General features: G+C 72.2%; 53 protein-coding genes and 1 tRNA gene (2 of these 54 cut by a window edge). 21 read left to right on the top strand and 33 right to left on the bottom strand.

The features are described 5' to 3' along the window. On the top strand, positions 1-382 hold the 3' end of the coding sequence (locus J7E22_RS01345; protein ID WP_214978125.1) for a phosphodiesterase. The gene continues 578 nt to the left of window position 1, outside the view; the window shows 382 of its 960 coding nt (coding positions 579-960); its start codon lies beyond the left edge, outside the window; the stop codon is at positions 380-382. Between the two features lie 266 nt (positions 383-648). On the opposite strand, the gene J7E22_RS01340 is transcribed toward J7E22_RS01345, so the two are convergent. The 4 genes from J7E22_RS01340 to J7E22_RS01325 form a co-directional block, all read right to left on the bottom strand. Beyond that, positions 649-2,202 (bottom strand): stealth conserved region 3 domain-containing protein, encoded by a 1,554-nt coding sequence (locus J7E22_RS01340; protein WP_214978124.1) that lies wholly within the window; start codon positions 2,200-2,202, stop codon positions 649-651. A 187-nt stretch (positions 2,203-2,389) separates the two neighbouring features. Then, positions 2,390-2,923 (bottom strand): DUF6804 family protein, encoded by a 534-nt coding sequence (locus J7E22_RS17370; RefSeq protein WP_251008540.1) that lies wholly within the window; start codon positions 2,921-2,923, stop codon positions 2,390-2,392. 27 nt (positions 2,924-2,950) lie between these two features. Beyond that, entirely contained in the window at positions 2,951-3,535 is a 585-nt protein-coding gene (locus J7E22_RS01330) for a GDSL-type esterase/lipase family protein (protein ID WP_214978123.1), read from the bottom strand. Further along, positions 3,532-5,064, bottom strand: coding sequence for an SDR family oxidoreductase (locus tag J7E22_RS01325; RefSeq protein ID WP_214978122.1), 1,533 nt, complete (start codon positions 5,062-5,064; stop codon positions 3,532-3,534). The genes J7E22_RS01330 and J7E22_RS01325 overlap by 4 nt, the downstream gene beginning before the upstream one ends. 42 nt (positions 5,065-5,106) lie before the next feature. Between J7E22_RS01325 and deoC the strand changes: the two genes are divergently transcribed. From deoC to J7E22_RS01310, 3 genes are all read left to right on the top strand, one after another. After that, complete coding sequence (gene deoC / locus J7E22_RS01320; protein ID WP_214978121.1) at positions 5,107-5,838, top strand: deoxyribose-phosphate aldolase; 732 nt, start codon at positions 5,107-5,109, stop codon at positions 5,836-5,838. 157 nt (positions 5,839-5,995) lie between these two features. Further along, positions 5,996-6,949 (top strand): ROK family protein, encoded by a 954-nt coding sequence (locus J7E22_RS01315; protein ID WP_214978120.1) that lies wholly within the window; start codon positions 5,996-5,998, stop codon positions 6,947-6,949. 322 nt (positions 6,950-7,271) lie between these two features. Further along, the gene (locus J7E22_RS01310) at positions 7,272-7,865 is read left to right on the top strand and encodes a type IV toxin-antitoxin system AbiEi family antitoxin (RefSeq protein WP_214978119.1); all 594 of its coding nucleotides are present in this window, start codon (positions 7,272-7,274) and stop codon (positions 7,863-7,865) included. Between the two features lie 125 nt (positions 7,866-7,990). Here the strand turns inward: J7E22_RS01310 and J7E22_RS01305 are convergent, their stop codons facing one another. The 18 genes from J7E22_RS01305 to J7E22_RS01220 all read right to left on the bottom strand — a co-directional run bounded on the left by J7E22_RS01305 (position 7,991) and on the right by J7E22_RS01220 (position 26,883). Further along, the gene (locus J7E22_RS01305; RefSeq protein WP_251008539.1) at positions 7,991-10,321 is read right to left on the bottom strand and encodes a bifunctional (p)ppGpp synthetase/guanosine-3',5'-bis(diphosphate) 3'-pyrophosphohydrolase; all 2,331 of its coding nucleotides are present in this window, start codon (positions 10,319-10,321) and stop codon (positions 7,991-7,993) included. A 57-nt stretch (positions 10,322-10,378) separates the two neighbouring features. Continuing rightward, a complete protein-coding gene (locus J7E22_RS01300; protein ID WP_214978118.1) occupies positions 10,379-10,753 on the bottom strand; it encodes a rhodanese-like domain-containing protein in 375 nt (124 codons plus the stop codon). After that, positions 10,753-11,754 (bottom strand): protein translocase subunit SecF, encoded by a 1,002-nt coding sequence (gene secF / locus J7E22_RS01295; protein ID WP_214978116.1) that lies wholly within the window; start codon positions 11,752-11,754, stop codon positions 10,753-10,755. The genes J7E22_RS01300 and secF overlap by 1 nt, the downstream gene beginning before the upstream one ends. After that, complete coding sequence (secD, locus tag J7E22_RS01290) at positions 11,754-13,502, bottom strand: protein translocase subunit SecD (protein ID WP_214978114.1); 1,749 nt, start codon at positions 13,500-13,502, stop codon at positions 11,754-11,756. The genes secF and secD overlap by 1 nt, the downstream gene beginning before the upstream one ends. A gap of 93 nt (positions 13,503-13,595) precedes the next feature. Beyond that, entirely contained in the window at positions 13,596-13,997 is a 402-nt protein-coding gene (gene yajC, locus J7E22_RS01285; RefSeq protein WP_214978113.1) for a preprotein translocase subunit YajC, read from the bottom strand. Positions 13,998-14,089: 92 nt separating this feature from the next. Further along, positions 14,090-15,133 (bottom strand): Holliday junction branch migration DNA helicase RuvB, encoded by a 1,044-nt coding sequence (gene ruvB, locus J7E22_RS01280; protein WP_214978111.1) that lies wholly within the window; start codon positions 15,131-15,133, stop codon positions 14,090-14,092. Beyond that, positions 15,130-15,750 carry a Holliday junction branch migration protein RuvA gene (gene ruvA, locus J7E22_RS01275; RefSeq protein WP_214978109.1) on the bottom strand — a complete coding sequence of 207 codons (621 nt, stop codon included), beginning with the start codon at positions 15,748-15,750 and terminating at the stop codon, positions 15,130-15,132. The genes ruvB and ruvA overlap by 4 nt, the downstream gene beginning before the upstream one ends. After that, positions 15,747-16,409, bottom strand: coding sequence for a crossover junction endodeoxyribonuclease RuvC (gene ruvC / locus J7E22_RS01270; RefSeq protein ID WP_214978198.1), 663 nt, complete (start codon positions 16,407-16,409; stop codon positions 15,747-15,749). The genes ruvA and ruvC overlap by 4 nt, the downstream gene beginning before the upstream one ends. 5 nt (positions 16,410-16,414) lie before the next feature. Beyond that, positions 16,415-17,182 (bottom strand): YebC/PmpR family DNA-binding transcriptional regulator, encoded by a 768-nt coding sequence (locus J7E22_RS01265; protein ID WP_214978108.1) that lies wholly within the window; start codon positions 17,180-17,182, stop codon positions 16,415-16,417. Between the two features lie 244 nt (positions 17,183-17,426). Then, positions 17,427-18,038: a pyridoxal 5'-phosphate synthase glutaminase subunit PdxT gene (pdxT, locus tag J7E22_RS01260; protein WP_214978107.1), complete on the bottom strand. Its 612-nt coding sequence runs from the start codon at positions 18,036-18,038 to the stop codon at positions 17,427-17,429. Next, positions 18,028-18,942 (bottom strand): pyridoxal 5'-phosphate synthase lyase subunit PdxS, encoded by a 915-nt coding sequence (pdxS, locus tag J7E22_RS01255; RefSeq protein ID WP_214978106.1) that lies wholly within the window; start codon positions 18,940-18,942, stop codon positions 18,028-18,030. Before pdxS ends, pdxT begins: the two co-directional genes overlap by 11 nt. Positions 18,943-18,955: 13 nt before the next feature. Further along, positions 18,956-19,501 carry an HIT domain-containing protein gene (locus J7E22_RS01250; RefSeq protein WP_308159095.1) on the bottom strand — a complete coding sequence of 182 codons (546 nt, stop codon included), beginning with the start codon at positions 19,499-19,501 and terminating at the stop codon, positions 18,956-18,958. Positions 19,502-19,669: 168 nt separating this feature from the next. Then, entirely contained in the window at positions 19,670-21,703 is a 2,034-nt protein-coding gene (thrS, locus tag J7E22_RS01245; protein WP_374193244.1) for a threonine--tRNA ligase, read from the bottom strand. Between the two features lie 94 nt (positions 21,704-21,797). Then, positions 21,798-22,340, bottom strand: a complete 543-nt coding sequence (locus J7E22_RS01240) for an adenine phosphoribosyltransferase (RefSeq protein WP_214978103.1) — start codon at positions 22,338-22,340, stop codon at positions 21,798-21,800. 163 nt (positions 22,341-22,503) lie between these two features. Continuing rightward, on the bottom strand, positions 22,504-22,737 hold the full coding sequence (locus J7E22_RS01235; protein WP_214978101.1) for a hypothetical protein: 234 nt from the start codon (positions 22,735-22,737) through the stop codon (positions 22,504-22,506). A gap of 659 nt (positions 22,738-23,396) precedes the next feature. Next, positions 23,397-25,997: an ATP-dependent Clp protease ATP-binding subunit gene (locus J7E22_RS01230; RefSeq protein ID WP_214978099.1), complete on the bottom strand. Its 2,601-nt coding sequence runs from the start codon at positions 25,995-25,997 to the stop codon at positions 23,397-23,399. Between the two features lie 94 nt (positions 25,998-26,091). Beyond that, positions 26,092-26,577, bottom strand: coding sequence for a Cys-tRNA(Pro) deacylase (gene ybaK, locus J7E22_RS01225; RefSeq protein WP_214978097.1), 486 nt, complete (start codon positions 26,575-26,577; stop codon positions 26,092-26,094). A 102-nt stretch (positions 26,578-26,679) separates the two neighbouring features. Next, complete coding sequence (locus tag J7E22_RS01220) at positions 26,680-26,883, bottom strand: hypothetical protein (protein ID WP_214978095.1); 204 nt, start codon at positions 26,881-26,883, stop codon at positions 26,680-26,682. Between the two features lie 154 nt (positions 26,884-27,037). On the opposite strand from J7E22_RS01220, the gene J7E22_RS01215 reads away from it, so the two are divergent. Both J7E22_RS01215 and J7E22_RS01210 read left to right on the top strand, forming a co-directional pair. Next, a complete protein-coding gene (locus tag J7E22_RS01215) occupies positions 27,038-27,943 on the top strand; it encodes a hypothetical protein (RefSeq protein WP_214978093.1) in 906 nt (301 codons plus the stop codon). A gap of 254 nt (positions 27,944-28,197) precedes the next feature. After that, a complete protein-coding gene (locus tag J7E22_RS01210) occupies positions 28,198-29,565 on the top strand; it encodes an MFS transporter (protein WP_214978091.1) in 1,368 nt (455 codons plus the stop codon). A gap of 268 nt (positions 29,566-29,833) precedes the next feature. Here J7E22_RS01210 and J7E22_RS01205 read toward each other — a convergent pair whose 3' ends face one another. Further along, positions 29,834-30,313: an NUDIX domain-containing protein gene (locus tag J7E22_RS01205; RefSeq protein ID WP_214978089.1), complete on the bottom strand. Its 480-nt coding sequence runs from the start codon at positions 30,311-30,313 to the stop codon at positions 29,834-29,836. Between the two features lie 298 nt (positions 30,314-30,611). On the opposite strand from J7E22_RS01205, the gene J7E22_RS01200 reads away from it, so the two are divergent. Continuing rightward, positions 30,612-31,493, top strand: coding sequence for a universal stress protein (locus J7E22_RS01200; protein ID WP_214978087.1), 882 nt, complete (start codon positions 30,612-30,614; stop codon positions 31,491-31,493). A gap of 3 nt (positions 31,494-31,496) precedes the next feature. Here J7E22_RS01200 and J7E22_RS01195 read toward each other — a convergent pair whose 3' ends face one another. The 3 genes from J7E22_RS01195 to J7E22_RS01185 all read right to left on the bottom strand — a co-directional run bounded on the left by J7E22_RS01195 (position 31,497) and on the right by J7E22_RS01185 (position 34,273). Beyond that, on the bottom strand, positions 31,497-32,552 hold the full coding sequence (locus J7E22_RS01195) for an SGNH/GDSL hydrolase family protein (RefSeq protein WP_214978085.1): 1,056 nt from the start codon (positions 32,550-32,552) through the stop codon (positions 31,497-31,499). Positions 32,553-32,777: 225 nt separating this feature from the next. Next, positions 32,778-33,134 (bottom strand): PRC-barrel domain-containing protein, encoded by a 357-nt coding sequence (locus J7E22_RS01190; RefSeq protein ID WP_214978083.1) that lies wholly within the window; start codon positions 33,132-33,134, stop codon positions 32,778-32,780. A gap of 47 nt (positions 33,135-33,181) precedes the next feature. Then, positions 33,182-34,273 carry a glycosyltransferase family 9 protein gene (locus tag J7E22_RS01185; protein WP_308159094.1) on the bottom strand — a complete coding sequence of 364 codons (1,092 nt, stop codon included), beginning with the start codon at positions 34,271-34,273 and terminating at the stop codon, positions 33,182-33,184. Positions 34,274-34,385: 112 nt separating this feature from the next. On the opposite strand from J7E22_RS01185, the gene J7E22_RS01180 reads away from it, so the two are divergent. From J7E22_RS01180 to J7E22_RS01150, 7 genes are all read left to right on the top strand, one after another. Beyond that, positions 34,386-34,952: an HAD-IIIA family hydrolase gene (locus J7E22_RS01180; protein ID WP_214978081.1), complete on the top strand. Its 567-nt coding sequence runs from the start codon at positions 34,386-34,388 to the stop codon at positions 34,950-34,952. Then, positions 34,949-36,031, top strand: coding sequence for a glycosyltransferase family 9 protein (locus J7E22_RS01175; protein ID WP_214978078.1), 1,083 nt, complete (start codon positions 34,949-34,951; stop codon positions 36,029-36,031). The genes J7E22_RS01180 and J7E22_RS01175 overlap by 4 nt, the downstream gene beginning before the upstream one ends. A 124-nt stretch (positions 36,032-36,155) precedes the next feature. Beyond that, positions 36,156-37,157 carry a glycosyltransferase gene (locus tag J7E22_RS01170; RefSeq protein ID WP_214978076.1) on the top strand — a complete coding sequence of 334 codons (1,002 nt, stop codon included), beginning with the start codon at positions 36,156-36,158 and terminating at the stop codon, positions 37,155-37,157. Next, positions 37,154-38,491: a glycosyltransferase gene (locus J7E22_RS01165; RefSeq protein ID WP_214978074.1), complete on the top strand. Its 1,338-nt coding sequence runs from the start codon at positions 37,154-37,156 to the stop codon at positions 38,489-38,491. The genes J7E22_RS01170 and J7E22_RS01165 overlap by 4 nt, the downstream gene beginning before the upstream one ends. Beyond that, positions 38,488-39,114, top strand: coding sequence for an SIS domain-containing protein (locus J7E22_RS01160; RefSeq protein WP_214978072.1), 627 nt, complete (start codon positions 38,488-38,490; stop codon positions 39,112-39,114). The genes J7E22_RS01165 and J7E22_RS01160 overlap by 4 nt, the downstream gene beginning before the upstream one ends. Before the next feature lie 59 nt (positions 39,115-39,173). Continuing rightward, a complete protein-coding gene (locus J7E22_RS01155; RefSeq protein WP_214978194.1) occupies positions 39,174-40,550 on the top strand; it encodes a PfkB family carbohydrate kinase in 1,377 nt (458 codons plus the stop codon). Between the two features lie 123 nt (positions 40,551-40,673). After that, a complete protein-coding gene (locus J7E22_RS01150) occupies positions 40,674-41,378 on the top strand; it encodes an SDR family oxidoreductase (RefSeq protein WP_214978070.1) in 705 nt (234 codons plus the stop codon). Between the two features lie 118 nt (positions 41,379-41,496). On the opposite strand, the gene J7E22_RS01145 is transcribed toward J7E22_RS01150, so the two are convergent. After that, a complete protein-coding gene (locus J7E22_RS01145) occupies positions 41,497-42,597 on the bottom strand; it encodes a glycosyltransferase family 9 protein (RefSeq protein WP_308159093.1) in 1,101 nt (366 codons plus the stop codon). 118 nt (positions 42,598-42,715) lie between these two features. On the opposite strand from J7E22_RS01145, the gene J7E22_RS01140 reads away from it, so the two are divergent. From J7E22_RS01140 to J7E22_RS01130, 3 genes are read left to right on the top strand one after another with little or no spacing between them, the layout of a single operon-like run. Beyond that, positions 42,716-44,143, top strand: coding sequence for an aldehyde dehydrogenase (locus J7E22_RS01140; RefSeq protein WP_214978068.1), 1,428 nt, complete (start codon positions 42,716-42,718; stop codon positions 44,141-44,143). Continuing rightward, complete coding sequence (rfaE2, locus tag J7E22_RS01135; RefSeq protein WP_214978066.1) at positions 44,140-45,606, top strand: D-glycero-beta-D-manno-heptose 1-phosphate adenylyltransferase; 1,467 nt, start codon at positions 44,140-44,142, stop codon at positions 45,604-45,606. Before J7E22_RS01140 ends, rfaE2 begins: the two co-directional genes overlap by 4 nt. A 35-nt stretch (positions 45,607-45,641) precedes the next feature. Beyond that, complete coding sequence (locus J7E22_RS01130) at positions 45,642-46,496, top strand: glycosyltransferase (RefSeq protein ID WP_308159092.1); 855 nt, start codon at positions 45,642-45,644, stop codon at positions 46,494-46,496. Positions 46,497-47,449: 953 nt separating this feature from the next. Here the strand turns inward: J7E22_RS01130 and phoA are convergent. After that, positions 47,450-49,138, bottom strand: a complete 1,689-nt coding sequence (phoA, locus tag J7E22_RS01125) for an alkaline phosphatase (protein ID WP_214978062.1) — start codon at positions 49,136-49,138, stop codon at positions 47,450-47,452. 259 nt (positions 49,139-49,397) lie between these two features. On the opposite strand from phoA, the gene J7E22_RS01120 reads away from it, so the two are divergent. Genes J7E22_RS01120 through J7E22_RS01110 form a run of 3 tightly spaced genes read left to right on the top strand, consistent with a single transcriptional unit; the run spans position 49,398 to position 51,072 of the window. Then, positions 49,398-49,994, top strand: a complete 597-nt coding sequence (locus J7E22_RS01120) for a molybdopterin-dependent oxidoreductase (RefSeq protein WP_214978061.1) — start codon at positions 49,398-49,400, stop codon at positions 49,992-49,994. Continuing rightward, entirely contained in the window at positions 49,991-50,821 is an 831-nt protein-coding gene (locus J7E22_RS01115; protein ID WP_308159091.1) for an FAD-binding oxidoreductase, read from the top strand. Before J7E22_RS01120 ends, J7E22_RS01115 begins: the two co-directional genes overlap by 4 nt. Continuing rightward, a complete protein-coding gene (locus tag J7E22_RS01110; RefSeq protein WP_214978060.1) occupies positions 50,821-51,072 on the top strand; it encodes a DUF6510 family protein in 252 nt (83 codons plus the stop codon). The genes J7E22_RS01115 and J7E22_RS01110 overlap by 1 nt, the downstream gene beginning before the upstream one ends. A 92-nt stretch (positions 51,073-51,164) precedes the next feature. Here J7E22_RS01110 and J7E22_RS01105 read toward each other — a convergent pair. Continuing rightward, positions 51,165-51,236: transfer RNA gene (locus J7E22_RS01105), tRNA-Gly, on the bottom strand. 439 nt (positions 51,237-51,675) lie between these two features. Between J7E22_RS01105 and J7E22_RS01100 the strand changes: the two genes are divergently transcribed. After that, entirely contained in the window at positions 51,676-51,882 is a 207-nt protein-coding gene (locus tag J7E22_RS01100) for a hypothetical protein (RefSeq protein ID WP_214978059.1), read from the top strand. Here J7E22_RS01100 and J7E22_RS01095 read toward each other — a convergent pair. The 4 genes from J7E22_RS01095 to J7E22_RS01080 form a co-directional block, all read right to left on the bottom strand. Beyond that, positions 51,867-53,501: a long-chain fatty acid--CoA ligase gene (locus J7E22_RS01095; protein ID WP_214978058.1), complete on the bottom strand. Its 1,635-nt coding sequence runs from the start codon at positions 53,499-53,501 to the stop codon at positions 51,867-51,869. The genes J7E22_RS01100 and J7E22_RS01095 overlap by 16 nt on opposite strands. Before the next feature lie 114 nt (positions 53,502-53,615). Continuing rightward, a complete protein-coding gene (locus tag J7E22_RS01090) occupies positions 53,616-54,530 on the bottom strand; it encodes a LacI family DNA-binding transcriptional regulator (RefSeq protein ID WP_214978057.1) in 915 nt (304 codons plus the stop codon). Next, positions 54,505-57,024 carry a glycoside hydrolase family 2 protein gene (locus J7E22_RS01085; RefSeq protein WP_308159090.1) on the bottom strand — a complete coding sequence of 840 codons (2,520 nt, stop codon included), beginning with the start codon at positions 57,022-57,024 and terminating at the stop codon, positions 54,505-54,507. The genes J7E22_RS01090 and J7E22_RS01085 overlap by 26 nt, the downstream gene beginning before the upstream one ends. Next, positions 57,021-57,442: the 3' portion of an ABC transporter ATP-binding protein gene (locus J7E22_RS01080; protein WP_214978056.1), read on the bottom strand. Its footprint extends 376 nt past the window's final position; the window shows 422 of its 798 coding nt (coding positions 377-798); its start codon lies off the right edge, out of view; its stop codon occupies positions 57,021-57,023. The genes J7E22_RS01085 and J7E22_RS01080 overlap by 4 nt, the downstream gene beginning before the upstream one ends.

The following is a 57,442-nucleotide window of genomic DNA, read 5'->3' as shown; positions in this document are numbered from 1 at the left end:
CATCGAGGGAAGCGACGTCCTCACGATCATCGCCGGCCACCTGCACTACTCGACCAGCGCCGTGTTCGCGGGCGTTCCCGTCTCGGTGGCGAGCGCCACGTGCTACACGCAGGACCTCACCGAGTTCCAGGGCGGGACACGTGGGCGCGACGGAGCACAGTCGTTCAACCTCGTGCACGTCTACGGGCACAACGTGGTCCACTCGGTCGTCCCGATCGGGCACTACGCGACGGTCGGCGAGCCCGTGTCGGCAGCGGACACCGACGCGCGACTCGCCGCGGCTGGCGTCCGGATCGCTCCGGCCGTCGAGCCCGCGCCGGTGACGTCGAGCATCCCGGTCTTCACGCTCGACTCGGTGCCGGTCTCCCCCGTCCACCGGTGAGGCGGGGACGGCCCGGTTTCGGCGCCGGGCTCGCAGGCTCGCCCGGAGCGTGGTGGCCGGGTCCCGGCGAGGGGCTCGCAGGCTCGCCCGGAGCGTGGTGGCCGGGTCCCGGCGCCGGGCTCGCAGGCTCGCCCGGAGCGCGGTGGCCGGGTCCCGGCGCCGGGCTCGCAGGCTCGCCCGGAGCGCACTCGCAGGACGCTGGCGCGTCCTAGGCGCGAGTGCGCTCCAGGCTCGCCCGGAGCGCACTCGCAGGACGCTGGCGCGTCCTAGGCGCGAGTGCGCTCCCACGGCGCGGGGAACGGGAAGTAGCGCTCCAGGAAGTCGGTGACCCGGCGGGTGCGCTCCTCGTCACTGACCTCCGGGAAGCTGCCGTCGTTCAGGCAGAAGAAGTCGACGTTCCGCTTCTTCAAGAGGTCGTCGAGGGACCGCAGCCCGGACTGCATCGTCGTGTCGATGTACCGGACCGAGGAGTTCTCCTGCATGATCGCGCGCCCGGTGAGCAGTGCGTAGTAGTGGTACAGCGAGTTCGTCACCGAGATGTTGTCGGCGGCGCGGAACCGTGATGCGGCCGTCGCGTGGAACTCGTCCGCGAACTCGTGCTCCATCTCGGTCATGATCGACGCGCGCAACGGCGTCGGGGCGTGCTCGAGGTGGCGCGTGGTCACGGCACCGAACCGCTGCTGCAGCAGGCGACGGTTGACGCGGGCGGAGTTCTCGAACCCGCTCCGCGCCGGGTTGTTCGAGCCGAGGCCGATCCGGGTCGTCGCCAGGATGAACTTCGTCACGGACCCGGGGCTGAAGAACACCGACGGGTCGACGGTCCGACCGAAGAACATGTCGTCGTTCGAGTAGATGAAGTGCTCGCTGATGCCCGGGATGTGGTGGAGCTGCGACTCGACGGCCTGCGAGTTGTGCGTCGGCAGGACCGAGGGGTCGGCGAAGAACTCCTCGCTCCGGACGATGCGGACCTTCGGGTGGTCCGCGAGCCAGTGCGGCGCCGGCGAGTCGGTGGCGATGTAGATCTGCCGGATCCACGGCGCGAAGGTGTGCACGGAGCGCAGCGCGTACTTCAGCTCGTCGATCTGGCGGAACCGCGCGGGAGCGTCGTCGCCCTCCCCCAGCACCGCGTTCGACTGCGCGGCCTGTCGGGCGCGCTGGTACTCGATGGCGTTGCCGTCGACCCACGAGAACACGATGTCGATGGGGAATCGGATGTCGGAGACGTGGTCGTCGAACATGTGCTCGACCGTGCGCCAGGTCCGGCCGTACCGGTCGATGTCGACGAGCTCGAACTCGTCGATCGGCAGGCTCCGCCGCATGAGTGCGTTCTCGACGGGTGCGAGGACCTCGGTGTCGGTCACGCGCCAGAACTCGAGCTGCACGCTGGTGTCGGCGCCGTACCGGAGGCGGCCGAGCGGTTCGACACGGGGTCGGAACACCCGGAGCACGGGTTCGTCCGCCGACCCGAGGCCGTCGTCGACGACGAGCACCGCGGGCTTCCGTGGAGGCTTCGCGTAGAAGGGCTCGTTCACGGCCGCGGCCATCACGGCGCTCTCGGCACGCTGGCGGTCGCGCTCGTCGACCGCGATGACGGGACGGTGGTCGTTGCCTCGGATGAGCAGGTGGTCGACGTCGCCGGCGGTGAGCGCGTCGTCGAGGAACAGCAGGTCCTCGATCATCGACTGCTGCGGCGTCAGATGGCCGTTGACGAGCGTCAGACGGCCCTTCCGCAGCACCACGTCGGGCCGGTCGAGACCGCCGGACGACGGTCGAGGGGTCAGCAGTGGACTCTCGGTCACCGGCTCGGTCTCGTCGCTCATCCACGCCCTTCGGATCGGGGGCCGGGCGCACACCCGACACGCTGCGATCCTACCGTCCGGGCAGACGCCCGGACATCCACGGGATCCCGGGCAGGATCCACCTCCGGATGCGGCACGCAACCGTGTCGGGATGGAGGCCCGACCAGCGACCGGCAGGCGGCACTCGACGGGCGTCCGGCTGGTCCGGTCAGCGGGTCTCGGTCGGCCTCGGCACCGTGACGGCGATCCCGATCCCCACGAACGCGGCGGCGGCGACGATCTGCAACCCGGCCCAGACCTGCCCGGGGATCGGCACCGTCACCAGGGGGTTCCAGCACACCGCCACGGCGGCCATCACCACCGCGGCCCACCAGGTGCGCCCACGGACGGCGAAGACGAGCACGATGAGCGCCAGGACCGTGACGCCCCAGCGAGCGAAGACGAACGCCGGTGAGGCGATGAACACGGCGCAGGCGAGCAGGACGATCGCGGCCAGGAGCGACGGCGCCAGTGCGGGTCGCGTGTAGGGCGGCGTCTCGGCCGTCCCGACACGGCCCTTGCCACCACGCGCCCCGGTCCGTCCGGATCCGGACCGTGCGGCCGCGGAGCCAGCTCGGAACGCCTCCGACGCGGACCTCCGCGCGTCGGGTCGTGCCGGACCGCCGTCAGCACGGCCTCGGTCGCCCGAGGGCACGCCGTTCTGGGACGACCCCAGCGGGGGCCGCCCCTTGCGCGCGGCCATCAGCGCGCGGCCGTCATCGGCGGGCCATCAGTACGAGGCCTCGTCCAGGTCGATCGCCTGGAAGGGGCGCGACATCGGCGGCAGGTCGCGCACGCGCTCCAGTGCCGGGACGAGCTCGTCGAGGTACGCGCGGTAGCCGTCCTCGGTGAGGTGCAGTCCGTCGTCGGTGAAGCGCTCGTCGAGGTGGTCGCCGTCGGCGAGGGCGGGCCACGCGTCGAGGTACTGCGCGTGGCAAGTCGCCACGAACTGGCGCAGGTGCCGGTTCGCCTCCTCGATCTTCGTGCTGAACTCCGCCTGGCGCGGCAGGATCGAGACGAGCAGCAGGCGCGCGCCCGGCAGTTCGCGTCGGAGCGTCACGAGGATGGTCTCCACGTTGCGGACGACGTGCTCGACGCTCGCGCGGTGGCTGCCGAAGTCGTTCGTGCCGATGAGCAGCACGATCACCTCGGGCTGTTCCGCGACGACGGCCTCGAGTCGCTGGAGGACCCCGTCGCTCGTGTCGCCGTTGACGCCCTGGTTGACGGTGCGCTCGTCGGGGAGCCACGCGTCCCAGGACCCTCCGGCCGTGATGCTGTCGCCCAGGAACAGGACGGTCGTGCGGTCCGTGGTCATGCTGCCTCCTCGTGCGCCGACTGGTGCGACCCATTCTGCTTGGTCCAGTTGTGTCCCGTCGACAGGGAGCGGTCGGATTCGCGTTCCGCCGCCGCCGTGATGCGCTCGACCATGCCGGGGAAGATCACGCCGTGGAAGGGCAGGATCGAGTACCAGTACAGCCGTCCGGACAGCCCCTGGGGGAAGTAGATCGCGCGCTGCCGGTAGTCGCTCCCGCCGTCCTCGCTCGGGGTGACGGTCATCTCGAGCCACGCTCGGCCCGGCGACTTGAACTCGGCTCGCAGCCGCAGGTAGCGCCCGCGGTCGAGCCGTTCGACCCGCCACCAGTCCAGCGCATCGCCCTGCTCCAGGCGCTTCTGGTCACGGCGGCCGCGGCTCAGCCCGACGCCACCGGCGATCTTGTCCATCCAGCCGCGCGCGACCCAGGCCAGGGGGAACGAGTACCACCCGTTGTCCCCGCCGATCGACTCGACGATGCGCCAGACGTCCTCGGCGGATGCGGACGAGTGCCGCTTCCGGTCGTCGACGTAGACCGTGTGCCCCGCCCAGTCGGGATCGCTCGGCAACGGGTCCGCGGGCGTGTCGGACAGCGTCGCGTTCCGCCAGCTCGTCTCGACCTGGCCGGTCCGCATCTTCGTCAGGGCGAGCCGCACGGCCCGGCGGTACGAGGTCAGTCCCCCGGCCGCGCGCGGCACGACGTCGTCGATGTCGTGCTCGCGCTGCACGCACTCGAACTGCAGGGACTCGATGATCGGCGTCGCGAGCTTGCGCGGGATCGGGGTGACCACGTTGAACCAGTGCGCCGCCAGCCGCGGGGTGAGGACCGGGAGGACCGAGATCGGTCGCTGCGGGAGCTTCGCCTCGACCGCGTACCCGTTGAGCATCTGCCCGTACCGGAGCACGTCCGGTCCGCCGAGGTCGAACGTGCGGTTGACCTCGGCCGGGATCTCGAGCGCCTGCACGAGGTAGTACAGGACGTCGCGCACGGCGATCGGCTGGACCCGGTTCCGGACCCACCGGGGCGCCGGCATCCACGGCAGGACGTCGGTCACGTGCCGGATCATCTCGAACGAGGTGCTGCCGGACCCGATCACGACCCCTGCCTGGTAGGCGATCGTCGGCACACCCGAGCGGAGCAGGACGTCGCCGACCTCCTTCCGGCTCCGCAGGTGCTTCGAGAGCTCGCCGTCGGGGTGCAGCCCGCCCAGGTACACGAACCGACGGACCCCGGCCGCTTTCGCCTCGTGCGCCATCGTCTCGACGGCCTGGCGTTCGGCGCGCTCGAAGTCCCCCTCGGCCCCCATCGCGTGCGCGAGGTAGTACACCGCATCGATGCCCTGGACCGCAGCACGGACGGCAGCGGTGTCCTGCAGGTCACCCTCGGCGACCTCCACCCGGTCGTGCCACGGCACGTCCTGCAGCTTCCGTGGCGTGCGGACGAACACCCGGACGATGTGCCCGGCTTCGAGGAGACGGGGGACGAGTCGGCCGCCGATGTAGCCGGTGGCGCCGGTGACGAGCACGTGCATGCCGGGCACGGTACGCGGCCAGCCTCCGGGTAGGCTTGCCGCGTGGACAACGCAGCGTTCCCCGTCACCGCCGATGCCGTCCGTGGTCTCATCGACCACGCGATCCTGAAGCCCGAACTCACCCGCGCGGAAGTCGATGCCCAGCTCGACGAGGCCGCCGCCCACCGGGTCTTCAGCGTCTGCGTCCGCCCGAGCGACGTCGCGCACGCGGTCGAACGCCTCCGCGGCACGGGCGTCGGCGTCGGGACCGTGATCGGGTTCCCGCACGGCACCACCTCCACCGGGGCGAAGGTCGCCGAGGCGATCCAGGCGTTGGCCGACGGCGCGTTCGAACTGGACATGGTGCAGAACATCGGCGCCGCGAAGTCGGGCGACTGGACGCGCGTCGAGCGGGACGTGCGTGCCGTGGTCGACGCCGCCGGTGACACGGTCGTGAAGGTCATCCTCGAGACCGCGTTCCTGACCGACGACGAGATCGTCGCCGCCTCCCGCATCGCCCGGTCGGCCGGTGCCGCGTTCGTGAAGACGTCCACCGGGTTCGCCGGCGGCGGCGCCACGGTCGACCACATCCGGCTGATGCGCCAGACCGTCGGCCCGGACACCGGGGTCAAGGCCTCCGGTGGCGTCCGCGGGCTCGACACGCTGCTCGCGATGGTCGAGGCCGGGGCAAACCGCATCGGCACGAGCGCCTCCGCACGGATCCTCGACGAGGTCGCCCACCGCACCGAGACGGGCACCGCGTCCGCGCTCGGAGACGACTCCAGCTCCTACTGAGCCGGCTCCTCGGAACCGGCTCGTCCGGACCCGGGCTCCCGCGGTCCGTGTCCCCCAGTACCACCTGACCACCACCTCCTGACGGGCCCGCGGCCCACCGGACGCGACGCAGCGTCGGGAGCCGCACCGGGCCTCCAGACCGCCCATCGGAGCGCGCATGTCCAGCACCGCACCCCAGTCCACCTCCCTGGCACTCGCCGTCGACCTCGGCGGCACCAAGGTCGAGGCGGCCCTCGTCACCGACCAGGGCGTCGTGCTGCCCGCGACACGGTTCCGCAGCCCCACGGGTCCCCAGCGGACCTCCGACGAGTTGCAGGCCGCCGTCGACGAGGTCGTCACGAGTGCCCTGGCGGCGCTGCCGGCGGACGCGACCCTCGTCGGCGTGGGCATCGGTTCCGCGGGGCCGGTCGACGAGGAGCACGGGTTGGTGTCCCCCCTCAACATGCCGGTGTGGCGCGGGTACCCCCTGCGCGACCGCGTGGCCGCGCACGTGCCCGACGGCGTACCCGTCACCCTGCGGATGGACGGGCTCGCGATCACGCTCGCCGAGCACTGGGTGGGCGCCGCGCAGGGATCGGACCACGTGATGGGCATGATCGTGTCCACCGGCGTCGGCGGCGGACTCATCCTGCACGGCCGCACCGTCAGCGGCCCGACCGGCAACGCCGGTCACATCGGACACGTCGAGTGCGGCGGGTTCGACGACGCGTGCGCCTGCGGCGGCACGGGCTGCCTGGAGGCGGTGGCCAGCGGTCCGAAGACCGTCGCCTGGGCGAGACGGCAGGGGTTCGCGGGCTCCACCGGCGAGGAACTGTCCGCCGCGTACGCCGCCGGTGACGAGATCGCCGTCGCAGCCGTCAAGCGGAGCGGTCGCGCCCTCGGGCAGGCGATCGCCGCGGCGACGAGCCTGGTCGACCTGGAGGTCGTGGCCATCGGCGGCGGGTTCTCGCACGTGACGCCGGACCTGTTCGAGTACGCGCGGCAGGCGGTCGCGGAGCGGGTCGAGTTCCCGTTCGTGACGAAGGTGCGGATCGTGCCGACGGCGCTGTCGCAGGACGGCCCGCTGATCGGCGCTGCGGCGCTCGTGCACCGCGCGGACGTCCTGCGCTGAACCGGGGCGGCGTCGTTCCGCGGTGACGGGGCGGGGCGTGCTGCTGGGACGGGGGCGTCTTGCCGAGCCGGGGGCGTCTTGCCGAGACGGGGGCGTCTTGTCGAGACGGGGGCGTGTCGCCGAGACGGGGGCGTCTTGTCGAGACGGGGGCGTGTCGCCGAGACGGGGGCGTCTTGCCGAGACCGCGGCGTCTCGCCGAGACCGCGGCGTCTCGCCGAGACGGCGGCGTGCTGCGCGGACGTGTCCTGCGGTGTCCGGCCGGTCTGCCGTGCCCTGTCCACAGGGGCTGGTCGGCGTGGCGGGTGTCCGGCAGGATGTGCGAGTGCGCTCCCTGCGGCTCGTGACGACCGACGACTGGCCCGAGGCCGAACTGCGCGCCGCGATGCTCGCCGGCGAACTCGTGCCCGTCGGCAGCTGCTGGGCCTCCCCCGCCGAACCCCAGGACCCCGCCCTGCGTGCGGCTGCGTTCGCCTGGGCGGTCCCGACCCGGAAGGTCGTCGCCAGCGGTCGCACGGCCGCGTGGATCTGGGGCGGTCTGTCACGCCCGCCGGATCCCGTCGAGGTGAGCATCCGCCCACAACTCCGCGTCCACGTCGAGCACGGCGTGCGCCTCCGCGAGGTCCAGCTGCCGGCGTCCGACGTCGTCACCTTCGCCGGGAGCCGGACCGGTACCGCGTCCGGCGTCGCCGTCACCGCGCCCGTCCGGACAGTCGTGGACCTGCTCCGAGCGCCGGGGCCGCGTGCGGGCACGTTCGGGGCCGACGAGGCCCTCGCCGTCGGCGGGCTGTTCGGCGCTGGTGTCGTGGACCCCGCGGAGGTGGCCGCGCGACTCACCGCGCTCGGCACGATACCGATGGCCCGGCAGGCGGAACGGCGTCTCCGCGACCTGCTGCGGGCCTCCGTCGTCGTCAGCTGATCGGGCCGGCGGGGTGCCGCTGGGGGCCGCCGTCCTCCCCGAGACGGTGCGTCCGGACACGCCCGAAGGCGAATCGGGCGGTGCCGATTCGCCCAGTGGCGAGTCGGCCGGTGTGGACCGGGCGGTCAGCCCGCGCTGACGCGGTAGACGTCGTAGACCGTGTCGATCCGTCGCACGGCGTTGAGGACCCGGTCCAGGTGCGTGGTGTCGCCCATCTCGAACACGAACCGACTGAGCGCGAGGCGCTCCGACGAGGTCGACACCGTCGCGGACAGGATGTTCACGTGGTGGTCCGTCAGGACGCGGGTGACGTCGCTGAGGAGCCCCGACCGATCGAGCGCCTCGATCTGGATCTGGACGAGGAACACCGACTTCGACGACGGAGCCCATTCGACCTCGATCATCCGGTCGGGCTCGTTCATGAGCGACTTCACGTTCGTGCACGACGCCTGGTGGACGGACACGCCTTGGCCGCGGGTGATGAAGCCCACGATCTGGTCGCCCGGTACCGGCGTGCAGCACTTCGCGAGCTTCACGAGGATGTCCGGCGCGCCGCGGACGAGCACGCCGCTGTCGCTGTTCCGCAGCTGACGGCTCGTGACCTGGCGCGGGAACGACTCCGGTTCGTCCGACTCGGTGTCGGTCTGGACGCTGCCGAGCACCTTCTCGATGACGGACTGCGTGGAGACGTGCCCTTCACCGATCGCGGCGTAGAGGGCCGAGACGTCGTCGTACCGCATCGAGGACGCGACCTCGGCGAAGGTGTCCTGGCTCATCAGGCGCTGGAGCGGCAGGTTCTGCTTGCGCATCGCCCGGGCGATGGCATCACGACCTTGCTCGATCGCCTCTTCCCGGCGCTCCTTGGTGAACCACTGCTTGATCTTGTTCCGCGCCCGCGGACTCTTGACGAAGGCCAACCAGTCCTGGCTCGGCCCGGAATCCGGGTTTTTCGACGTGAAGATCTCGACGACGTCGCCGCTCGACAGGGAGCTCTCCAGCGGGACGAGGCGTCCGTTCACCTTCGCACCCATCGTGCGGTGCCCGACCTCGGTGTGCACGGCGTACGCGAAGTCGACCGGCGTCGCGCCTGCGGGCAGTCCGATGACCTTGCCCTGCGGCGTGAAGACGTAGGTCTCCTTCGCGCCGATCTCGTACCGGAGTGAGTCGAGGAACTCCCCCGGATCGCTCGTCTCCGCCTGCCAGTCGGTGATGTGGGCCAGCCATGCCATGTCCTGGTCGGTCGCGCTCGAGCTGTCGACGTCGCGACCGGCCGCGCGCTGCTTGTACTTCCAGTGCGCCGCCACGCCGAACTCGGCACGCTGGTGCATCTCGTACGTTCGGATCTGGATCTCGACCGCGCGACCCTGTGGCCCGAGGACGGTGGTGTGCAGCGACTGGTAGAGGTTGAACTTCGGCGTCGCGATGTAGTCCTTGAACCGTCCGGGGAGCGGCGTCCACCGCGCGTGCACGGAGCCGAGCATGGCGTAGCAATCGCGGACCGTCGGGACGAGGACCCGGATGCCGACCAGGTCGTAGATCTCGTCGAACTCACGACCGCGAACGATCATCTTCTGGTAGATCGAGTAGTACTGCTTCGGCCGTCCCATGACGTCGCCGCGGACCTTCGCCGCCTTGAGGTCCTTCTTGAGCGTGCCGATGACGTTCTGCACGAACTGCTCGCGCTTCGGCTGACGTTCCTTGACCAGGCTGTCGATCTCGACGTAGAGCTTCGGGTGCAGGACCGCGAACGACAGGTCCTCCAACTCGAGCTTGATCATCTGGATCCCGAGGCGGTGCGCGAGGGGCGCGTAGATCTCGAGCGTCTCCTTCGCCTTGCGCGTGGCGGAGGTGGACTCGACGAAGCCCCAGGTGCGCGCGTTGTGCAGCCGGTCCGCGAGCTTGATCACGAGCACCCGGATGTCCTTCGACATCGCGATGACCATCTTGCGGACGGTCTCGGCCTGGGCGCTGTCGCCGTACTTGACCTTGTCGAGCTTCGTGACGCCGTCGACCAGCATCGCGATCTCGTCGCCGAAGTCGGCGCGCAGCTGGTCGAGCTGGTAGTCGGTGTCCTCGACGGTGTCGTGCAGGAGCGCGGCGGCGATCGTGATCGTGCCGATGCCGAGGTCGGCGAGGATCTGCGCCACCGCGACCGGGTGCGTGATGTAGGGCTCGCCGGACTTGCGCTTCTGCCCGTCGTGCGCGCGCTCCGCGACGGAGTAGGCCCGTTCGATGAGGGTGACGTCGGCCTTGGGGTGGTGCGAGCGGACGGTGCGGATCAGGGTGTCGACGGCACCGGCCGGCTGCGCGCGCGAGAACAGGCGCGGGAGCAGCGAGCGGAGCGACCCGAGGTTGCCGGTCGTGTTGGGCCCCAGGGGGCTCGTCGGACGCGGCGCGGAGCCGGGGCGGCTCGGGACAGACGCATCCTGAGGCGTGGACTCACGCGTGTCCGTCATGATGCGCCTCCCGTGACTGGCGTCCGAGCTCGATCGGTCAAGACTACGCGTGTCGTGTCAGTGCTCGTGACGCGGTTCGCTGTCGGCACCGCTGCTGGCGGCCCCGTCGCTGCCCGGGCGCTCCACCGGGGCACCCGCCTGCTCCCAGGCGACCATGCCGCCCTGCAAGCTCACCGCGGGGACGCCGGACTGCTCGAGCGCCGCGACGACCCGAGCCGACCGCGCGCCGGAGTGGCACACGACGATCGCGGGTTCGTCCCCGCCGTCGATCTCCTGCCACCGCTCGACGAGCTCGGACATCGGCACGAGCGTGGCCTGGGGCGCGTGGACCTCGTCCCACTCCCCCTGCTCGCGGACGTCGAACAACCGAGCCCCCGACGACAGGCGGCGCAGGGCCTCGGGGACGTCGATCTCCTGGATGTCGATCGGCATCAGACGCTCGCCGCCGCGTCGACTTCGCGCTGCCGCTTCTGGGCCGCGAGCACCTTCTTGGCGTCCGACTGCTTGATCTTCGGCTCGTTCTCCCGCAGGTGCGCGTACATCGGCGAGGCGATGAAGATCGTGGAGTACGTCCCGACGATGATGCCGATGAACAGCGCGAGCGAGATGTCGCGGAGCGTGCCGGCGCCGAGGACGTACGAGCCGATGAACAGGATCGCGCCGACGGGCAGCAGGGCGACGATCGAGGTGTTGATCGAGCGCACGAGGGTCTGGTTGACCGCCAGGTTCACCGACTGCGTGAACGTCCGGTGGGATTCCTGGCTCGTGTTCTCGCGCACCTTGTCGAAGACCACGACCGTGTCGTACAGCGAGTACCCGAGGATCGTCAGGAAGCCGATGACGGCTGCCGGCGTGACCTCGAGCCCCACGATGCCGTAGACCCCCGCAGTGATCAGGAGGTCGTGCAGCAGCGCGGCCATCGCGGAGAGTGACATCTTCCAGGTGCGGAAGTACACCGTCATGAAGACCGCGGCGAGGGCGAGGAAGATCACGAGACCGCGGATCGCCTGCGCCAGGACGTCCGCACCCCACGTCGCACCGATGAAGGTCGAGGCGACCTGGTCCTCGCGCACGTCGTACGCCTTGGCCAGGGCGTCCTGCACCTCGGTCGTCTCGCGGTCGGTCAGCTGCCCGGTCTGGACACGGATGCCGTGCGTGCCGAGCTGGGAGACGCGCGGGACCCCGTTCGGGACGATCCGCTCGACCGTCTGCGTCGCGAGGTTCTGGTCGAGGTTCTTCGCGTCCGAGATCGTGAACTCGGAGCCGCCGGTGAACTCGATGCCGAGCTGGTACCCGCCGCGGAGCCACGGCACCGCGAGCGACACCACGATCGCGATCAGGGCGATGAGGTACCACCGCTTGCGTCGGCCGACGATGTCGTACGAGCGCTTGCCCGTGTAGAGGTCGCTACCGAACTGGCTGAAGCTGGCCATCAGTCGTCCTTCCCGTCCGGCGTCGTGCCGTCTCCGCCGGAGGCCTGCTGGGCCTTCCGCTCTGCGATCGTCTGTCGGCGCTGCGCTTCACCGGCGCTGCGCTGGCGCTTCCCGTCCACCACCGGTGCCCGGAACTGGGCCCGCCCGCGGTACACGGCGCCGAGTGCGGCGGGGTCGAGCCCACTGAACCGGTGTCCTTCGCCGAAGAACCGGCTGCGCGAGATGAGCCGCATCATCGGGTGCGTGAACAGCGTCACGACGACCACGTCGATGAGGGTGGTCAGCAGGAGGGTGAAGGCGAACCCCTTCACGTCGCTGACCGCGAGGATGTAGAGCACGATCGCGGCGAGGAAGTTCACCGAGTCCGAGGCGAGGATCGTGCGGAGCGCACGCTTCCACCCGGCCTCGACCGCACTCTCGAGCGCACGGCCTTCACGGAGTTCGTCGCGGATGCGTTCGAAGTACACGATGAACGAGTCCGCCGTGATGCCGATCGCCACGATCAACCCCGCGACCCCCGCGAGCGAGAGCCGGTAGTCCACCCGCCACGACATGATCGCGATCACGAGGTAGGTCAGGGCGGCGGCGACGCCGAGCGAGAGGACGGTGACGAACGCCAGCGCGCGGTACTGGATCACCGAGTAGATGATCACGAGGATCAACCCGATGAGTCCGGCGACCAGGCCGCCGATGAGCTGTGCCGTCCCGAGGGTCGCGGAGATGTTCTCGTTCGACTGGACCTTGAAGTTGATCGGCAGCGCGCCGTACTTCAGCTGGTCGGCGAGGGTCTTCGCGGACTCGGCGGTGAAGCTGCCGGTGATCTGCGCCTTGCCGTTCGTGATCGCCACGTTGGTCGTCGGGGCGGTGATGACCGACCCGTCGAGCACGATGGCGAACTGGTTCTGCGGCTGCTGGAGCTTGACGAGGCGGCTCGTCACCGTGCTGAAGTCCTTGGTGCCCGTCCCGTTGAAGGAGAGGTTGACGGCCCACTGACCGGTGGACGTGCCCTGGGAGTCCGTCGCCAGGCCCGAAGTCGCATTGCTGATGTTCGAGCCGGAGACCTCGACGGGGCCGAGGATGTACTTGCCCGCGCCGTCCTGGTCGCACGTCACGAGCGGCTTGTCGTCGGGCGCTGCGGTGACGTCACCGGGGGCCTTGCAGTTGTAGTTCGTGTAGAGGTCCTGCAGCTGCGGGGTCACCCACGCGAGGTCACTGGCGTTCGTCGGCTTGGTGCTCGGCGTCGCCGCGAGTGATGCGGGCGGCGAGTACGGCGTCGGCGACGCGGACGCGCCCTTGCCCCCGACGGCCGCGTTCGTCGCGGCCTCGGTGTACAGCACGGGGCGGAACGTCAGCTTCGCGGCGGCTTCGATCCGGTCGATCGTGGCCTTGTCGGGCTTGCCCGGGATCGACACGACGATGTTGTTCGTGCCCTGGGTGTTGATCTGGGACTCGGACACCCCCGTCGCGTTGATCCGCTGCCGGATGATGTTGACCGCCTGGTTGAGCTGCTGGCTCGTCACCGAGCCGCCCCCGGTGTTCTCGGCCGCGAGCGTCAGCTGCGTGCCGCCCTGCAGGTCGAGCGCGAGCTCAGGGACCCAGCTGGCTCCGTTGAACCACTTGCCGCTGGCGTCCTTCGTCGTGCTGGCGAGGATCGACGCAGCGGTGTTGAGCCCTGCCAGCACCGCCATGATGATCACCAACCAGGTGAGCGAACGAAGCGCCTTCTTGACGGGTGTCGATCGTGCCACCGGTCGTCTCGTCTTTCTGTCAGGACCGACGGCGGTTGACCGACGGCAAGAGTGTCGCCGCCGGGTCGGAGGACCCGGCGGTCGAAGGGGGTGTCAGTCTTCGGTCTTGCGCTTCGACGGGTCGACGTCGTCGACGTGCGTCGTGTCGAGGCGTTCGCCGTACACGGGCTCACCGTTGAGCTCGGCGACGGGCTTCGGCTCGTCGTCCGGGGTGGCGGTCGTGTCGATGACGGCGGCGTCGTCCTCGACGACGCGCGACAGGGTCTGACGGTGCACGGTGACGATGGTGCCCGGAGCGATCTCGACGTCGGCGGTGACCTTCTCGTCGTTGACGGAGAGCAGGGTGCCGTACAGGCCGAAGGAGAGCATGACCTTCGCGCCCGGAACCATCTTGTTCACGAGCTCGGACTGCTGCTTCTTGCGCTTCCGGCTGTTGTAGAACATGAAGGCCGCGAACGCCACGACGATGACGATGAGGATGACTTCTTGACCCATGATGCGTTGCCTTCTCTGGTTGCTCGGTTTCGGGCCGTAGCAGTCTAGGGCACACGCCTGTGCGTGGCATGTCACCAGACTGCCCGGCGATGTCAGTCGGTGTCGTCCGTGGTGTCGAACAGGCCCGGCTGGGCGTCGAGCCCCTGGCCGGGCGTCATGCCGAAGTGCCGCCAGGCCCGCGGCGTGGCGATTCGTCCGCGGGGACTCCGGGTGAGCAGGCCGACCCGCACGAGGAACGGTTCGACCACGGACTCGATGGTCTCGGCCTCTTCACCGACGGAGACCGCGAGCGTGTTGAGACCGACCGGACCGCCATCGAAACGGGTGAGCATGATCTCGACGACGGCACGGTCGAGCCGGTCGAGGCCGAGCTCGTCGACGTCGTACAGGTCGAGCGCGCCCTGCACCGCCGCCATCCCGTCCGTCGTCCGGTGCACGAGGGCGTAGTCCCGCACGCGCCGGAGCAGCCGGTTCGCGATGCGCGGGGTGCCTCGGGAGCGCCCTGCGATCTCGCGGAGGGCCGTCCGGTCGATGTCGAGCTCCAGGAGGTGCGCGGCACGGATGAGGACCTGTTCGAGCTCGTCCTTCTCGTAGAACTCGAGGTGGGCGGTGAACCCGAAGCGGTCGCGCAACGGGTTCGGCAGGAGCCCGGCGCGGGTGGTGGCGCCGACGAGCGTGAACGGTGCGAGGTCGAGCGGGATGCTCGTCGCACCGGCGCCCTTGCCGACCATCACGTCGATGCGGAAGTCCTCCATCGCGAGGTAGAGCATCTCCTCCGCTGAGCGTGCCATGCGGTGGATCTCGTCGATGAAGAGGACCTCACCGGGGACGAGCGACGAGAGCACCGCAGCGAGGTCCCCCGCGTGCTGGATCGCCGGACCGCTCGACATGCGCAGGGGGCGGCCGGACTCGTGGGCGACGATCATCGCGAGCGTGGTCTTGCCGAGACCGGGCGGGCCGGCCATCAGGATGTGGTCGGGCGTGCGGTCCTGCATCGCGGCGGCCTTGAGGAGCAGGTCGAGCTGACCGCGGACCTTGCGCTGCCCGACGAACTCGTCCAACGACCGGGGACGGAGCGCGCCCTCGAACGCGAGCTCTTCCGGGGACTCGGCGCTGGCGGCGGTGATGCCGCTCACCGGCCGGCACCGGCGGGACGGAGCGCCCCGAGTGCGGCACGGAGGAGCGCCTGCGTGCCCATGGCGGCTGCGCCCGGCTCGTTGGCGACGGTCTCGTCGACGGCGGCCTGTGCCGCGTCTTCGCGCCATCCCAGCCCGATCAGCGCCGTGACGACGTCGACGGCAGCAGGGTGCGCGGCCGTTCCGCGTGTCGCGGCGACGACGGCGGCCTGCTCGAACGCCGCGAGCTTGCCGGACAGCGCGACGATGATCAGCTTCGCGGTCTTCGGGCCGATGCCGGAGACCTTGCGGAACGCGCCGTCGTCGTCCTTCGCGACGGCGTTCGCGACCTGCGCGGGCTCCATGTGGGCGAGGACACCCATCGCCGACTTCGGTCCGACACCGGAGACGCTGCGGAGCAGGTCGAACACCTGGAGCGCGTCCGAGGACTCGAACCCGAAGAGCATCTGGTCGTCCTCGCGCACGATCATCGCGGTGCGGAGGAAGACCTCGGCACCGAGGCGCATCGTCAGCGCGTGCGCCGGCGTGACCGTGACGGCGTACCCGACACCGCCGGCTTCGACCACGACGCTCGATCCGGCGACGTCGATGCAGGTGCCCCGGAGACTCGCGATCATGCCCCGAGCCTACGGCCGCCCGCGGACGATCCCGTCGTGCCACGCTGCGCACCGAAGCGGCCGCGGGAACCCGAGGCGGCCGCGGCTGCCCGGGCGAGGGGGGAATCCACCGTGCCCTGCTGGGCGTCCCGCCACGCGCGCTGTGCCGGGGTGAGCGTCGACGGGCCGGTCCCGCCCGCGTCGGGTGACCCGAGCCTCCAGGCATGGCACACCGCCAGCGCGAGCGCGTCCGCCGCGTCGGCGGGCTTCGGGACCTCGTCGAGGCCGAGCACCCGCGCGATCATCGCCTGGACCTGACGTTTGTCGGCGTTGCCGTAGCCGGTGACGGCGGCCTTCACCTCGGACGGGGTGTGCAGCCCGACCGGCAGGCCGCGGGCCGCCGCGGCGTGCAGGGCGAGGCCGGCCGCCTGCGCCGTGCCCATCACGGTCCGGACGTTCGCCTGGGCGAAGACCCGCTCGACGGCGACGGCATCCGGGCGGTGCTCGTCGATCTCGGCGGCGATGCCGTTGGCGATGAGCAGCAGCCGTTGCTCGAGCGCCATGTCAGCGGGCGTCCTGACGACCGTCACGTGGACCAGCCGGGCGCGGCGGTTCGGTGCGACCTCGACCACGCCGACGCCGCACCGGGTGAGCCCGGGGTCGACCCCGAGCACCCGCAGCATCGCTACTCGCCCTCGTCCTCGTCGAGCTCGGCCTGGACGTCGGCGGGGATCTCGAAGTTCGCGTAGACGTTCTGCACGTCGTCGCTGTCCTCGAGCGCGTCGATGAGCCGGAACACCTTGCGGGCGGTCTCGGCGTCGATCGGGACCTTGAGCCCGGGGACGAACTCGGCGTCCGCGGAGTCGTAGTCGATCCCGGCGTCCTGCAGCGCCGTGCGGGCGGCGACGAGGTCGCTCGCCTCGGTGATGACCTCGAAGCCACCACCCTGGTCGATCACGTCTTCGACGCCGGCGTCGAGGACCGCCGCCATCACGGTGTCCTCGTCGAGGCCGTCCACCTTCGTGACCGAGATGACGCCCTTGCGCGCGAAGTTGTAGGCGACGCTGCCCGGGTCGGCCATCGTGCCGCCGTTGCGGGACATCGCCGTCCGGACCTCGGCAGCGGCACGGTTCTTGTTGTCCGTGAGGCACTCGATGAGCATCGCGACGCCGTTCGGTGCGTAGCCCTCGTACATGATCGTCGTGTACTCGATCGACTCCCCGGTCAGGCCGGCGCCGCGCTTGACGGCGCGGTCGATGTTGTCGTTCGGGACCGAGGTCTTCTTGGCCTTCTGGATCGCGTCCACGAGCGTCGGGTTGCCCGACAGGTCCGCGCCGCCCATCTTGGCGGCCACTTCGATGTTCTTGATCAGCTTGGCGAACGACTTGGCACGACGGCCGTCGATGACGGCCTTCTTGTGCTTCGTCGTCGCCCACTTGGAATGCCCGGACACGGTCCTCCTTGCGTCGTGCGGAAAGTCCCGACCATCCTACCGGCCGGGAGGCACAGGTCGGCCCCGGCGCGCTGGCTGCGGTGGCGTGGGCGGGTGCGAGACGCGCCCGTCACCGTGAGACGCCGCCAGGGGCCCGAGACGGAGCGGGATCCGGCGGCGTCTCGCGAGTTCGGCGGCGCCTCGGGCTGACGGGGGCGTCCCGCGGCCAGCGACCAGCGGCCCGCGACGGGCCGGCGGCGAGCGGTCAGGCCGAACGGACGAGGTCGAGGAATCGGCGGTGGAACCGGTCCTCCCCCGCGACCTCGGGGTGGAACGCGCTCGCGATCGCGTTGCCCTGCTGCACGGCGACGACCTGGCCGTCCGGCAGCGCCCCGAGGACCTCGACGTCGGCCCCGTGCTCCGCGACGACCGGCGCGCGGATGAAGACCGCGTGCACGGGCGCCTCGCCGAGGGCGGGCATCGGGATGTCGATCTCGAACGAGTCGTTCTGGCTGCCGAAGGCGTTGCGACGCACCGTGGTGTCGAGCACGCCGAGCGTGCGCTGTCCCGCGATTCCGTCCTGGATCCGCGTCGAGAGCATGATCATCCCGGCGCACGTGCCGTAGGTCGGGAGCCCGGCTCGGATCGCCTCGGACAGCGGTTCGGCGACGCCGAACGCCCGAGCGAGCTTGTCCATCACGCTGGACTCGCCGCCCGGGATCACGACGCCGTCGAGCGCGCTGATCTCCTCGGCGCGGCGGAGCGGCACGACGTCCGCGCCGAGCTCCGTCAGCGAGGCGATGTGCTCGCGGAAGTCACCCTGGAGTGCCAGGACTCCGATCCGGGGACGAGCGACGAGCGGCGTGCTACCAGCCACGCTCGGCCAGGCGGTGCGGCGCGGGGACGTCGGCGACGTTGATGCCGACCATCGCCTCGCCCAGACCGCGGGACACCTCGGCGATGACCTTGGGGTCGTCGTGGAACGTGGTGGCCTTGACGATCGCGGCGGCTCGCTTCGCGGGGTCGCCCGACTTGAAGATGCCCGAGCCGACGAACACGCCGTCCGCGCCGAGCTGCATCATCATCGCGGCGTCGGCCGGGGTGGCGACGCCACCGGCGGTGAACAGCACGACGGGGAGCTTGCCGGTCTGCGCGACTTCCTTCACGACGTCGTACGGCGCCTGCAGTTCCTTCGCGGCGACGTACAGCTCGTCCTCGCGCAGGTTCCGGAGGGCGGCGATCTCCTTCGAGATCGTGCGGATGTGCTTGGTGGCCTCGGACACGTCACCCGTGCCGGCCTCACCCTTGGAGCGGATCATCGCGGCACCCTCGGTGATGCGACGGAGCGCCTCACCCAGGTTGGTCGCACCGCAGACGAAGGGGGTGGTGAACTTCCACTTGTCGATGTGGTTGACGTAGTCGGCGGGCGACAGGACCTCGGACTCGTCGATGTAGTCGACGCCCAGCTCCTGCAGCACCTGCGCTTCGACGAAGTGACCGATGCGGGCCTTGGCCATGACCGGGATCGACACCGCGGCGATGATCTCCTCGATCATCGAGGGGTCGGACATCCGGGCGACACCGCCCTGTGCGCGGATGTCGGCGGGGACGCGCTCGAGGGCCATGACCGCGGTCGCGCCGGCTTCCTCGGCGATGCGGGCCTGGTCGGCGTCGACGACGTCCATGATGACGCCGCCCTTGAGCATCTCCGCGAGGCCGCGCTTGACGCGGTCGGAGCCGGTGATCGAGGTGCCCTGGGTGGTGCTGCTGCTGTCGCTCATGATGCCCTCCAGTCTAGTGCTGCGCCGGCCACGCTTCGGCGACGAGTCGACGGGTGTCCCCGAGCATCTGGGACATCGACTTCGTCCTCGCGATGATCGGGAAGAAGTTCGCGTCCGACTGCCACCGCGGGACGATGTGCTGGTGGAGGTGCGCGGCGATCCCCGCACCTGCGACCTCGCCCTGGTTCATCCCGATGTTGAAACCGTCGCAGTGCGAGACCTGCCGGAGGACGCGCATCGCGGTCTGGGTGAGCTCGGTCATCTCGCGGGTCTCGTCCGCCGTGGCCTCGTCGTAGAGCGGGACGTGCCGGTACGGGCAGACCAGCAGGTGGCCGTTGTTGTACGGGTAGAGGTTGAGCAGCACGTAGGCGTGCTCACCGCGCGCGACGATCAGGGCGTCCTCGTCGGACATCGCGGGCGCCGCGCAGAACGGGCAGTCGTCCTTGTGCCCACGACCGTCGCCGTCGCGTCCGGCGTCGATGTAGGCCATCCGGTGCGGGTTCCACAGCCGTTGGAACGCGTCCGGCACGGCGGCCCCGGTCGACGCGTCCCGGATCACCAGCGGATCGTCCGCGCCCCCGGAGCCCGCGCCGGTTGGTCCACCGGCACCGGCACCGGTAGCGGCACCGCCAGCACCGGACGCGCCAGGGCCGGTCCCGCCAGAGCCGGTCACGTCGTCGACGTCACCGGCCCCGGCGGGGTGATCCGTGCCTCCAGGGTGCGTCATCTAGACCTGCGCGCGCTCGCGGATGGCCGTGAGGATGCGCTCCACGGCCTCGTCCACGGGGACGGCGTTGTCCTGCCGGCCGTCGCGGAAGCGGAAGCTCACCGCACCGGCGTCGCGGTCGCCACCGCCGGCGATGAGCTGGAACGGCACCTTCGCCTTGGTGTGCGTGCGGATCTTCTTCTGCATGCGGTCGTCGGAGTGGTCGACCTCGGCACGGACGCCGTGGGCCCGGAGCTTCGCGATGACCTCGTCGAGGTAGTCGCCGTACTCCTCGGCCACGGGGATTCCGACGACCTGCACGGGCGACAGCCACACCGGGAACGCCCCGGCGTAGTGCTCGGTCAGGACGCCGAAGAACCGTTCGATGGAGCCGAACAGGGCGCGGTGGATCATCACCGGGCGCTGGCGGGTGCCGTCGGCCGCGGCGTACTCGAGGCCGAAGCGCTCGGGCAGGTTGAAGTCCAACTGCACGGTCGACATCTGCCAGGTGCGGCCGATCGCGTCACGGGCCTGGACCGAGATCTTCGGGCCGTAGAACGCCGCGCCGGCGGGATCGGGCACGAGTTCGAGGCCGGATTCCTCCGCGACCTCGCGCAGGGTGTTCGTCGCCACGTCCCAGACGTCGTCGTCACCGACGTACTTCTCGGGGTCCTTGGTGGACAGCTCGAGGTAGAAGTCGTCGAGCCCGTAGTCACGCAGGAGCGAGAGCACGAACTGCAGGGTCGTGGTCAGCTCGTCCTTCATCTTCTCCTGGGTGGTGAAGATGTGGGCGTCGTCCTGGGTCATGCCGCGCACGCGGGTGAGCCCGTGGATGACGCCGGACTTCTCGTTGCGGTACACCGTGCCGAACTCGAACATCCGGAGCGGCAGGTCCCGGTACGACCGCGGCTGCGACCGGTACGCCAGGATGTGCATCGGGCAGTTCATCGGCTTGAGGTAGTAGTCGGCGCCCTGGCGGGTGACGTTGCCGTCCTCGTCACGGGCTTCGTCCATGTGCATGGCCGGGAACATGCCGTCCTTGTACCAGCCGAGGTGCCCGGAGGTCTCGAACAGGTCGCCCTTGGTGATGTGCGGCGTGTACACGAACGAGTAGCCCTCTTGCTCGTGCCGACGGCGCGAGTAGTCCTCCATCTCGCGGCGGATGATGCCGCCCTTCGGGTGGAAGATCGCGAGCCCCGAGCCGATCTCGTCGGGGAAGGAGAACAGGTCGAGCTCCGCGCCGAGCTTGCGGTGGTCGCGCTTGGCCGCTTCTTCCAGCCGCACGAGGTACGCCTTGAGCTGGTCCTTGTCGGGCCAGGCGGTGCCGTAGATGCGCTGCAGCTGCGGGTTCTTCTCGGACCCGCGCCAGTACGCCGCGGCGACGCGCATGAGCTTCGACGCGTTGCCGATGATGCGGGTGTGCGGCAGGTGCGGGCCGCGGCAGAGGTCCTGCCAGACGACTTCGCCCGTCTTCGGGTCGACGTTCTCGTAGATGGTCAGTTCGCCGGCACCGACCTCGACGCTCTCACCGGAGTCACCGTCGGTGGCGGCGCCCTTGAGGCCGATGAGCTCCTGCTTGTAGGGCTCCCCCGCCATGCGCTCGCGCGCCTGCTCGTCGGTGACGACCACCCGGCGGAAGCGCTGGGCCTGGCGGATGATCCGGTCCATGCCCTTTTCGATCGCCTTGAGGTCGTCCGGGGTGAAGGGCTCGGCGACGTCGAAGTCGTAGTAGTAGCCGTCGGTGACGGGCGGTCCGATGCCGAGCTTGGCGTCGGGGTTGATCTGCTGCACGGCCTGCGCGAGCACGTGCGCTGCCGAGTGGCGGAGGATGTCGAGGCCGTCCTGCTCCTGCAGGGTGACGGGTTCGGCGGTCTCCCCCGCCTGCACGTCGGCGGCGAGGTCCTTGAGGACGCCGTCGACCCGGATGGCCACGACTCCGCGCACACCGTCGAAGAGCTCCGTGCCCGTCGTGGTGGTCGTCGCGGTGCGGGGCTCGGGTGCCTGGGGCACGTCTGCGGGCTGGCCGGGTTCCGGCGATGCGACTGACTCGGTCACGATGGTGGATCTCCTCGATCGAATGGGTGCGACAAGACTACTGGGACGGGCGCGCGCTCCGGCCGGGGGCGCCGGGCCTGTGGAACCGCGCTGCTCAGGCGGGGACGGAGCCGAGCGTCTGCACGGGCAGGCGGGGTTCGAGCCGTTCGCGTCCCGCGAGGCCGTCGAGCTCGAGCAGTGCGGCAAACCCGATCGCCTCGTACCCCGCGCGTTCGAGGAGCGTGATCGTCGCGGCACCCGTCCCACCGGTCGCCAGGACGTCGTCCACCACGAGCACTCGCGTGCCCGGGGCGAGCTGACCCGGACGGAGCTCGAGCTCGGCCTCGCCGTACTCCAGCGCGTACTGCTCGCTGAGCACCTCGCCCGGGAGCTTGCCCGCCTTCCGCACGGTGAGCACGCCGACCTGGTGCTGGGCGGCGATCCCGCCGGCGAGGGCGAAGCCACGTGCCTCGATGCCGGCCACGGCACCGAAGCCGTCACCGATCGCGAACGGGGCGGCGAGGGCCTCGCACACCCGACCGAACGCCACCGCGTCGGAGAAGACCGGCGTCACGTCGCGGAACAGGATGCCCGGCCGGGGGAAGTCCGGGACGATGGTCGTGAGGCGTTCGACGAGGGCAGCTGCGGTTTCGGTCACCCGACAACGGTACGGGAGGCCCGTGGGCACGTCGTGCGCGCCGGTCCCGCCCGGCACGGCGTGCGGTCGCTGCGCCTGGTGCGAGGTTCGCGGCCCGGTGCGAGGGAACAACCCCGCACCGGGCCGCGAACAGCGCACGAGGCGCGCACCGGCACCCCGGCGGTCAGCGCCGGAGGTGCAGTGCCGCACCCCGGAGCAGCCAATCCGTCTCGCGCTGTTCGCGCTCCCGCTCGACGCGGTTGCGCGTGGCGACGTCGACGGACGGGCGGACGCGGTGCGTGCGCCGACTCCAGATGATCAGGGACATCCCGACCCGGAGTGCGATGCGGTCGCTCAGCGACACCGGACGGCGGACCGCGGGGGTGTCGGGAGGGCGGATGACGGTCTTCGTTGACAAGGTGGTCCCCTTCGAGGGCAGGACGGAAACGCCCGGGACACGGGCAGGACGGAAGCGCCCGGGACCCGGACAGGACGGAGGCGCCCGGAACGCGGGCAGGTACCGTGCCGGGAACGCGGGCACGGATGACGTGTCGTCGTGCGGGTGCAGCGCACCTGCACGGACCGCTTGGGAATGCAATCGATGCATTTCGGCAGATCTCGCTCGAGGCCCCGGGCGAGATCAGGAAATGCGTCGAATCAGCACAGCGTCACACTCACCACCGACATTTCCGACGACACCGATGAGCCCGCACGACATCGCCGGACGGCGATGCAGTGCGGACGCGATCAGTGACGGGAGCCGGCGGTCGACGCGAGCAGTGCGCTCAGCGGAGACGGCCGGACAGCAGTGTCGACGGGTGTGGGACGCCCGCGGTCAGCGGACCCGGATCGGGGTGCCGTCGAATCCACGGATTCTACGGAACGGCGTCGTCGTGGTGATCATCATGGTCAGGCCCCCTCTCGGTGTCGTGCTGCCAATGTCGTTGCTCGGAACTCTATCCACATCGCCGGCGATGCCGCAACACATTTCTCGGATCGCACCGGAATTGCATTCCCGAACAACGCCGAACGGCCCGGCCCCGCAATGGGGACCGGGCCGTTCGGGCTGCCGAGCGGTTACGCCGCGGCCGCGGATTCCGCCGCTGCGGACGCCGTCACCGTGGCGGCGAGCACCCCGTCGACGACGGAGATCCGCACGGAGTCGCCCTGCGACAGGGCCTCGTCCACGACCAGGGAGGCGATGCGGTCGTCGACCTCGCGCTGGATCAGGCGACGGAGCGGACGTGCGCCGTACTCCGGCTCGTACCCGTGCTCCGCGAGCCAGTCCACGGCGTCCTCGGTGACCGTCAGGGTCATGCCTTGCGCGAGCAGCCGGAGTTCGGTGTCGTGCAGCAGGAGCCCGACGATCGCGCGGAGTTGCGCCGGGTCGAGCTTCCGGAACAACACGATCTCGTCGATGCGGTTGATGAACTCGGGCCGCATGGACTCGCGCAGCTTGCCCATCACCCGGTTCCGCAGGTCCTCCTCGGCGTAGCCGCCGTCGGCGGACACCGAGAACCCGAGGGCACCGGACCGCGACGCCAGGAACTCCGAGCCGATGTTCGACGTCATGATGACCACCGTGTTGCGGAAGTCCACCGTCCGGCCCTGACCGTCGGTCAGCCGTCCGTCGTCGAGGACCTGGAGCAGCAGGTTGAACACGTCCGGGTGGGCCTTCTCGACCTCGTCGAGCAGGATCACCGAGTACGGGTTCCGGCGGACGCGCTCCGTCAGCTGCCCGGCCTCGTCGTACCCGACGTACCCGGGAGGGGCACCGACGAGTCGCGAGACCGTGTGACGCTCCCCGAACTCGCTCATGTCGAAGCGGAGCATCGCCGACTCGTCGCCGAACAGCGATCCCGCGAGCGCCTTCGCGAGCTCGGTCTTGCCGACGCCCGTCGGGCCGAGGAACAGGAAGCTCCCGACCGGCCGGCGCGGGTCGCCCATGCCGGTGCGGCTGCGGCGGACGGCCTTCGCGATCGCGGTGACCGCGTCGTCCTGGCCGATGACGCGCTGGTGCAGCTCGTCCTCGAGGACGGCGAGCCGTGCGCGGTCGCCCTGGTTCAGCCGGGCCGCCGGGATCCCGGTGGCGCGGGAGACCACGTCGGCGATGTCGCCGTCGGTGATGACCCGGTCGGTGGGCAGCGGACGGGAGGAACGGCGGGCGTCCGGCTGGTCGGCGGCGGTGATCCGTGCCTCCAGTCCGTCGATCTCGTCGCGCAGGCGCGACGCGACCTCGTACAGCTCCTCGGCGACCGCGCGGTCCTTCTCGGCGGACAGCGCCGCCACCTGGTCGCGGAGCGCGGTGACGTCGACGTCGCCCGACAGGGCGAGCCGACGGCGCGCGCCGGCCTGGTCGATCAGGTCGATCGCCTTGTCCGGCAGGTGCCGGTCGGTGACGTAGCGGTGCGACAACTCGACGGCTGCGCGCAGGGCCTCGTCGGTGTAGGTCACGTCGTGGTGCTCGGCGTACCGCGGGCTCAGACCGGTGAGGATCGCAACGGCGTCCTCGACGCTGGGCTCCCCCACCGTGACGGGCTGGAACCGGCGCTCGAGGGCCGCGTCCTTCTCGATGCGGCGGTACTCGTTCAGGGTCGTCGCACCGACCAGGTGCAGTTCACCCCGGGCGAGCCGCGGCTTGAGGATGTTCGCGGCGTCCATCGACCCGCCCTCGCCGCCGCCACCGGCGCCGACGACGGTGTGGAGTTCGTCGACGAAGACGATGAGCTCGTCCGCGTGGGCGGCGATCTCGTCCATGACCTTGGTGAGGCGCTCCTCGAAGTCGCCGCGGTACCGCGTGCCCGAGAGCATCGACGCCATGTCGAGGGCGACGACCCGCTTGCCCTGGAGCAGCACGGGGACGTCGCCGTCGGCGATGCGCTGCGCGAGGCCCTCGACGACGGCGGTCTTGCCGACGCCGGGCTCGCCGATCAGGACCGGGTTGTTCTTCGTGCGACGGAGCAGGATCTCGACGGTCTGCTCGATCTCGTCGGCGCGGCCGATCACCGGGTCGATGCCACCCTGGCGGGCGCGCTCGGTGAGGTCCGTGCCGAACTGGTCGAGCGTCGGGGTCTCGGACTGCTCCTGCTGTGTCTCGGTGCTGCCGGCCATCGGTCGTCCTTCCCGTGCTGCTGCTGCCGCCTCCTGCGCGTACTCCTGCATCACCTGCGGGGTCACGCCGGCGCTCGTGAGGAGCTGGCCGGTGACGGTGTCCTGGTCCATGACGAGCGCGAAGAAGACGTGCTCGGGGTCGGTGTACGTGCTGCCGAAGCCGCGCGCCGCCTGGGTCGCCTCGTAGAGGACGCGCTGCGCGCTGCCGGTCAGGGCCGGGCGGCCCTCGACGCGGAGGTCGCTCGGCGCGGGGAGGCGCTGCTCGATCTCGTCGGCGAGGCGCTCCGGGTCGGCGCCGCCCTGCCGGACGACCGCAGTGAAGGGGTCGGTGCGGATCAGGACGTGCAGGATGTGGAGCGCGTCGATCTCGTGCTGCCCCTGCTCGACGGCGTACTCCGCCGTGCGCTGGAGCAGTTCGTGGGTGCGGCGACTGAGGAGCCGCGTGATGTCGACGGGGCGGCCGAACGGCATCGGCCGCTGCTGCCCCGACTGCTGCGCCGCGATCAGGCGAGCGAGGAACTCGTCGAACGAGTCGCTGCCACTGGTCGGGCCGAACGTCTCTGGCAAACGAACCTCCTGGAACTTGAGTGCCTTTGACTCAATGCAACGCAGGAGGACCGGGCTCATTCCCCGGGTCGGAAGAAACTTGCGGCGACTGGACTCAGGTCCGAGCGACCGCGGCGGTGGTGGCCTCGGTGATGCGCACGAGGTCGGCCGGGGCAACCTCGATGTCGAAGCCGCGCCGGCCTCCGGAGACGAAGATCGTCCGGTACGCGAGCGCGGACTCGTCGAGCACCGTCCGGAGTCGGGTCTTCTGGCCGACCGGGCTGATGCCGCCCACGACGTACCCGGTGCGCTTCTCGGCGAGGGCCGGATCGGCGAGCGTGGCCTTCTTGCCGCCCACGGCCGCGGCGATGGCCTTGAGGTCGAGGCGGTTCGCGACGGGGACAATCGCGACGGCGAGGGCACCGTCGACGGAGACGACCAGGGTCTTGAACACCTGCTCCTCGCGGAGCCCGAGCGCGGCGGCGGCTTCCTCGCCGAAGTTCGTGGCGGTCTCGTGGTGCTCGTAGACGTGCGGCGTGTACGGAACCCCGGCACGCTCGAGGGCGAGGGTCGCGGGGGTGCTCGGCGATCCTGCGGTCATGTCGTGATCCTCCCCTGCCGGGCGGTCCGCGCGGTGTCGGCACGCGGGCGGCGGCGGGATCGGGCGCGATCCGCGAGCTGATCAGGTCCCCGCCGAGGTCGATCAGCCGCCTTGGCCCTCGTGCTGCGGGCCCTGGTCGACCGGGTCGTACTCGGTGTCGCGACCCTGCTCCTCCTCCGGCAGGGGGACGTGCCGCTCGGTGCCGCTCCCGCCGGGGCTCGTCGCGACGTAGTCGGCCTCGCCGGACTGGGTGTCGTGGCTGAGCGGTTCGAGCGTCTCGGGGTCGGTCTCGTGCTTCTCGGTCATGCCCCAGCCGTACTCCCTGGCGACTGCACGCACGCCACGGGTGTCGACCGGGTGGGCAGCGGCACGGCGATGTGCACGACCCGCGAAGTGGGTGCGCACAGTGGGCCGCCCAGTGCGAGCATGAGAGGAGCAGGACGGACGACCGGGAGCACCCATGAGCGACGACGACGTGACAGCGGAACGAGCGCGACTCGAGGCCGTGGCATGGGGTGCCGACGTCGACCCGGCCGACGCGGCGCGTGCACGCATCGCGCTGCAGGACCTCGCCGCCGGCCGGCGACGCAGCCCGACGCGACGGCGGGACGGGGCCGGTCTGCCGACGGCGGCCGGCGGTGGTCGAGGTGTCGGCGGTCGGACGGGAGGCGCGGCCTCCTCACCGGGCAGCGTGCTTCCCGGCGGTCTCGCCGCTCGTGAGGCGGGACGTGGCGGGCCGGAGGTCGCCCCGGGGGGCGAGCCGCGCCTCCCGTCCGGGGCGACCGCGCAAGCGGATCCGCAGGACCGGCCCCAAGACGGAGCGGGACCGTCGGCGCCGGAGGGTCCGCAGTCGTTCGGCGCTCGGATGCGCGGGCTGCTCTGGCGGCAACGCCCGCGGGTCTGGATCGCATGTGGTGCGGCGGCGGCGCTGGGTGTGGCGTTCGCGGCCGGGACCGTCGTGGGCACCGCCCGACCCGGGATGCAGCCGATGGCGAGCATCACGCCGACGGCCGGGACCGTGACGCTCGAGCAGCTGCTCGACGCACCGCAGACCTACGCGGACCAGCTGCCCGGTCCGGTCGAGGCCGCGGTGAGCCTGCACAGCACCCGTCTCGTCTTCACGAACCGAGCCCTCGACGGCGGCTCGCTGAACACCCCGTGGAACGTCTGGGCCGGCGTCGGGAAGGACCGGTCGACGATCTGCCTCATCGCCACCGCGAACCGCCTGGAGTCGACGAGCGCGTGCTACCCCCGGGAGCAGGCGCTGCACGGGTCGGTCTCGCTGTCGGCGCAGTCGCTCAGCGGGACGCTCACGATCCTGCTCCGCGGCGGTGCGGTGCAGGGGACGGTGACGACGACGCCGTGACGCCCGCCGGCGTGATGTTGCTCGGCTGACGCGCTTTCTTGCCGCAGGTGCGTTGGAGCGCTCCGAGCAGACTCTCGGGTGCATCCCTCGCGTTCGTCCGAGGCCTCGTGCAACACTGGAAGAGCGAGCTCGCCGTGGAGTCGTACCCACACCCATCCACACCGAGCGCGCACCACTGACCGGCACGACCGGTCACCGGCGTCAGACGTCACCGTCGCCGCGCGCTCCACCGTTCCCGGAGGAGGCCAGCAGACGTGACCACCAACACCGCCAGCATCACCACGAGCGTGTCGACACACACGCGGCCGATCACCCTCACGACGCAGTCCGTCGTCGGGATCGCCGTGCTCGGCCTCGCCACGTTCTTCGCGATCACGACCGAACTGCTGCCCGTCGGGCTGCTCGGGACGATGAGCAGCGACCTCGGCGTCACCGAGTCGACGATGGGCATAGTCATCACGGTCTACGCGGCTGCGGTCGCGCTGCTCGCGCTGCCGCTGACCTCGCTGACGGCCCGCCTGCCCCGGAAGGCCGTGCTCGTCGCGACCCTCGTCGGGTACGCGGTGTCGAACCTGCTCATCGCCGTCGCGCCGTCGTTCGCCGTCGTCTGCGCCGGGCGGGTCGTCGGGGGCATCGCGCACGCCCTCTTCTTCTCGGTGGCCTCGGCCTACGCCACCCGGATCGTCCCGCCTCGGCTCGCCGGTCGGGCGATCGCGTTCGTGTACTCGGGCAGCTCGCTCGGCTTCGTGATCGGCGTGCCGCTCGCGACCTGGGCCGGACAGTCCCTCGGCTGGCGACCCGCCGTCGGCGCCGTCGCGATCGCTGCCGGCGTGCTCGCCGCGGTCGCCATGGCCTTCCTGCCCGCGGTCGCCGGGACCTCGTCCCCGCACATCGGGTCACCAAAGGCGTGGGCGCGGACCGGTCTGCTATCGGTCGTCGTCGCCGACCTGCTGCTCTTCGCGGGCCACTACGTGGTGTACACCTACGTCGGCCCGTACGTCGTCGACGCGGGCCTGGACTCCGGCATGGTGAGCGGTGCGCTGCTCGTGCTCGGCGGCACCGGTGTGATCGGGCTCTGGCTCGCCGGGGTGTTCGTCGACCGGGCGCCCCGGCAGACGCTGATCGTCTCCGTCGCGGTGATGACCGGGGCACTGGCCGTGCTGCCGTTCGTGCACGGGTCGCTGGTCGGCACCATGGTCGTCGCCGGCGTGTGGATGGCGGCGAACGGGACGACGGGGACCCTGTTCATGGCGGCGGCGATCCGGACCGGCGGCGTCTCGCCGGACATCGCGGGCGCGCTCGTCAACGGTGCGTCGAACATCGGCATCGCGGCCGGTGCGGCGCTCGGCGGGCAGGCGTTGTCGGTCGTCGGGTTGCAGTGGATGCCGTTCGCGGGGGCCCTCGTGCTCGTCGGGTCCGTCGTCGTCGTGGCGGTCGCGCGTCGGGGCTTCCCGCTGCACACCGCCACGCAGGAGCACCTGTCGACGTCGTCCATCGCGGCGATCACGTCGTCGTTGGCGGTCGTCACGACGTCGATCCCGACCGTCAGCCGGGCGATCCAGACGCTCACCGGGTCGGTGGCGGTGGCGACCGGGTCGGTGCGGACGCGGCGCTCCCGGTAGGCGGCGTCTGGGCGGCGCCGGTGCCGCCGGTGCAGGCCGTGCCGGGGCCGCCGGCGGGGTGACGAGCGGGTAGGACACGCCGTGCCGTGCCGTGGCTGGCGAGCGGGCACATCTGGGGCCGCTCGGCGGTCCCGGGCGACGGGTTCCGCCCGGTCGGTGGTCGGGAGGCGGCGGGTCGTGCGCGGTCGGTGGTCGGGATCGGACGACCCGGGGCAGAGGCAGGGCGTCCGGGGCCGGGCGTCGGGCGTGCAGCTTCAGGCGTGCAGCCTCAGGCGTGGTCGGGGTCGGTGCTGCTCGTGCGCGCCAGCAGGGCGTCGAGGGCGGCGACCTGTCCGGCCACGAGGTGCTCCCGGACTTCGGCGATCGGGAACCACCGGGCATCGTCGACCTCCGGGACGTCGATGAACCGCCCGGAGCCTCGGGGCAGTTCGAGGCGGACGGTGTTGCTCCGCACGACATCGACGTCGAACGTCGGAGCCAGCACCGCGAACACCCGGACGCGCTTGCCGGAGGACTGGCGGACCTCGCCGAGGTCCACCACGGGGCCGTCGGGTGCGGGGACGCCGATCTCCTCGGCGAACTCGCGTCTGGCCGCCACCCAGGGGTCCTCGTCCGCTTCGACCAGGCCCTTCACGATCGACCACGCTCGGGGCTTCGTCCGCCAGAACGGGCCGCCCATGTGCGCGACGAACACCTCGGGGCCGTCGTCGGACGGACGCCACGGCAGCAGACCAGCGCTGAGCACCATGCCCCGAGACTAGGCCGGTCGGGCCAGAGGGCAGGCTCGTGCGACACAGCGGGTGTCGCACGACGACGGGGACGTCGCACCGCAGCGCACTCGGCCGCAGCGCGCTCGGCCGCAGCGCGCTCGGCCGCAGCCCGCTCGGCCGCAGCCCGCTCGGCCGCAGCCCGCTCGGCCGCAGCGCGCTCGGCGCGCGGCACCACGACGCCGGCGCCGGTGCCGACGGGGCCGGGCGGGAGTAGGTTGCGAGGCCAGGAGCGCCATGAGACGCCCCGGACGGACCCCGACGAGGAGGTCGATCGGGATGGACGAACGGTGGGCGACGGTCACCCTGGCCGCCGCCGACGCGGCGAAGCCGCACCAGGAAGCCCTGCAGTGGATCGCGGCGCGCGCCGGCACGGGCATCGAACGCATCCGGGTGATCGGCGTGGACCCGGCACTCGAGGGTCGTGTCGGTCCGGACGGTCTCCGAGTCGCGGACGCGCTCGCCGACCAGGCCAGGACGGCGGTGCCGGGCGTCGACGTCGAGGTGCGCCGACATGCCGGTCCCTTCGCGAACGCGTTGGTCGAGGAGTCGGACGACGGGGACGTGCTGGTGATCGGGACGTACCGGAGCCGGCGCGGCTCGACGGCCGGGGGCGATCCGGAGCGGGTCGCGGAACGCGCGGCGGTGCCGACCGTGGTGGTGCCGGAGGGCCCGCACCCGATCGAGGGTGACGTGGTGCTCGCCGTCGAGGACCCGATCGACGAACGCGCGGTGACGATCGCGGTGGACGAGGCCGTGCGGCGGAACCGTCGGCTGACCCTCCTGCGGGCGTGGGAGATGCCGGTGCTCACGCGAACGGGGCTGACCGACTTCGCCGAGGACCCGCTGCGGTGGCGAGCCCGGAACGCCGACCTGCTCCAGCGCGTCACCACCGAGCTCACGGGCCGCTACCCGACGATCCGCATCCGGCCGCTGCTCGTCGAGGGGCACCCGGGGCACGCGATCGCCTTGCACACGCGGACCGCGTCGCTGGTGGTGCTGGGGCGCGGACACGTGCACGCGCTGTCCGGTTCCGTGCTGCACGACGTGCTGCGCGAGACGGTCTCCCCCGTGTGCGTGGTGCCGCCCGCGGCCCACGCGGACGCCGTCGGTCCGGCTCGGCGACGAGCGCTCCGGGCGGTCCGGACCTCCCGGGGGTGAGGGTCAGCCGGCGAGCTCGCGGGCGGCCCGCTCGACACGCTTCGCCAGGTACGCGACCCCGCGGCCGTTCGGGTGCAGGGCGCCCGGGACCAGGTCGATCGTCTGCAGGTCGCTCGCCCCGTCGAGCGTGACGCCGGAGACGTACGCCTTCTTCCCGGTCGCACACGCGGAGTGCCCCTGCGTGCTGGCGAACAGGTCGACGAAGCGGACACCAGCTGCTGCCGCGGCGGTCTTCGAGACGTCGTCGAGCTCCCGCTGCACGCCGTGCAAGTAGGTCACGTCGCGGTCGGTGAACGGGTACGTGTTCGACGGGAAGGCGCCCGCGAGGCTCCCGAGGTCGAGCGCCGACCGGAAGCAGCCGTCCTTCGGCGTGTGCGCGGCGTCCGGGAAGATCGCCGGGTACCCGACGAAGACGACGACCGCGTTCGGGGCTGCTCGACGGACGGCCGCGAGCGTGTCCGCGAGGCTGAGTGCCACGCGCGACTGGATCTTGACGCCGAGCTGGTCCGCACCGTCGACGACGAGACCGCTCTCGCAGGACGGCGCGTCGCGGCCGGAGAACACGGGCCCATGGGCGGAGAGCGCGAGACACGCGGCAGCGGTGCCGAACAGGTCGGCGTCGTTGCCGCCGATCGTCAGCGTGACAAGGCGGGTCCGGTCGGAGAGCGCCCGGACCTGCGGGGGAACGCCGCGGAACTGGAAGTCGCTCGTGACGTCTCGGCTGGTCGCTCCCCCGCACGTGACGTCGTGCAGCGCCAGTCCGAACCGGGCCGCGACGCGGTGCGGGTAGTCGGCAGCAGACTGCCCACACGCGGCGGTGGGCAGGCCGGAGCGGTGCCCGAGCCCGTACCCGGCGGAGTACGAGTCACCGAGGGCGACGTACTCACTGCCCGGCGGGACGTTCGCCAGTCGCTCGGGAGGATGGTCCGTCACCGGGTACGGCTCGGGCACGGGCCACATCGGCGCGGCCTCCGCGGCCTGCCCGCCCGCGGGCACGCCGCCCAGGGGTGCGCCGCCGATCGTCGCACCGCCAAGCCCCGCGGTGAGCACCACGAACACCGCGATCGCCGCGCGGGCACGTCGGCCACCGTCGCGGTGGTGACGGCCGGGGCGGAGCCGGGCGTGGCGGAACAGGGCGGCCTCCAGGGTCGGGACGGACCGTCCACGCTATCGCGGGCGTCTGCACTCCCGCTGCTGGGCCGTCCCGGTCAGCGGCTGCCGCGACGCCGTTGCCCGACGGCAGCGGTCAGCGGCTGCCGCGACGCCGTTCCCCGACTGCAGCGGTCAGCGACGTCCGAGACGTCGTTCGCCGCCGGCGCCCGTGGTGTACGCGAGGCCGTAGTGCTCGAAGACCGCGGGCTCGAGCGAGGCATCGAGCTCCCCGTCGGTCGAGATCGACGGCGCGTCCTTGATGACCTTCTTCGTGAACGCGACCCGCAGGTGCTTCGGTGCGACGACCGCGCCAGCGAGCGGCACGAACACGAGCTTCTGGAAGCCCATCACGCCCGTGGTGACGCTCGCGAACGCGGGCTCGGACGTCGTGGTGTCGTAGTAGATGCTCTCGAGCGTGCCGACCTTGTCGTCGCCCTCGTCGACGACCGACAGGCCGATCCAGTCGCGGATGTTGGCTGCCTCGAACACGTGTGCTCCTCCTGGTCGCCGGAGCTTCCGGTCGTCCGGGGCCGACGCTACTGCGGCGCCGCGGAACCGCTCCCAGACGTCCCGCCGCGGACGGCCGCATCTCCGCGGACGGCCGAATCTCTCCGGACGGCCGAGCCTCCGTGGACATCCGCATCTCCAGGGACGGCCGTGCCGACGCGGAGCGGCAGCCCGTCCACCGCGCAGAGGACGTCCTCCGCGCTCACCGCGAGCAGCGCGGGATCGGGCACCTCGGAGAAGACGTCCCCGAGCCGGACCGACGCGTCGGTGAGGACGACGTGCGGCCCGGACACCGGCGGCCCCCAGGCCTCGGGCGGCGCCGGACCGAACAGCACGACCGAGGGGATGCCGTACGCGGACGCCAGGTGCGCCGCTCCCGTGTCGACGGTGACCACCAGTCGCGCGGCGGCGACGACCGCGGCGAACGGCTGCAGGTCGAGCACGCCGGCCAGGACCGCCTCCGGTGCCAATCCGGCCGCGTCGGCGACCGCGCGGGCGCGCACGACGTCGTCCGCGCCTCCCGTCAGGACGACGTCGAGTCCGCGCGTCCGCAGACCGCGCACCACGTCCGCGAACCGGTCGGTCGGCCAGTGCCGCGCACCGTGGAACGCGCCGACGTGGACGACGGCGGCACCGGTGACCACCGGCGGGTCGACGGGCCGCGCGATGGCGACGTCGTCGGGGTCGGCGGGGATGCCGTGCCAGCTCACGAGCCCGGCCCACCGCTCGCGCTCGTGCACCCCGTCGGCCCACTCGGGGCCGTCCCATCCGTGCGCGGGGTCGTGGTGGCCGATGACCCGACGGGCGCCGAGGGCGGCGACGAGGTCCGACGACTCCGGACCGGTGCCGTGCAGGTTCACGGCGACGTCGACGGTCCGGTGCGGGGCGCCGATCGCGTGGTCGAGCCCGTGCTGCGCCAGGTGCACGTCCACGTCGGGGATGAGTTCGACGACCGGTGCCAGCCACGCCGTGGTGGCCAGGGTGATCCGGTGGTCGGGGTACGCGCGACGGAGCGCGTGCAGTGCGGGGACGGCGACCAGGAGGTCGCCGAGCTTGATGGCGCGGAGCGCGAGCAGCTCGGGTCGGCCGTCGGACGGGGGCATGGTCTCCAGGGCGGTCACCCCCGCGACGGTAGACGGGAGGCACTGGGTGGGCTCCGACACACGGCTGTGCGTCCGCGCGACCCGGCCCTTCCTGGACCGACGTCCGGCGCCGGACCGGTATCCGGGGAGCATGGCTCTCGCACCGGATCGCGTCGTCCGCGGTCTGCTCTTCGATCGCGACGACACGCTCGTCATCGACGTCCCCTACAACGCCGACCCGCACCTCGTGGTCCCCGTCCCCGGCGCGCACCGGGCGGTGGAGCGAGCGCGCGCCGCCGGCCTGCTGCTCGGGGTGGTGACGAACCAGTCCGCGATCGCGAAGGGCCTGGCCACCCGCGAGCAGGTCGACGCGACGAACGCGCGGGTCGACGAACTCGTCGGACCCTTCGACGTGTGGTGCGTGTGCCCCCACGACGCCGGTGACGACTGCGCCTGCCGGAAGCCGCGGCCCGGGATGGTGCTGGACGCGGCGGAGCGGTTCGGCCTGGACCCTCGCGAGCTCGTCGTGGTCGGCGACATCGGCGCGGACGTCGGCGCTGCGGAGGCCGCCGGTGCGCAGGGGATCCTGGTGCCCACGCCCCGGACCCGTCCCGAGGAGGTCGCCGCGGCGGCGACCGTGGCCGCGTCCCTCGACGAGGCCGTGTCGCTCGTGCTCGCGCAGACTCCGCGCCCGACGACCCCGGTGCGGCCAGCGTGAGCGCGTCGAGCAGCGGGGCCGCCCCGGCGCACCGCGTCCTCGTCGTCCGCCTGGACTCCTTCGGTGACGTGCTCGTGACCGGGCCCGCCGTCCGCGCCGTCGTCGCCGGGTCCTCGCACGTGACGATGCTCTGCGGTCCGCAGGGCGCCCCCGCCGCCCGCCTGCTGCCCGGCGTGGACACCGTCCGCGTCTGGGCCGCGCCCTGGGTCACCGAGACCGCGAGGCCCCTCGACGACGCCGTGCTGGCCGAGTTCCGCGCGCTCGTCGCCGAGGAACGGCCGGACGAGGCCGTCGTCCTGACCTCGTTCCACCAGTCACCGCTGCCGGTCGCGATGCTGCTGCGCCTCGCCGGCGTCCAGCGGGTGACCGGCGCCTCGGTCGACCACCCGGGGTCGCTCCTCGACGTGCGGCTTCGGCCCGGTGAGGACCTGCCCGAGGACCTGCCCGAACCCGAGCGCGCCCTGCGGATCGCGGGAGCCGCCGGGTTCGCGCTGCCGCCGGGGGACGACGGGAGGCTCGTGGTGCGTCACGACGCCGACGCACCAGTGCAGGTGGCCCGGTTGGGCCGCTACGTCGTGGTGCACCCCGGCGCGAGCGTGCCGGCCCGCTCGTGGCCGGCGGAGCGGCACCGGGCACTCGTCGCCGCCTACGCCGAGCGCGGCGTTCCCGTCGTGATCACCGGGTCGCCGGGTGAGGCAGAGCTGACATCGGAGGTCGCGGGCGACACCGGCATCGACCTGGGCGGGCGGACCTCCCCCGCTGAACTCGCCGCCGTCCTGGCCGGCGCCGAGGTCGTCGTGGTCGGGAACACCGGGCCGGCCCACCTGGCCGCCGCGGTCGGGGTCCCGATCGTCAGCCTGTTCTCCCCCGTGGTGCCCGCGGTGAAGTGGGCGCCGTACGCCCCGCTCGTCGAACTGCTCGGCGACCAGGGTGCCGCGTGCCGTCTGAGCCGGGCCCGCGAGTGCCCGGTGCCGGGGCACCCGTGCCTGGCCTCCGTCACGGTGGACGACGTCCTCGCGGCCCACGAGCGGCTGCTCGAGCGCGCACGACGGACCACCGGAACGCGCGTCGGGGACTGAACGGAGAAGCCGGACCTTCTGGAGAAGTCTGCGGAGCGGTCCAGACAGTGCTGCGTAGCGTGCGGCACTGCTCCTCCTCCTGCTCCTCCTGCTCCTCTCCAGAACCCCGATCGGAAGGCCCTGCATGCGGATCCTCGTGTGGCACGTGCACGGCGGCTGGATGGACGCGTTCGTCCGTGGGCCGCACGAGTACCTCATCCCGACCACCCCGGCGCGGGACGCCTGGGGCCTCGGCCGCGGAGGGCGTGCCTGGCCGGCCAACGCCGTCGAGATCGACCCCGCCGACGTCGCCGACGCCGAGGTCGACCTGGTCGTGCTGCAGCGCACCGACGAGGAAGCGGAGGCCCGGCGTCTGCTCGGCGGACGCGGCGTGCCGATGGTGTTCGTCGAGCACAACGCGCCCCGGACCGACGTCCCGAACAGCCTCCACCCGTTCCGGGACCGCGACGACCTGACCATCGCCCACGTGACGCACTGGAACGCGCTGATGTGGGACTGCGGTTCCACCCGCACGACCGTCGTCGAGCACGGCGTCGTCGACCCGGGCCCGCTCTACACCGGGGTACAGGAGCGTCTCGGGGTCGTCATCAACGAACCCGTTCGCCGCGGTCGCGTGGTCGGCACCGACCTGCTCCCCCGCTTCGCCGCCGTCGCCCCGGTCGACGTCTGGGGCATGGGCACCGAACGGCTGCCCGAGCTGCGCTTCGGACCCGACGTGGTCGCGCAGGGCGACGTGCCCGCCGACCCGATGCACGCGGCCCTCGCCGAGCGACGCGCCTACGTGCACCCGAACCGGTGGACCTCGCTCGGCCTGTCGCTCATCGAGGCCATGCACATGGCCATGCCGGTCCTGGTGCTCGCCACGACCGACGCCGCCCGCACGGTGCCCGGCGAGGCCGGCGCGATCGCGACCGACGTCGAGGAGCTGGTCCGTGCCTCCCGGCGGCTCATCGAGGACCCGGACGAAGCGCGCCGCCGCGGCCGGGTCGCCCGCGAAGCCGCGCTCGAGCGCCACGCGCTCGCCCGCTTCACCGCCGATTGGGACGACCTGCTCGACGACGCGGTCTCGCGTCACGCGCGACCGGGCCGAGCGGCGAAAGCCGCACTGGAAGGGAGTCTGCGATGAAGATCGCCATGGTCTCGGAACACGCGAGCCCCCTCGCCACGCTCGGTGGCGTCGACGCCGGTGGACAGAACGTCCACGTGGCCGAACTGTCCGGTGCCCTCGCCGACCGCGGTCACCAGGTCACCGTCTACACGCGCCGCGACGACGCATCGCAGCCCGTCCGGGTCCCGCTCCGCGCCGGCGTCGAGGTCGTGCACGTCGACGCCGGGCCCGCCCGCGCGGTCCCGAAGGACGAGATCTTCCCGTACATGGGGACGTTCGCGAGCGTCCTGGCCGCCGAGTGGTTCGTGGACCGGCCGGACGTGGTGCACGCGCACTTCTGGATGTCCGGGCACGCGGCACTCGAGGCCGTCGCGCAGGTGCAGGCCAGGACCGGTGGCGTCCGGATCCCGGTCGTGCAGACCTTCCACGCGCTCGGCGTCGTGAAGCGCCGGCACCAGGGGGCCGCGGACACGAGCCCCGAGGAGCGCGAGTGGGTCGAACCCGCCGTCGGGCGCTCGGTCGACCAGGTCGTCGCGACCTGCTCCGACGAGGCGTTCGAGCTCAAGGCGTTGGGCGTCCCCCTGCACCGCATCTCGGTCGTGCCGTGCGGCGTCGACGTCTCCCTGTTCACCCCGGACGGCCCGGTCGAGGAGCGGAACCGCCCGGTGCGCGTGCTCACCGCCTCCCGCCTCGTCCAGCGCAAGGGCGTCGGCACCACGATCGCGGCCCTCGCCGAACTCGTGCACGACGGCCGCGACGTCGAACTCGTCGTCGTGGGCGGCGCGGGCGTCGCCGGGCTCGACCTGACCGACGACCCGGAGTACCAGCGGCTCGACGCCCTGGCCCGGTCGCTCGGGGTCCGCGACCACGTGACCTTCCGCGGGCAGCTCCGACAGCAGGACATGCCCGCCGTCTACCGCAGTGCCGACGTCGTCGTGTGCGCCCCGTGGTACGAGCCGTTCGGCATCGTCCCGCTCGAGGCGATGGCGTGCGGCCGGCCGGTCGTCGCATCGAGCGTCGGTGGTCTGATCGACACCGTCGTCGAGGACGCGACCGGACTCCACGTCCCGCCGCGGGACGAGGACGCCGTGGCGGTCGCCGTCGCGATGCTCCTCGACGAGCCGGAGCGTCGGGAGGCCCTCGGTGCAGCGGGCCGGAAGCGCGCCGAGACGAAGTACACGTGGCAGAAGGTCGCCGCGGACAGCGAACGCGTCTACGACCGGCTCGTCGCCGGGAGCGTCAGCGGGACCGCGGCCGGGAGCACCTCCGCCTCCGGTGCGACCCGCTCGCGCCCATCCCGAACGGGACGGTCCGTCCGTCCGGCCCAGTCGAACGAGAGGACGGCACGATGACCATCGACCAGCAGCCCGGCACCATCCAGGCGGAGACCGATCGGGGCAGCGCGCAGGTCGTGCTCGACCACGTGGCCGCGTCGGTCCCCGTGATCGCGTCCCTCGTCGACCACAAGGACCACATCGCGGCCTGGGCCGACGACATCGCCTCGCGGCTCGTCGCCGGACGCCGGCTGCTCGCCGCGGGCAACGGCGGATCCGCCGCCGAGGCACAGCACCTGACGAGCGAGCTCACCGGCCGCTTCGACGGCGACCGGCCCGCGTACTCGGCGATCTCCCTGCACGCCGAGTCCTCGGCCGTCACGGCGATCGGCAACGACTACGGCTACGAGGAGGTGTTCGCCCGGCAGGTCCGAGCGCACGCCCGTGCCGGGGACGTCGTCGTGCTGCTCAGCACGAGCGGCAAGAGCCCGAACCTGCTCCGTGCCGCCGCCGCCGCCCGCACGGTCGGTGCCCGCGCGATCGCGATGACCGGGGCCCGCCCGAACCCCCTGGCCGACGCCGTGGACGACGCGATCTGCATCGACGGCCCGTCCGCGAACGTGCAGGAGGCGCAGCTCGTCCTCGTGCACGCGCTCTGCCGTGCCATGGAACCCGTGCTGCGCCGCGGCGGACGCCGATGAGCGCGCGCCGCGGACCGACCACGCGCCGTGGAACCACCCATCCGGCGAACGACGGACGCCTGCGGATCACCGTCGTCGGCGACACGCTGCTCGACGTCGACGTCTCGGGCACCAGCGAACGGCTGAGCCCGGACGCTCCCGTACCCGTCGTCGACGTCCGCACCGATGACCGTCGAGCCGGCGGTGCCGGGCTCGTCGCGACGATGCTCGCCAAGGACGGCCACGACGTCACGCTCGTCACCGTGCTCTCCGACGACAGCCGCGCGGACGAGATCCGCGCGCTCCTGCCGGGCATCCGCGTGGTCGCCGGACCGTCGGGTGTCCCGACCCCGGTGAAGACCCGCGTGCGCGTCGTCGACCACGCGCTCGTCCGCATCGACGAGGGGTGCGAGACACCGCCGGTGCCGGAGGCGACGACGGAGATGACCGACGCGCTCGAGGGCCAGGACGCCGTCGTCGTCGCGGACTACGGTCGCGGCGTCGCAGCCTCCCCCGCCGTCCGGGACGCGATCGCCCGTGTCGCCGAGACCACCCCGGTGGTCTGGGACCCGCACCCGAAGGGCGCGACGCCCGTCGCCGGGATCGCCGTCGCCACGCCGAACGCCGCCGAGGCGCGGAAGGCCACCGACGTCGCGGGCGACGGCGTCCCGTTCGCCACCGACGCTGCCCGCGCGCTCCTCGAGGCGTGGGGCATCGACGCCGTCGCCGTCACCCTCGGTGACCGCGGTGCGCTCGTCGCCACCGGCTCGGACACCGGCGTCGACAGCCGGTTCGTCCCGGCCCCCTCCATCACGGCCGGCGACCCGTGCGGCGCCGGCGACCGCCTCGCCGCCGGCGTGGCCGTTGCCCTTGCTTCGGGCGCCAGCGTCGTGGACGCGGTCGCCGCGGGCGTCGCGGACGCGTCCGAGTACCTCGCCGCGGGCGGGGTCACGGCGCTCCTCGCCGACGACGGCCCCGCACCGGTCGCCGTGCCGGGGACGGACCGGGACGCGCTCCGGATCGTGCACGACATCCGCGCCGCCGGCGGCACCGTCGTGGCCACCGGCGGGTGCTTCGACCTGCTGCACGCCGGACACGCCCGCACGCTGTCGGCAGCCCGCGCCCTCGGCGACTGCCTGGTCGTCTGCCTGAACTCCGACTCGTCCGTCCGTGCCCTGAAGGGACCCGAGCGGCCGATCATGACCCAGGAGGACCGGGTCGAGCTGCTCCTGGCCCTGGACTGCGTGGACGCCGTCGTCGTGTTCGACGAGCACACGCCCGACGAGGCCCTCCGCCGGTTCCGGCCGGACGTCTGGGCGAAGGGAGGCGACTACACGGCCAGCGAGCTGCCCGAGTCGGCCACGCTCGCCGAGTGGGGCGGACGGGTCGTCACGGTGCCGTTCCACCCCGGGCGTTCCACGACCCGACTCGCGGCGGCACTCGCCCACGTGGGCTGACCGCCACCGCCACCGCGCAGCGCCGTCCACCGCGCCAGCGCACCACACCCGTTCGAACCGACACCGGGCCCGTGACCGGCTGCAGTCGCAGCCGCGCTCCGGGACCCCCACGGAAGGAAGTCCATGCCCGTCCCCACCACCCCCATCGGCCGCGTCCTCGTCACCGGCGGCGCCTCCGGACTCGGTGCAGCCGTCGTGGCCGCCGTCACCGAGGCCGGCGGCACCCCGATCGTCCTCGACCTGCGGATCGACGCCGTGCCCGAGGGCGTCGACGCCGTCGCGGTCGACGTCTCCGACACCGAGGCCGTCGAGCGGGCCGTCGCCGAGGCGGTCGAGCGCCACGGTGGTCTCGACGCCGTCGTCACCGCCGCGGGCATCGACACCCCCGCCCCGATCGACGCCATCTCGTCGGGCAAGTGGGAGCAGATCGTCGCCGTCAACCTGATCGGTACCGCGTCGACCGTCCGTGCGGCCCTGCCCGCGCTCGAGGCCACGCACGGCCGCGTCGTGACGATCTCGTCGTCGCTCGCCCTCCGCGGCGTCGGCCACGGCACCGCGTACTCGGCGTCGAAGTTCGGCGTCCGGGGGTTCTCGCAGGCCCTCGCCGCCGAGACCGCCGGCCGGGTCGGCGTGACGAACATCATCCCCGCCGGGATGCGCACCAACTTCTTCGCCGACCGCACCGAGCAGTACAAGCCGGGTCCGGACGCGCAGCTCATCGAGCCGGTGTACGTCGCGAACTCGATCATCTTCGCGCTCGCGCAGCCGGCCGGCTGCGAGATCCGCGAGCTGTCGATCATGCCGGCGACGGAGCCCAGCTGGCCGTGACGGTCGTCACCCCGTGACGCACGTCACCCCGTGACGGACGTCACCTGGTGACGGACGGGAGGCGCGGTGCCAGCTGGCACCGCGCCTCCCGTCCGTCGTCCGGTCCCGTCGACTGTCGTCAGGTGGTCCGCAGCAGGTCGGCGACGTCCGTCAGGACGGCGTCCGGCTCGACCTCGTCGACGAACGAGGGGTCGTGTTCGCAGCGCTGGGCCGACCAGCCCACCTGCGTGACGTCGACACCGCAGACGGGGCAGCGCGTGACGTAGGAGAGGTGCACGCGGTGCCGTCCACGGTCGAACGGCCCCGCGTTCACCACGTTGCCGAACCAGAACACCCCGACGGTCGGCGTCCCCACCGCGACGGCGAGGTGACGCGGCCCGGAGTCGTCCCCGACCACGACGTCGGCGGCCGCGAGCACGGCGGGCAGCTCGGTCAGGGGCAGCTCCCCCACCAGGTCGTGCAACCGGTCGACGAGTTCGGCCCGCTCGGTCCGGTGGACCGCCGCGGCGATGACGTCCGCTGCCGGTCGGTCGGACGCGTCACCCACCAGCACGACGTCGTCCCCGGCCTCGAGCCGTGCCAGCGCGACGGCCGCGAACCGGTCCGGACTCCACCGACGCCGGGGGTCGGTCGCGCCGGGGTGCATCGCGACGAGGTGGTGCCGCACGTCGAGGCGCTCCCGCACCGCGGCCCGCTCGTCGTCCCCGACGCGGACCCGGGGGTCGAGGGTGACCGGCGCGGCTCCCGCGAGCGACACGACCTCGAGCGCGCGGACGACCTCGTGCTGGTAGTAGACGTAGCGGACCCAGCGCTCCAGCACCTCGGCGTCCTCGGTGGCGGTGCCGACCGTGTGCCGTGCTCCGAGGCGCAGCAGGAACGGGTTCGAGTTCCGCCCGCCGCCGTGCAGTTGCACCGCGAGGTCGAACCGGCCGTGGAGCCGGTCGAAGAAGTCCTGCTCGGTTGGTGCGTGTTCCCCGCTCTCGCGGACGCCGGGGACCATGGGGAGCTCCTCGAAGGCGTGCACGGAGTCCGTCCGGCCGTCGAGCAGGGCCGCTCCGGCCGGCGTCCCGAGCAGGGTGATGCGGGCGTCCGGGTACGTGGCGGCGAGGGCGTCGATCGCGGGCATCGCGAACATCAGGTCGCCCAGGCCACCACCGCGGAGCACCGCGATGTCCCGGACGCCGTCGAACCGTGTGCCGCCGTTGCCGATGAGATCCACGGCTCCCGTCTACCGGAGCGCACCCGGGAACCCGAGCGGGATGGACAGCGAGCGCGATCCCGAGTGCGTGCCCAGTGTCCGACGAGCACCGTGAGGGATCCTGACCGGAAGGACCTCCATGACGCTCGCACCCCCGCCCGTCGCCGACGACCTGGTGGTCACCGACCCCGTGCACGGCACCGTCGCCTCGACCGTCCGACGGTCCTCCGAGGACGAGGTCCGCGACGCCGTCGCCCGCGCCCGTACGGCTGCGCCGGCCTGGGCCCGCACCGCCCCGGCTGAGCGCGGCGCCCGCCTCCGTGCCGCCGCCGAACACCTGCGCGGGCACGTCGACGAGCTCGCGGCGCTGAACACCCGCGAGACCGGCAAGGTCCCCGGCGACGCCGTCGGTGGTGTCGAGGCCGGGATCGGCACGCTCCTGCAGTACGCGGAACTCGGGCCGGTCCACCGCGGCGAGGCCCTCCGCGGACAATGGGGCGCCGCCGACTGGACCGTGCCGCACCCCCGCGGTGTGGTGCTCGCCCTGACGCCGTGGAACGACCCCGTCGCCGTCGCGTGCGGGATCCTCGGCGCGGCGATCGTCACGGGCAACACCGTCGTGCACAAGGGCAGCGAACGGTCCCCCGCGACCATCGCCCGCCTGAACGAGCTGCTCGCCGAGGTGCTGCCGGACGGGGTCCTGGTCGGTGTCGACGGGGACGCGCTGACCGGCGAGCTCCTGCTCGAACAGGACGGCTTCGACGTGTACGCGCACGTCGGCTCGACCGCGACCGGGGACCGCCTGTCCGAGGTCGCGACCCGGACCCGTGCCCACGTGATCCGCGAGAACGGCGGCAACGACGCCGTCGTCGTCGACGCCGGCGTCGACCCCGCGTGGGCTGCAGCGCAGGTCGCGCTCGGCGCCTTCGCGAACACCGGGCAGATCTGCACGAGCGTCGAGCGGGTGTACGTGCACCGCGCGATCGCCGAACCGTTCCTCACGGCGCTGGTCGCCGAGGCCGAACGCCGCACGGCCGCCCCCGCGGCCGAGTACGGCCCCCTGGTCGACGAGCGACTGCGGGACACCGTGCAGACCCACGTGGACGACGCGATCAGCCAGGGCGCGACCCTGCTCACCGGCGGGACCGTGCCGGAGGGCGAGGGCACGTTCTACCCGGCCACCGTGCTCACCGACTGCACGGACGCCATGCTCGTCCTGACCGAGGAGACGTTCGGCCCGATCGCCCCCGTCCGCCTCGTCGAGGACTTCGACGAGGCGCTCCGGCTGGCCGCCGCCGACCGCTACGGCCTGGCCGCGACCGTGCTGACGAACGACACCGGGCACGCGCTCCGGGCCGCGGCGGAGCTGCCCGTCGGCACCGTGAAGGTGAACGCCGTCTTCGGCGGCGCCCCGGGTGGCAGTGCGCAACCACGTGGCGCGTCCGGGGCCGGGTTCGGGTACGGCCCGCACCTGCTGGACGAGATGACGACCACGACGGTCGTGCACCTCGAAGCGGCACCGGCACCGGCCGCGTCCTCTTCCGAGACGCCCGGCGGCGCGCGATGACCGCAGACGTCCGCCTCGTCCGGGACTTCGTCGCCCGGATCGACGACCGCGAGCCGCTCGTCGTCGTCATCGGCGACTGCATCCTCGACCGCTGGACGATGGGCGAGGCCGAACGGGTCTCCCGCGAGGCCCCTGCCCCGATCGTCCGCGTGACCGAGACCGTCGCGGTCCCCGGGGGTGCCGCGAACACCGCGGTGAACGCCCGCGCCCTCGGCGCCCGGGTGCGGATGGTCGGGTTCATCGGCGACGACGAGGCCGGCCGTGTCCTGCGCGACCGACTCGCGGCGTCCGGCGTCGACACCTCGTTCCTGGTCGAGGTCCCCGGGGGCCGCACGACCACGAAGTCCCGCGTCGTCGGCGGGGACCGCGTGATGGTGCGCGTCGACGAACTCGCTGCCGCACCGACCGACGACGACCACGCCCGCTTCGCCGACGCCGTGGCCCGCGCGGTCCGGTGCGCCGACGCAGCCGTCGTGTGCGACTACGGGCTCGGTGTCGAGCCGGACGCCATCGTGCCGATGCTCGACCGGGACCGGCCGGGAGCCGTCGTCGTGGACGCGCACGACCTCACGCGCTGGGCACCGCTCGCCCCGGACCTCGTCACGCCGAACGCCGGCGAGACCGCGCTGCTCCTGGGGTCCACGCTCGGTCAGGGCTCCGAGCGCATCGCCGCCGTTGTCGCCGGACGCGCTGCGGTCCTGACCCGGTCCGGTGCCCGCGCTGCCGTCGTCACGCTGGACCGCGACGGCACCGTGCTGGTCGAGCCGGGCTCCGAGCAGGGCTTCCGGACCCGCGCGACCCCCGCCGCCGAGCAGCAGGCATCCGGCGCCGGTGACACGTTCTGCGCGGCCGCGACGGTCGCGCTCGCGGTCGGCACGCCCCTCCGCGACACCGTCGTCATCGCGCAGGCCGCTGCTGACGTCGTCGTGCGCGAGGCCGGGACCTCGGTCTGCTCCGCGGACGCCCTCATCGCGTCGGTCGCCGCCCCCGCGGAGACCGTGGTCGACCACGACGAACTCGCCGAGGCGATCGACCGGGCGCACGCCGCCGGACAGCGGGTCGTGTTCACGAACGGCTGCTTCGACGTCGTGCACCGCGGGCACACGACGTACCTGCGGCAGGCCAAGGAACTCGGGGACCTGCTCGTCGTCGCGCTGAACGACGACGACTCCGTCACGCGGCTGAAGGGCCCCGAGCGACCGATCAACAAGGCCGAGGACCGGGCCGGGGTCCTCGCCGCGCTCGCCTGCGTCGACCTCGTCACGGTCTTCGCCACCGACACCCCCATCCCGCTGATCCAGCGTGTCCGTCCGGACGTCTACGTCAAGGGCGGTGACTACTCCCCCGAGATGCTGCGCGAGACCGAGGTCGTCCGCGCGTACGGCGGCGAGGTCGTGATGGTCGACTACGTCCCCGAGCACTCCACGTCGGCGGTGGTCCGCCGCATCCGGGAGTCCTCGTGACGGCCAGGTGGTCCGGCGCGTGGTCGGCTCCCCGTGTGCCCGGCCACGCACCCGACGTCGACGTGCTCATCCCGACCGTCGGCCGGACCGCCGAGCTCGCCACGACGCTGGCCGGGCTCGCCGCCCAGACCGAGGTGGACATGGGGATCGTGGTCAGCGACCAGTCCGCCGACGGCGACGCCACCACCTGGCCGGCGGTCGCCGCCATGCTCCGCGTCCTGGAGGCGCAGGGCCGGCCCGTCACGCTCCTCACCCACCCGGAACGGCGCGGCCTGGCAGAGCACCGGCAGTACCTGCTCGACCACGCGACCGCTCCCACCGTGCTGTTCCTCGACGACGACGTCTGGCTCGAGCCCGGGTCGATCGCCCGGATGCTCGACGCCCTCCGCTCCCTCGGGTGCGGGTTCGTCGGCAGCGCCGTGCAGGGCCTGTCGTACCTCGCCGACCGGAGGCCGCGCGAGACCGCGGTCTTCGAGCCGTGGGACGGGCCGGTCGTGCCCGAGGTCGTGCGGCGGGGCACCCCGGCGTTCGACCGGTGGTCCCTGCACAACGCCGCGAACCTGGCGCACGTCGCCGAGGGGCTGGACGTCGAACCGGGCACGTGGTTGCCCTACCGGGTGGCCTGGGTCGGCGCCTGCGTCCTGTACGACCGCGCCGTGCTCGAGGCCGTCGGCGGGTTCCGGTTCTGGTCGGACCTGCCGCCGGAACACGCGGGTGAGGACGTCGTCGCGCAGTGGCGCGTGATGGAGCGCTCGGGCGGGGTCGGTATCGTCCCCTCGGGTGCGGTGCACCTGGAGGCGCCGACGACCGTCACGGACCGACGTGTCGACGCCCCGGACGTGGTGTTCGGTCGGCCGACGGCGACCGTCGCGCCCGGGCAGTCGCGCTAGCGGCGGGGTCGGCCTCTGTCGGTCCGCGCGCTGGGACGCGCCCACGCGGCCCCGTCCGCCCGAGACGGCGGCGTGTCCGCGGGACGCCGCCACATCAACGAGACGCCGCCGGGTGAGCGAGACGCCGCCGGGTGAGCGAGACGCCGCCAGATCCCGCGGCGCCTCGAGCCCTTCGCGGCGTCTCGCACTGACGTGGGCGTCTCGCGCAGGCGCCTCCGTCCGCCCGACACGGCCGCGTCTTCATCGGACGCCGCACCCTCGGCGAGACGCCGCCAGAACCCGCGGCGTCTCCCTCCGACGGGACCGTCTCGCAGCGACCGCGGCGTCTCGCACCGACGGCGGCGTCTCGCGCTGACGCGGGCGTCTCGCGCAGGCGCCTCCGTCCGCCCGACATGGCCGCGTCTTCGTCCGACGCCGCACCCTCGGCGAGACGCCGCCAGAACCCGCGGCGTCTCCCACCGACGGGACCGTCTCGCACCGACGGGGGCGTTCCAGTTTGACGGGGGCGTCTCGCGCGGATGGGCCGGTCCGGCATCAACGGTGCCGTCTCGCGTCAGCGCCTCCGTATGCCGGAGACGGCGGCGTCTGCGCGGAACTCCGCCACATCAGCGAGGCGGTGCCAGATTCAGCGGCGCCTCGAGCCGGGCGCGGCGTCTGGCGCTGACAGGGGCGTCTCGCGCAGGCGCCTCCGTCCGCACGACACGGGCGCGTCTGTGCCGCACGCCGCAGCCTCGGCGAGACGCCGTCAGAATCCGGGGCGTCTCGTACCCAGGACGGCGTCTCGCACTGGCAGGGGTGTCTGGCACGGAAGGCGGGCGTGTCGCGGCCGCCGGGGCGTCCCACGGGGATGTGGCCCGGCGCGCGACGCGCGCCGCGACGGACGGGAGGCGCGGTGCCGACCTGGCACCGCGCCTCCCGTCCGTCCCGCGCCAGCGGACCGACGCACGTCGGGATCAGCGCACCCGCACCTGCGCGGTCGCCTGCTTGCCGGTCTGGACGCCCGTGACCGTCACGGTCGCGGTCCCCCGCACGGCGGTCCATGACGTGCTCGCGCTGCCGTCGACCACGTCGAACGTGCCGAGGTCGGTGGAGCCGACCCGGACGATCACCTGGCGGTCCCCGGCGAACCGGCTCCCCGTCAACCGGACGCGCTCACCGCGGTGCGGGGAACGGTCCGACACGTCGACGCGGGCACCGCGGCTCAGAGCCGCGAGGTCCTCGTCGAGCCGCAGGCCGTCGCTGATCGTCGAGAACGTGTCGGTCTGGTCGGAGAGCCCGACGACGTTCGCGGCCCCGGGGCCGTAGGCCGCGATCCGGACCTGCGTGCCGGTGTGCTGCTGCGAGCTACCGGCGGCCGACGTGCCGTAGGACACCTTCATCGTGGTGCCGTCCGCGGTGCGGAGAGCGGTGGAGAGTGCGGTCGGCGGCGTGTTGTCGACGATCTGGCTGGAGTGCCCGTGGTCGGCCGTCGCGATCACGAGCGTGTTGCCGTCCCGCTTCGCGAAGGCCAGGGCGGACTGCACGGCCTCGTCGAAGTCGATCGTCTCACCGATCTGCCCGCAGGCGTCGGCGGCGTGGTCCTGCTTGTCGATGCTCGCGCCCTCGACCTGCAGGAAGAACCCCTTCCCGTGCTTCGACCGGCGGTCGAGCAGCGAGATCGACTTGTTCGTCAGCGACTGCAGGGACAGCCCGGTCGCGAGGCGCTTCGGGTTCGGGGTGCACGTCACCGGGGCCTGGTCGCCGCCGCCGACCGTCGCGGTCGTGGGAGCGTACCGGGTCGGGAAGTTGCCCGGCGTGAACAGCCCGAGGAGCGGGCGCGACTGGTCGGCCTTCCGGACACCGGCGAGTCCGTCCGCGTCCGAGACGACCTGGTACCCGCGGTCGTCGGCCTGGTCGAACAGGGTCTTGCCCTGCCACTGCCCGGCCTTGGCGGTCTGCGCGAACGTCGTCGCCCCGCCACCGAGCGTCACGTCCGGACGGGTGTTCAGCAGCTGCTCGGTGATCGAGCCGAGGCCGCCGTTCTGCAGGGCGTCGGTGCCGCACGAGGCGGTGTCCGGCCCGTAGCACGAGCGGGATCCGACGTGGGCGACCTGGACGGCGGGGGTGGCGTCCTGGATCTCGGCGGTCGAGACGTCGCCGGTGCGCAGTCCGTTCGCCTTCGCGAGCTCGAGCAGGGTCTGCTGCGGCTTCCCGTCGACGTCGACCGAGATCGCGCCGTCGTACGTCTTCGTGCCGGTCGCCCACGCGCTGCCGGACGCCGCCGAGTCGGTGACGTAGTCCGGCTTGCCCTTGTCGGCGCCGTCCTTGACCACCGAGTAGGTCGTGTACGAGCCGGTGAGCGGCAGGGCGTCGAGCCCCGGCAGCCGGCCGGCGGCCCCGTACTGGTAGTTCCGCGCGACCGTGATCTCGGAGTCGCCCATCCCGTCGCCGATGAGCAGGATGACGTTCTTGGCCCCGGCGCGCGTGATCGCCTGCTGGACGGTGCGGGTCTGGTCGCCGTCGTGTCGTTCGGCCCCGCCGTGCTGGGTGAGCGCGAGCTGCGCGACCGCCCCTGCGGTGCCCGGGACGGCGACCGCACCGGCGACGAGCGCGGCGCCGAGGACGACAGCCGCACGGGTGCGGCGTTTCGGAGTGTGCTGCATGACGTGATCTCCTTGTCTGTCACCCGAACGGGTGCCGTTCGAGGATGGCCTGTGCAGCGGTACAGGATGGTGAACCGATCAGGTCGGCTGTGTGAACAGACAGGAGGCGCCGCCGCTTGAAGAGTTCGTGCTCGGGTCGCACCTGCGGATGCCGACGCATCGTGCAACCGAGGATGCGGATCCCCGGGCAAGCCGTTCCCCGTAGCGTCCGCGTACAGGGCAAGATCAGACCACGTACAGATCGACACGAGGAGCACCGATGGCGACCTTCACCCGTGGGTTCGGCGGTCGCCGAGCCGACCGCGACGACTCCCGCATCCCGCCGGGCCAGACCCTCGTCGAGGACTGGCCCGTCCTGTCCGCCGGTGCCACGCCCGACATCGAGCCCGCCGAGTGGACGTTCTCGATCCGCACGGAGACCGGCGCGCTGCACACGTGGACGTGGGACGAGGTCCGCGCCCTCGGGATCGAGGACATCACCGTCGACATCCACTGCGTGACGCACTGGACGAAGCTCGGGATGGCGTGGCGCGGGGTGCCGCTCGACCGCCTGTTCGAGGACGTCGAGACCTCGCTCGAGTACTGCATGGTGCACAGCACCGGCGGGTACACGACCAACGTCCCCCTCGACGAGCTGCTCGACGGGCAAGCCTGGATCGCGTTCGAGGCGGACGGCGAACCCCTGACCCCCGAGCACGGTGGCCCTGCGCGGCTGCTCGTCCCGCACCTGTACTTCTGGAAGAGCGCGAAGTGGGTCCGCGGCATCACCATGCAGGCCGACGACGAACCGGGCTTCTGGGAGAACGCTGGCTACAACCTGCACGGCGACCCCTGGAAGGAGGAGCGGTACTGGTGAGCGCGCCTGAAACCGGCCTGGAAACGCGCACCGGCCTGGAGACGCGCACCGGCCTGGAGGCGCGGCCCGCCCCCGCCACGTCGCCCGCGGTCCGCAGGCGGCCGGCCTGGCACGCCGCCACCGTCGCGTCCGTCACGCCCGAGACGCCGAACGCGCGCCGCATCGTCCTGGACGTGCCGACGTGGCCCGGCAACGACCCGGGCCAGCACCTGGACCTGCGGCTCACCGCGGAGGACGGCTACCAGGCCACGCGGTCGTACTCCATCGCCTCGTCCGGGCCGGGTACGAGGGTGACCCTCGCGGTCGACCGCGTCGAGGGCGGCGAGGTCTCGCCGTTCCTGGTCGACGCCGTCGAGGTGGGCGACGCACTCGAAGTGCACGGCCCGCTCGGCGGCTGGTTCGTCTGGCGTCCCGCTGCCGAGGCCAGCCGCCCTGTGCAGCTCATCGCCGGGGGGTCGGGCATCGTCCCGCTCGCCGCGATGCTCACCGCGCACGCCGCGGCCGCCGATCCGACACGGTTCCGGCTGCTGTACGCGGTGCGGACCCCGGAGGACGTGTTCTTCCGGGACGAACTCGACGCCGCGACCCGGGCCGCCGCACCGCTCGAGGTCACACGCGTGTACAGCCGTCGTGCTCCGGAGGGTGCCGCACTCCCCGCCGGGCGGCTCACGAAGGACGCCCTCGCCGGCGCGGTCTTCCCGCCGGAGGACCACGCCCTGGTCTACGTCTGCGGCTCGACCCCGTTCGTGGAGCAGGTGCTGCGGTGGCTCGACGAGCTCGGGCACGACACGAGCACGGTCCGTGCCGAACGGTTCGGAGGCAGCTGATGACCATCGTCGACGGGAACGCGCTGGCCGGGGTGCTCGAGGACGTCCTCGGGCCGGAGCCGACCACCGCGCTCCTGCGCTGCGTCGGGTGCGGAACGGTCGGGGTGCTCGCCGGAGCGCGGGTCTACCGGACCGCGATCGGCACCGTGGCCCGGTGCCGCGGGTGCGACACAGTACTGGTGACGCACGTGTCGGACGGCACGCGCAGCTGGGTGGGACTCCCCGGCGCGCGCATCGTCATGACCGGCTGACCGACTGACTGACTGACTTACTAGCTGTCCGGCTGACACTGCGTCCGGTCCGACGACGAAGGCCCCGGTCGGTGACCGGGGCCTTCTGCACGAGCGGATGACGAGATTCGAACTCGCGACCCTCACCTTGGCAAGGTGATGCGCTACCACTGCGCCACATCCGCGTACCACGTCAGACTAGCGGAAGTCCGGCGGATCGGGCGAAGCGAGCGGAGGCGCGGCGCGTCGTGCCCGGTCGTCGTGGTGCGGGATTGCGGGATTGCGGTTAACCGCATGCCGGGCAGATCGGCCCCACCCGATCCGGCCACGGCTCCGGATCACTCTTCAGGGCCTGCACGGGACCACCCTTCCCGGTTGCCGAGCCCCGGCGCAGCGTTGCGCAGCCCGATGGGACGCGCCCGACCCGAACGCCGCCGCGTGCCGTCGTGCACCCAGGACGGGTGCGGGAACCCTGGCTCGCGGACCGTCCACCGCTCCGGTGGGGCGCGGGAACCCGAATCCTGCGCCCCGTCGGTGCCCTCTGTCACCGGACCTGTCGACCCGGCCGGCCTCTGCCGTCGTGTCGCGGGTGGTCTCCGAGGCGACTCGTGTTGGATCGGGTGCATGAGCTACGTGCACGACAATCCGGGCGGGACCGAGGCCCACGGGGTCGACCTGATCGACGGGGACCGACCGGCCGTCCGCATCCTCGTGCACGGCGACCTGCCGACGACGATCGAACACGAGGGGCGCACCTGGCTCGCGACCGGCCAGGCGCACGACGGTGGCGACCCCGACGCTCCCCCGATCGCGATCTACCGCCCGGTCTGAACGACCGGGGCGCTGAAGCGTTCGACGAGGTCCCGCTTCAGCACCTTGCCGCTCGGCCCGAGCGGCAGCGCGTCGACGACGTGCACCACGCGCGGGAACTTGTAGGCGGCGATCTCCGCGGACACGAAGGCGACGAGTTCCTCGGGTGAGACGGACGCGTCGGCCCGCAGCACCACGGCGGCCTCGATCTCCTGACCGTGCACCTCGTGCGGAACCCCGAACACCGCCGCCATGGCGACCTCCGGGTGCGTGGCGAGGACCTCCTCCACCTGCCGCGGGTACACGTTGTAGCCGTTGCGGATGATCATGTCCTTCGTCCGGTCGACGATGGTGATGTAGCCGTCGTCGTCCTTCGTCCCGAGGTCGCCCGTCCGGAACCACCCGTCGACGATCGCCGCCGCGGTGTCCTCCGGACGGTTCAGGTACCCGTTCATCAGGTTGTGCCCGCGGATCACGAGCTCGCCGATCTCGCCGCGCGGGACGAGCACGATCGCGTCGGCCGAGGACGGGTCCGCGATCTCCACGTCGACGCCCCACACCGGCGTGCCGATCGTGCCCGGGCGCGGGGGCTGCCCGACGTGGTTGAAGGTCGCGACCGGGGACGTCTCGGTGAGCCCGTAGCCCTCGTGGATCGGAGCGTCGAACACGGACTGGAACCGTTCGAGCACCGCGAGGGGCAACGACGCGCCACCCGAGATCGCGTACCGCAGCGACGGACGGGCATCGGTGCGGGTCGCCGCGTCGAGGAGCGCCATGTACATCGTCGGCACGCCCATGAAGATCCCGCACTCGTGCTCGACCATCGCGGCGAGGGCCGTGTCGCCGTCGAACCGCGGCAGCATCACGATCGTCGCGCCGGCGCGGAACCCGGTGTTCATCGTGCAGGTCTGCCCGAACGTGTGGAACAGCGGGAGCGCGCCGAGCAGGACGTCACCACGGTGCATGTCGAACGTCGTCATCAGGTTGGTGTTGACCTGCTCGAGCAGGGCGAAGTGGGAGCCCTCGGCACCCTTCGGCTGTCCGGTCGTCCCGCTGGTGTACAGGATCGTCGCCGTGTCGAAGGGATCGCGGGGGACGTAGGTGGTGAGCGGCGTGGCGGACGCGGCCAGCGCCTCCAGGCGGTCCGGTCCGTCATCGGACGCACCCGACGCCGCCGGGGCGAGGACGGAGATGACGTCGACGCCCGCGAGGGCGGCACCGGCCGCGCCCTCGGTGAGCAGCGGGGCTGCGCAGACGAGCAGCGACGCGCCGCTGTCGCGGAGCACGTACTCGATCTCGCGGCGCTTCAGGAGCGCGTGCACCGGCACCGCGACCGCGCCGAGCGCGAGGGTCGCGTAGTAGACGCGGGGGAAGTCGGCGACGTTCGGCAGGAGCATGGCGACCCGGTCGCCCTCGGCGACGCCCCGGGCGCGGAGGGCGCCCGCGTAGGCCAGGGTCTCGGCCCACAGCTCGGCGTAGGTCGTCCGCTGGTCCCCCACGATGACGGCGACGTCGTCCGGGTACCGGGCGGCGGACTCGGCGAGGATCGCGGCGACGGAAGCGGTGGCACGGTGGCGCGGGGTGTCGACACGCTCGTCGGTGGTCGGGGCGTCGTCGCTCGGGCTGGTGGTGGGGGTCATTCGGGTCTCCGTCTTCGTCGACGAGTGGGGCTCACTGATCGTACGTCCGTGGGACGTCCTCCGGCTGCGGCGCCTCCGTGACGCGGCTCGTGGACCGTACAGGGAGCGCGAGTCTCAGGCCCGTTCGACGAGTGCCCGGCGCGGGTCCCCCACCACGGTCCAGCGCGACGCCGTCGAGCCGCGCGGCACGAGCACCGGCTGCGCTGCCCGGCGATCGACCCGCGGCGCCCCGGCGAGCACGTCGAGCAACGCCCGAGCCGAATCGACGCCGTAGGCCGCGATGTCGTGCGACATCGCGGTCAGGGGTGGCACGGTGAGCTGGCACTGCACCGAGTCGTCCCATGCCAGGAGCGCGAGGTCGCCGGGCACGTCGAGCCCGGCAGCACGCACGGTGGCGAGGCCCGTGATCGCCATCACGTCGTTGTCGTACACGATCGCCGTCACGCCGGACGTCGGGCGACCGGCGAGGACGTCGCGGGTCCCCCGGTCGCCGGACTCGGCGGTGTAGTCACCCTCGATGACGTCGAACGTCATGCCCACGGCGCGTGCGGCCTCGTCGAACGCCGCCGTCCGTTCGCCGGTGTGCCGGAACTCGGCCGGGCCGCTGATGCGCGCCACTCGCCGGTGCCCGCGCTCCGCCAGGTGCGCGACGATGCTCGTCGCGACCGCCGCGTCGTCGGTCGAGACCGTCGAGAAGTCACGGGCCTCGCCGGGGCTCCCGATGAGGACGGCGGGGAGTCCGAGACCGCGGAGCGCGGGGATGCGGACGTCGTCCGCCCGGACGTCCGTGACGATGACCCCGCCGATCCGGTCACCGGCCGCCCAGCGGCGGAAGGTGGCGACCTCGGCCTCGGCGTCGAGCACGACCTCGAGCAGGAGCGTCATGCCGTGCGCGGCGAGGGTTTCCTCGACCCCCCGGACGTACTGCATCCAGAACGGCTCGAGTGCGACGCGCCGCCGGGGTCGGTGGATGCAGATCCCCACCGACCCCGGCAACGTCGGGTCACTGAGCTCGGGCAACCACGTCACCGGCTGAACATAGCACCGGGAACGCGAGCGTCGAGGCGTCCGGCACCGGGGTCCCGGCCGGCACCGTGACCCGGATCCGGGCCCGCTCACCCGGAGCGAGGGTGACCAGTCCGTCCCCCACGCGCGCACCGCGGTGGATGCGGTCGGCCTGCAGGAACAGGTCCTTCACGACCGACCGCGCGGTGACGACCACGTCGAAGCCGCCGTCGACCGGTTCGACGAGGACGTCGACCGCTTCACGGGTGGCAGCGAGCGTCAGGTCGGTGTCCTCGGCGAACCAGTGGTGTGCGCGCGCGTCCCCGATGCGCGCCACGAGGAACTCGGACGCGGCGTCCGTCACGGTGGCCAGTTCGTCCGGGACGCCGACCCGGGCGAGACCCCGTGCCGGCGCAGCGAGGTCGACGGTCGCGGTGGCCAGGGGTTCGACGGCGTCGGCGGACCGACGCTCGACGACGACCGACCCGGCAAGCGCGGTGTCGCTGTCGTTGTGCAGCACGAGCTCGAGCCCGCCGTCCTCGCGGGGCCGGAACACGAGCAGACGGTCCTGGTACGCGTCGCGCAGTGCGTACCAGAGCGGCTTCCGGATGCCGGCGTGGTCGACGGCCGCCCACGACACCACGGGCCAGTCGTCGTTGAGCTGCCACACGATCGCCCCCGTGTTCCGCGGGAACTCCGAGCGGAAGTGCTCGACGGCGAAGCGGATCGCGCGGGCCTGGTTGAGCTGCGTCGCCCAGTGCCAGCCCTCGATCGTCGTCGGCACGGGCAGGTGGGCACCGAGGCCGCGCTCGAGCTTGCCGTTGCCGTCGTCCGCCTTCTGGTGCACGAGCATCTGGTGCCCGTAGGGGTCGAGCGGCTCGTCGTGCACGACGTCGACCAGCGTGGTCCACGCCGGCGGACCCTGGAACCCGAACTCCGAGGCGAAGCGCGGGTGGTGCGTGGCGTAGTCGGCGTAGTCGCGCTGGTTCCAGACGTCCCAGATGTGCATGGTGCCGTTGCGCTCGTCGTTCGGGTGCGCGTAGTCGAGGAACGAGAACGGGCTGCCCGGCGAGTACGGCCGCGTGGGGTCGAGTTCCGCCACGATCGCGGGGAGCAGCTCGCGGTAGTAGCCCTCGCCCCACGTCCGACCGACCAGGTCCTTCGCCCACCCCCACTCGACGTAGGCCCAGATGTTCTCGTTGCAACCGTTCCAGAGCGCCAGGCTCGGGTGCGCCGAGAGTCGGGTGACCGCCTCGCGAGCCTCCGCCTCGACCTCGCTCCGCAGGGGTTCCTCCTCGCTGTACGCAGCGCACGCGAACAGGAAGTCCTGCCACACCAGGATCCCGAGTTCGTCGCACACGTCGTAGAAGTCGTCGGACTCGAACATCCCGCCGCCCCAGACGCGCAGCAGGTTCATCCCCGCGTCGGCGGCGTCGGTGACCGACGCCCGGTACCGCTCCGGCGTCATCCGGGTGACGAGGGCGTCGTCCGGGATCCAGTTCGCCCCGCGGACGTACACCGGGCGGTCGTTCACCGCGATCGAGAACGGCGAGCCGTCCGCGTCGGGCGTCGTGTCGAGCGTCACCGTCCGGAACCCGATGCGCGCCGACCAGTCGGCGTCGCCGGCCCGGACACTCACCCGGTACAGCGGCTGCTCCCCGTGGCCGCGCGGCCACCAGAGGTCGACGTGGTCGGGCTCGACGACGAGGGTCACCGCCGTCTCGCCGACGGTCACCGGCCGGGAGGCCCGCCCCCCGGCCACCTCGACCGTCACCTCCGTCGGTGGGTGCGTCTCCGACGCCCACTCCAGGTCGACGTGCGCCGTCAGGACGCCGCGCCCGGCGACCACGTCGACGAGCGGTCGGACACTGGCGATGCGGACGCCGGACCAGGACTCGATGCCGATCGGCCGCCAGATCCCGGAGGTGGACAGGTCGATCCCCCAGTCCCACCCGAAGTCGCTCGCGCGCTTCCGGATCGCGTTGAACGGGTGGTGCATCACCTTGGGTCGTGCGCCGAGGACGACCTCTTGCTCGCGGGCGTACTCGATCGGCGAGCGGAGGTCGACGACGAGCTCGTTCGTCCCCTCGACCAGGAAGGGGCGGACGTCGAAGCGGTACGACCGGTGCTGGTTGGCGGTCCGGGCGACCTCGTGCCCGTTCAGCGTGATGGTCGCGGCGGTGTCGAGCCCGTCGGCGACCAGGTCGTGGCGGACGGCGTCACCCGCCGTCCACGTGAACGTGGTGCGGTACTGCCATTCGCAGTACCCGATCCAGGCCAGCAGTGCTTCGTTGTCGCCGTCGAACGGGTCGTCGATGATGCCGGCGGCCAGCAGGTCGGTGTGGACCTCGCCGGGGACGGTGGCGCCGATCGGCGCCGCGAAGCGGTGCGCGAGGGACTCGGGGACGGGACCGGCGGTGGGTGTGACGGTCCACGTCGATCCCGTGAGGTCGAGTCGGTGGCCGAGCCGCGCCTCCCGTCCGTCGGTGGTGGGCAGGTCCGGGTGCAGTGCGGTCACGCGCTGATCCTCTTCTCGGGGTTGGGTGCCGCTTCGGCGAGCAGCTTCGTGTACTCGTGTTGCGGGTTGAGGATGACGTCGTCGGACGGTCCCCGTTCGACGATCTGGCCCTTGTACATGACGAGGATCTCGTCGGAGAAGTGCCGGGCGGTCGCGAGGTCGTGCGTGATGTAGAGGACACCGAGGTCCTCCTCGCGCTGCAGGCCGGCGAGCAGGTTGAGCACGCCGAGCCGGATCGACACGTCGAGCATCGACACCGGCTCGTCCGCGACCAGGATCCGCGGTTGCGGTGCCAGCGCACGGGCGATCGCGACCCGTTGCCGCTGCCCGCCGGACAGCTCGTGCGGACGCTTCTCGGCGACCTCGTCGGGCGGGTCGAGGCGGACGCGTTCGAGCAGCCGACGGACACCCGCCCGCT

The organism is Curtobacterium sp. ISL-83 (genome assembly GCF_018613895.1).
Classification (GTDB): Bacteria; Actinomycetota; Actinomycetes; order Actinomycetales; family Microbacteriaceae; genus Curtobacterium.
The sequence above is the reverse complement of the archived record's forward strand: the minus strand, read 5'-3'. Positions and strand labels throughout refer to the sequence as shown.

Excerpts from the sequence above, each read along its gene's own strand:
- J7E22_RS01180 (WP_214978081.1), top strand. The coding sequence starts at position 34,386 with ATGGCTCTCGCACCGGATCGCGTCGTCCGCGGTCTGCTCTTCGATCGC.
- ruvA (WP_214978109.1), bottom strand. The coding sequence starts at position 15,750 with ATGATCGCGAGTCTCCGGGGCACCTGCATCGACGTCGCCGGATCGAGC.
- pdxS (WP_214978106.1), bottom strand. The coding sequence starts at position 18,942 with ATGAGCGACAGCAGCAGCACCACCCAGGGCACCTCGATCACCGGCTCC.
- J7E22_RS01095 (WP_214978058.1), bottom strand. The coding sequence starts at position 53,501 with ATGACCCCCACCACCAGCCCGAGCGACGACGCCCCGACCACCGACGAG.
- J7E22_RS01200 (WP_214978087.1), top strand. The coding sequence starts at position 30,612 with ATGGACGAACGGTGGGCGACGGTCACCCTGGCCGCCGCCGACGCGGCG.
- J7E22_RS01340 (WP_214978124.1), bottom strand. The coding sequence starts at position 2,202 with ATGAGCGACGAGACCGAGCCGGTGACCGAGAGTCCACTGCTGACCCCT.
- J7E22_RS01120 (WP_214978061.1), top strand. The coding sequence starts at position 49,398 with ATGGCGACCTTCACCCGTGGGTTCGGCGGTCGCCGAGCCGACCGCGAC.
- phoA (WP_214978062.1), bottom strand. The coding sequence starts at position 49,138 with ATGCAGCACACTCCGAAACGCCGCACCCGTGCGGCTGTCGTCCTCGGC.
- J7E22_RS01220 (WP_214978095.1), bottom strand. The coding sequence starts at position 26,883 with ATGACCGAGAAGCACGAGACCGACCCCGAGACGCTCGAACCGCTCAGC.
- ybaK (WP_214978097.1), bottom strand. The coding sequence starts at position 26,577 with ATGACCGCAGGATCGCCGAGCACCCCCGCGACCCTCGCCCTCGAGCGT.
- J7E22_RS01215 (WP_214978093.1), top strand. The coding sequence starts at position 27,038 with ATGAGCGACGACGACGTGACAGCGGAACGAGCGCGACTCGAGGCCGTG.
- J7E22_RS01325 (WP_214978122.1), bottom strand. The coding sequence starts at position 5,064 with ATGCACGTGCTCGTCACCGGCGCCACCGGCTACATCGGCGGCCGACTC.
- J7E22_RS01205 (WP_214978089.1), bottom strand. The coding sequence starts at position 30,313 with ATGGTGCTCAGCGCTGGTCTGCTGCCGTGGCGTCCGTCCGACGACGGC.
- yajC (WP_214978113.1), bottom strand. The coding sequence starts at position 13,997 with ATGGGTCAAGAAGTCATCCTCATCGTCATCGTCGTGGCGTTCGCGGCC.
- J7E22_RS01140 (WP_214978068.1), top strand. The coding sequence starts at position 42,716 with ATGACGCTCGCACCCCCGCCCGTCGCCGACGACCTGGTGGTCACCGAC.
- J7E22_RS01165 (WP_214978074.1), top strand. The coding sequence starts at position 37,154 with ATGAAGATCGCCATGGTCTCGGAACACGCGAGCCCCCTCGCCACGCTC.
- J7E22_RS17370 (WP_251008540.1), bottom strand. The coding sequence starts at position 2,923 with ATGGCCGCGCGCAAGGGGCGGCCCCCGCTGGGGTCGTCCCAGAACGGC.
- J7E22_RS01170 (WP_214978076.1), top strand. The coding sequence starts at position 36,156 with ATGCGGATCCTCGTGTGGCACGTGCACGGCGGCTGGATGGACGCGTTC.
- J7E22_RS01100 (WP_214978059.1), top strand. The coding sequence starts at position 51,676 with ATGAGCTACGTGCACGACAATCCGGGCGGGACCGAGGCCCACGGGGTC.
- J7E22_RS01315 (WP_214978120.1), top strand. The coding sequence starts at position 5,996 with ATGTCCAGCACCGCACCCCAGTCCACCTCCCTGGCACTCGCCGTCGAC.
- J7E22_RS01150 (WP_214978070.1), top strand. The coding sequence starts at position 40,674 with ATGCCCGTCCCCACCACCCCCATCGGCCGCGTCCTCGTCACCGGCGGC.
- J7E22_RS01305 (WP_251008539.1), bottom strand. The coding sequence starts at position 10,321 with ATGACGGACACGCGTGAGTCCACGCCTCAGGATGCGTCTGTCCCGAGC.
- rfaE2 (WP_214978066.1), top strand. The coding sequence starts at position 44,140 with ATGACCGCAGACGTCCGCCTCGTCCGGGACTTCGTCGCCCGGATCGAC.
- secF (WP_214978116.1), bottom strand. The coding sequence starts at position 11,754 with ATGGCCAGCTTCAGCCAGTTCGGTAGCGACCTCTACACGGGCAAGCGC.
- J7E22_RS01330 (WP_214978123.1), bottom strand. The coding sequence starts at position 3,535 with ATGACCACGGACCGCACGACCGTCCTGTTCCTGGGCGACAGCATCACG.
- J7E22_RS01300 (WP_214978118.1), bottom strand. The coding sequence starts at position 10,753 with ATGCCGATCGACATCCAGGAGATCGACGTCCCCGAGGCCCTGCGCCGC.
- J7E22_RS01110 (WP_214978060.1), top strand. The coding sequence starts at position 50,821 with ATGACCATCGTCGACGGGAACGCGCTGGCCGGGGTGCTCGAGGACGTC.
- J7E22_RS01160 (WP_214978072.1), top strand. The coding sequence starts at position 38,488 with ATGACCATCGACCAGCAGCCCGGCACCATCCAGGCGGAGACCGATCGG.